This window comes from Olleya sp. ITB9, from assembly GCF_001315805.1.
Lineage (GTDB): Bacteria > Bacteroidota > Bacteroidia > Flavobacteriales > Flavobacteriaceae > Olleya > Olleya sediminilitoris.
The window spans coordinates 1-57,671 of record NZ_BCBW01000040.1; the positions used below are offsets into that span (position 1 = coordinate 1).

The 57,671-nt window shown below is 32.5% G+C and carries 45 protein-coding genes (1 of these 45 running past the window's edge); 30 read left to right on the forward strand and 15 right to left on the reverse strand.

Annotated elements, in window-relative coordinates:
* Nucleotides 1-224 precede the first annotated feature (224 nt).
* From ITB9_RS11965 to purN, 4 genes are all read right to left on the reverse strand, one after another.
* Complete coding sequence (locus tag ITB9_RS11965; RefSeq protein WP_054852426.1) at nucleotides 225-2,123, reverse strand: amidophosphoribosyltransferase; 1,899 nt, start codon at nucleotides 2,121-2,123, stop codon at nucleotides 225-227.
* A 76-nt stretch (nucleotides 2,124-2,199) separates the two neighbouring features.
* The gene (locus ITB9_RS11970; protein WP_028607176.1) at nucleotides 2,200-3,123 is read right to left on the reverse strand and encodes a PfkB family carbohydrate kinase; all 924 of its coding nucleotides are present in this window, start codon (nucleotides 3,121-3,123) and stop codon (nucleotides 2,200-2,202) included.
* Nucleotides 3,124-3,189: 66 nt separating this feature from the next.
* Complete coding sequence (locus tag ITB9_RS11975) at nucleotides 3,190-3,831, reverse strand: viroplasmin family protein (RefSeq protein WP_028607175.1); 642 nt, start codon at nucleotides 3,829-3,831, stop codon at nucleotides 3,190-3,192.
* A 27-nt stretch (nucleotides 3,832-3,858) separates the two neighbouring features.
* Nucleotides 3,859-4,425 carry a phosphoribosylglycinamide formyltransferase gene (gene purN / locus ITB9_RS11980; RefSeq protein WP_054852427.1) on the reverse strand — a complete coding sequence of 189 codons (567 nt, stop codon included), beginning with the start codon at nucleotides 4,423-4,425 and terminating at the stop codon, nucleotides 3,859-3,861.
* A 181-nt stretch (nucleotides 4,426-4,606) separates the two neighbouring features.
* On the opposite strand from purN, the gene ITB9_RS11985 reads away from it, so the two are divergent.
* From ITB9_RS11985 to ITB9_RS12010, 6 genes are all read left to right on the forward strand, one after another.
* Nucleotides 4,607-4,840 (forward strand): acyl carrier protein, encoded by a 234-nt coding sequence (locus tag ITB9_RS11985; RefSeq protein WP_013869581.1) that lies wholly within the window; start codon nucleotides 4,607-4,609, stop codon nucleotides 4,838-4,840.
* An 11-nt stretch (nucleotides 4,841-4,851) separates the two neighbouring features.
* Complete coding sequence (fabF, locus tag ITB9_RS11990; protein WP_028607173.1) at nucleotides 4,852-6,102, forward strand: beta-ketoacyl-ACP synthase II; 1,251 nt, start codon at nucleotides 4,852-4,854, stop codon at nucleotides 6,100-6,102.
* A gap of 9 nt (nucleotides 6,103-6,111) precedes the next feature.
* Entirely contained in the window at nucleotides 6,112-6,861 is a 750-nt protein-coding gene (gene rnc / locus ITB9_RS11995) for a ribonuclease III (RefSeq protein WP_028607172.1), read from the forward strand.
* A gap of 136 nt (nucleotides 6,862-6,997) precedes the next feature.
* On the forward strand, nucleotides 6,998-7,483 hold the full coding sequence (locus ITB9_RS12000) for an IPExxxVDY family protein (RefSeq protein ID WP_028288988.1): 486 nt from the start codon (nucleotides 6,998-7,000) through the stop codon (nucleotides 7,481-7,483).
* Nucleotides 7,483-8,925, forward strand: a complete 1,443-nt coding sequence (pyk, locus tag ITB9_RS12005) for a pyruvate kinase (protein ID WP_054852428.1) — start codon at nucleotides 7,483-7,485, stop codon at nucleotides 8,923-8,925. Before ITB9_RS12000 ends, pyk begins: the two co-directional genes overlap by 1 nt.
* A 165-nt stretch (nucleotides 8,926-9,090) precedes the next feature.
* A complete protein-coding gene (locus tag ITB9_RS12010; protein ID WP_028288990.1) occupies nucleotides 9,091-9,375 on the forward strand; it encodes a hypothetical protein in 285 nt (94 codons plus the stop codon).
* Here the strand turns inward: ITB9_RS12010 and dinB are convergent.
* Entirely contained in the window at nucleotides 9,372-10,475 is a 1,104-nt protein-coding gene (gene dinB, locus ITB9_RS12015; protein ID WP_054852429.1) for a DNA polymerase IV, read from the reverse strand. The genes ITB9_RS12010 and dinB overlap by 4 nt on opposite strands.
* A gap of 76 nt (nucleotides 10,476-10,551) precedes the next feature.
* On the opposite strand from dinB, the gene ITB9_RS12020 reads away from it, so the two are divergent.
* Nucleotides 10,552-11,019 (forward strand): CYTH domain-containing protein, encoded by a 468-nt coding sequence (locus ITB9_RS12020; protein ID WP_054852430.1) that lies wholly within the window; start codon nucleotides 10,552-10,554, stop codon nucleotides 11,017-11,019.
* Nucleotides 11,020-11,116: 97 nt separating this feature from the next.
* Here ITB9_RS12020 and ITB9_RS12025 read toward each other — a convergent pair whose 3' ends face one another.
* The 5 genes from ITB9_RS12025 to ITB9_RS12045 all read right to left on the reverse strand — a co-directional run bounded on the left by ITB9_RS12025 (nucleotide 11,117) and on the right by ITB9_RS12045 (nucleotide 27,786).
* A complete protein-coding gene (locus ITB9_RS12025) occupies nucleotides 11,117-13,027 on the reverse strand; it encodes an OmpA family protein (protein WP_054852431.1) in 1,911 nt (636 codons plus the stop codon).
* Between the two features lie 21 nt (nucleotides 13,028-13,048).
* Nucleotides 13,049-13,954 (reverse strand): type IX secretion system membrane protein PorP/SprF, encoded by a 906-nt coding sequence (locus ITB9_RS12030; RefSeq protein ID WP_054852132.1) that lies wholly within the window; start codon nucleotides 13,952-13,954, stop codon nucleotides 13,049-13,051.
* Between the two features lie 27 nt (nucleotides 13,955-13,981).
* Nucleotides 13,982-19,621: a choice-of-anchor L domain-containing protein gene (locus ITB9_RS12035; protein WP_054852432.1), complete on the reverse strand. Its 5,640-nt coding sequence runs from the start codon at nucleotides 19,619-19,621 to the stop codon at nucleotides 13,982-13,984.
* Nucleotides 19,622-19,803: 182 nt separating this feature from the next.
* Nucleotides 19,804-22,167, reverse strand: coding sequence for a penicillin-binding protein 1C (pbpC, locus tag ITB9_RS12040; RefSeq protein ID WP_054852433.1), 2,364 nt, complete (start codon nucleotides 22,165-22,167; stop codon nucleotides 19,804-19,806).
* 36 nt (nucleotides 22,168-22,203) lie between these two features.
* Nucleotides 22,204-27,786, reverse strand: coding sequence for an alpha-2-macroglobulin (locus tag ITB9_RS12045; RefSeq protein ID WP_054852434.1), 5,583 nt, complete (start codon nucleotides 27,784-27,786; stop codon nucleotides 22,204-22,206).
* Between the two features lie 255 nt (nucleotides 27,787-28,041).
* Here ITB9_RS12045 and ITB9_RS12050 point away from each other — a divergent pair, with 255 nt between their 5' ends.
* The 3 genes from ITB9_RS12050 to ITB9_RS12060 all read left to right on the forward strand — a co-directional run bounded on the left by ITB9_RS12050 (nucleotide 28,042) and on the right by ITB9_RS12060 (nucleotide 31,354).
* On the forward strand, nucleotides 28,042-29,595 hold the full coding sequence (locus ITB9_RS12050; protein ID WP_054852435.1) for an aldehyde dehydrogenase family protein: 1,554 nt from the start codon (nucleotides 28,042-28,044) through the stop codon (nucleotides 29,593-29,595).
* Nucleotides 29,596-29,780: 185 nt separating this feature from the next.
* Nucleotides 29,781-30,725, forward strand: a complete 945-nt coding sequence (locus ITB9_RS12055) for an OmpA family protein (protein WP_054852500.1) — start codon at nucleotides 29,781-29,783, stop codon at nucleotides 30,723-30,725.
* 14 nt (nucleotides 30,726-30,739) lie between these two features.
* The gene (locus tag ITB9_RS12060; protein ID WP_054852436.1) at nucleotides 30,740-31,354 is read left to right on the forward strand and encodes a hypothetical protein; all 615 of its coding nucleotides are present in this window, start codon (nucleotides 30,740-30,742) and stop codon (nucleotides 31,352-31,354) included.
* Between the two features lie 107 nt (nucleotides 31,355-31,461).
* Here ITB9_RS12060 and ITB9_RS12065 read toward each other — a convergent pair whose 3' ends face one another.
* From ITB9_RS12065 to ITB9_RS12080, 4 genes are read right to left on the reverse strand one after another with little or no spacing between them, the layout of a single operon-like run.
* Nucleotides 31,462-32,592, reverse strand: coding sequence for an ATP-binding protein (locus tag ITB9_RS12065; protein WP_054852437.1), 1,131 nt, complete (start codon nucleotides 32,590-32,592; stop codon nucleotides 31,462-31,464).
* A 23-nt stretch (nucleotides 32,593-32,615) separates the two neighbouring features.
* Entirely contained in the window at nucleotides 32,616-33,242 is a 627-nt protein-coding gene (locus ITB9_RS12070; RefSeq protein WP_054852438.1) for a hypothetical protein, read from the reverse strand.
* On the reverse strand, nucleotides 33,243-33,998 hold the full coding sequence (locus ITB9_RS12075; RefSeq protein WP_054852439.1) for an SDR family NAD(P)-dependent oxidoreductase: 756 nt from the start codon (nucleotides 33,996-33,998) through the stop codon (nucleotides 33,243-33,245).
* 12 nt (nucleotides 33,999-34,010) lie between these two features.
* Nucleotides 34,011-34,886: an aldo/keto reductase family oxidoreductase gene (locus ITB9_RS12080; RefSeq protein ID WP_054852440.1), complete on the reverse strand. Its 876-nt coding sequence runs from the start codon at nucleotides 34,884-34,886 to the stop codon at nucleotides 34,011-34,013.
* A gap of 159 nt (nucleotides 34,887-35,045) precedes the next feature.
* On the opposite strand from ITB9_RS12080, the gene ITB9_RS12085 reads away from it, so the two are divergent.
* From ITB9_RS12085 to ITB9_RS12145, 13 genes are all read left to right on the forward strand, one after another.
* A complete protein-coding gene (locus ITB9_RS12085) occupies nucleotides 35,046-36,047 on the forward strand; it encodes a MoxR family ATPase (RefSeq protein WP_028291523.1) in 1,002 nt (333 codons plus the stop codon).
* 97 nt (nucleotides 36,048-36,144) lie between these two features.
* On the forward strand, nucleotides 36,145-37,011 hold the full coding sequence (locus ITB9_RS12090; RefSeq protein ID WP_054852441.1) for a DUF58 domain-containing protein: 867 nt from the start codon (nucleotides 36,145-36,147) through the stop codon (nucleotides 37,009-37,011).
* Nucleotides 37,012-37,025: 14 nt separating this feature from the next.
* Nucleotides 37,026-38,699, forward strand: a complete 1,674-nt coding sequence (locus tag ITB9_RS12095; RefSeq protein WP_054852442.1) for a hypothetical protein — start codon at nucleotides 37,026-37,028, stop codon at nucleotides 38,697-38,699.
* Nucleotides 38,699-39,703 (forward strand): VWA domain-containing protein, encoded by a 1,005-nt coding sequence (locus tag ITB9_RS12100; RefSeq protein WP_028291526.1) that lies wholly within the window; start codon nucleotides 38,699-38,701, stop codon nucleotides 39,701-39,703. The genes ITB9_RS12095 and ITB9_RS12100 overlap by 1 nt, the downstream gene beginning before the upstream one ends.
* Before the next feature lie 45 nt (nucleotides 39,704-39,748).
* On the forward strand, nucleotides 39,749-40,786 hold the full coding sequence (locus ITB9_RS12105) for a VWA domain-containing protein (protein WP_028291527.1): 1,038 nt from the start codon (nucleotides 39,749-39,751) through the stop codon (nucleotides 40,784-40,786).
* A 57-nt stretch (nucleotides 40,787-40,843) separates the two neighbouring features.
* Nucleotides 40,844-41,695, forward strand: coding sequence for a hypothetical protein (locus tag ITB9_RS12110; RefSeq protein WP_028607740.1), 852 nt, complete (start codon nucleotides 40,844-40,846; stop codon nucleotides 41,693-41,695).
* A gap of 26 nt (nucleotides 41,696-41,721) precedes the next feature.
* Entirely contained in the window at nucleotides 41,722-43,506 is a 1,785-nt protein-coding gene (locus ITB9_RS12115; protein ID WP_054852443.1) for a BatD family protein, read from the forward strand.
* A 35-nt stretch (nucleotides 43,507-43,541) separates the two neighbouring features.
* The gene (locus ITB9_RS12120; protein ID WP_054852444.1) at nucleotides 43,542-44,297 is read left to right on the forward strand and encodes a tetratricopeptide repeat protein; all 756 of its coding nucleotides are present in this window, start codon (nucleotides 43,542-43,544) and stop codon (nucleotides 44,295-44,297) included.
* A 59-nt stretch (nucleotides 44,298-44,356) separates the two neighbouring features.
* On the forward strand, nucleotides 44,357-44,641 hold the full coding sequence (locus ITB9_RS12125; protein ID WP_028291531.1) for a hypothetical protein: 285 nt from the start codon (nucleotides 44,357-44,359) through the stop codon (nucleotides 44,639-44,641).
* A gap of 96 nt (nucleotides 44,642-44,737) precedes the next feature.
* Nucleotides 44,738-46,315, forward strand: coding sequence for a SulP family inorganic anion transporter (locus tag ITB9_RS12130; RefSeq protein ID WP_054852501.1), 1,578 nt, complete (start codon nucleotides 44,738-44,740; stop codon nucleotides 46,313-46,315).
* Between the two features lie 29 nt (nucleotides 46,316-46,344).
* Entirely contained in the window at nucleotides 46,345-46,971 is a 627-nt protein-coding gene (locus ITB9_RS12135; RefSeq protein ID WP_028291533.1) for a carbonic anhydrase family protein, read from the forward strand.
* Nucleotides 46,972-46,985: 14 nt separating this feature from the next.
* Complete coding sequence (locus ITB9_RS12140) at nucleotides 46,986-47,669, forward strand: DUF2490 domain-containing protein (RefSeq protein ID WP_054852445.1); 684 nt, start codon at nucleotides 46,986-46,988, stop codon at nucleotides 47,667-47,669.
* A gap of 105 nt (nucleotides 47,670-47,774) precedes the next feature.
* Nucleotides 47,775-49,637, forward strand: a complete 1,863-nt coding sequence (locus tag ITB9_RS12145; protein ID WP_054852446.1) for a SulP family inorganic anion transporter — start codon at nucleotides 47,775-47,777, stop codon at nucleotides 49,635-49,637.
* Here the strand turns inward: ITB9_RS12145 and ITB9_RS12150 are convergent, their stop codons facing one another.
* Nucleotides 49,638-50,180: a CvpA family protein gene (locus ITB9_RS12150; protein ID WP_028291536.1), complete on the reverse strand. Its 543-nt coding sequence runs from the start codon at nucleotides 50,178-50,180 to the stop codon at nucleotides 49,638-49,640.
* Between the two features lie 51 nt (nucleotides 50,181-50,231).
* Between ITB9_RS12150 and ITB9_RS12155 the strand changes: the two genes are divergently transcribed.
* From ITB9_RS12155 to ITB9_RS12185, 7 genes are all read left to right on the forward strand, one after another.
* Complete coding sequence (locus tag ITB9_RS12155; RefSeq protein WP_028291537.1) at nucleotides 50,232-50,588, forward strand: hypothetical protein; 357 nt, start codon at nucleotides 50,232-50,234, stop codon at nucleotides 50,586-50,588.
* Nucleotides 50,589-50,854: 266 nt separating this feature from the next.
* Nucleotides 50,855-51,268, forward strand: a complete 414-nt coding sequence (locus ITB9_RS12160) for a lipocalin family protein (RefSeq protein ID WP_028291538.1) — start codon at nucleotides 50,855-50,857, stop codon at nucleotides 51,266-51,268.
* Nucleotides 51,269-51,381: 113 nt separating this feature from the next.
* On the forward strand, nucleotides 51,382-52,401 hold the full coding sequence (gene pheS, locus ITB9_RS12165) for a phenylalanine--tRNA ligase subunit alpha (protein ID WP_054852447.1): 1,020 nt from the start codon (nucleotides 51,382-51,384) through the stop codon (nucleotides 52,399-52,401).
* Between the two features lie 174 nt (nucleotides 52,402-52,575).
* Nucleotides 52,576-53,079 (forward strand): GbsR/MarR family transcriptional regulator, encoded by a 504-nt coding sequence (locus ITB9_RS12170; protein ID WP_054852448.1) that lies wholly within the window; start codon nucleotides 52,576-52,578, stop codon nucleotides 53,077-53,079.
* 11 nt (nucleotides 53,080-53,090) lie between these two features.
* Nucleotides 53,091-54,221, forward strand: a complete 1,131-nt coding sequence (locus ITB9_RS12175; RefSeq protein ID WP_054852449.1) for an efflux RND transporter periplasmic adaptor subunit — start codon at nucleotides 53,091-53,093, stop codon at nucleotides 54,219-54,221.
* 22 nt (nucleotides 54,222-54,243) lie between these two features.
* Nucleotides 54,244-57,396, forward strand: coding sequence for an efflux RND transporter permease subunit (locus ITB9_RS12180; protein ID WP_054852450.1), 3,153 nt, complete (start codon nucleotides 54,244-54,246; stop codon nucleotides 57,394-57,396).
* Nucleotides 57,386-57,671: the 5' portion of an efflux transporter outer membrane subunit gene (locus tag ITB9_RS12185; RefSeq protein ID WP_054852451.1), read on the forward strand. It continues 1,133 nt past the right edge of the window; 286 of the gene's 1,419 nt are visible here — the first part of the coding sequence; it begins with the start codon at nucleotides 57,386-57,388; its stop codon lies off the right edge, out of view. The genes ITB9_RS12180 and ITB9_RS12185 overlap by 11 nt, the downstream gene beginning before the upstream one ends.

The window sequence follows — 57,671 nt, forward strand, 5'->3', positions numbered from 1 at the left end:
ATCTTAGAACCTGCTTTTTTTATGTTTTTATTTAAAATTTAGACAAATAAAAAAGGTGAACATTGTTCACCTTTTTTGCCCCAAATCTACCATGAACTTAACCTACTTATGTTATGGTATCCTCAAATATAATCACAATATTATTGAATAGTCGCAAATTATGGTTGAAACGTAAATATATTCGCTTAAAGGATTTCATGTGTTAAACCCTATATAATTACTTATTAATAAGCACGTTCTTTGTTACCTTCATAAAAATTAATAAAAGCTCTGTTAACGACTCTGTTACCTCCAGCAGTTGGATAATTACCTGTAAAATACCAGTCTCCAGAATGGTCAGGACAGGCTTTATGTAAATTTTCTACTGGTTGAAAAATAATGTCTACTTCAGCATTTACAGATTGGTCTGTTAGTAATTCAGATATTTTTGCCGAAATCTGTTCTGTTGTAAATTGATCGTATATTTCGTTTACAAAGTTTTTAACATCTTTGTCTTCTAAGTTTTCTTGTGCTTTACACTTTTTGTAAACGTCTTCTACTAAATCATATTTATTGTTTTCTTTAAGTAAAGCTAATGCAGCATTAAAAGCTACTAATGTTTCTAGGTTAGCCATGTCAATACCATAGCAATCAGGAAAACGTATTTGTGGTGCAGAAGATACAATTACAATCTTTTTAGGATGTAACCTGTCTACCATTTTAATAATACTTTTCTTTAAAGTAGTACCACGTACAATACTATCATCAATTATAACAAGATTATCCGTAGGTTTGATAACACCATAAGTTACATCATAAACGTGTGCAACTAAGTCATCACGACTACTATCTTCTGTTATAAAAGTTCTTAGCTTGACATCTTTAATAGCTATTTTTTCAATTCTTGGACGCTCTTTTAAGATAGAGGTAACACGCTCTGCAGATAATTTACCATTACCATCTAAAATGGCTTGAGTTTTTTTCTGGTTTAAATGTTCTTCAACAGTTTCAATCATTCCGTAAAATGAAGTTTCAGCTGTGTTAGGAATGTATGAAAACACCGAGTTTTCAGTATCATTGTTTATAGACTTTAATACTTTAGGCATTAATAAACGACCAAGCATTTTGCGTTCTTGATATATTTCGGCATCACTTCCTCTAGAAAAGTAAATACGTTCAAAACTACAAGATTTTCTTTCTAAAGGTTCTAGAATTTGTTTGATAGACGTTTGTCCTGATTTTTTTACAATTATAGCATTACCAGGTTCTAATTCTTTTACGTCTTTAAATTCTACATTAAATACAGTCTGTATAACAGGACGCTCAGAAGCTACAACAACTATTTCGTCATCTTTATAGTAGTATGCTGGACGGATTCCTGCAGGATCACGTAATACAAAAGCATCTCCATGACCAATTAAACCAGCCATAGCGTATCCGCCATCCCAATTTTTTGCAGCACGTCTTAATATTTTTGCAATTTTTAGACGTTCTGCAATTAATGGTGAGCACTCGTGTTTACCGTAACCTTCTTTTTTAAGCTCTTTGTAAATTTTACTAACAGCATCGTCTAAAAAGTGACCGATTTTTTCCATTATGGTAATGGTGTCGGTATATTCTTTTGGATGTTGTCCAAGATCTACTAAGTTTTGGAAAAGCTCTTTAACATTGGTCATATTAAAGTTACCAGCCATAATAAGGTTACGATGCATCCAGTTATTTTGTCTTAAAAATGGATGAACACTCTCTACGCTATTTTTACCAAATGTACCGTAGCGTACGTGACCTAATAATAACTCACCTATGTATGGTATGTGTTTTTTTTGTAAGTCAACACTGTCTTGATATTCTGGATGCTCTGCTAGTTCTTTATTAATACGCTCGTTAATTTGAGCAAAAATATCTTGTATTGGTTGTTGCTGTATGGATCTTACGCGACTTATATAACGTTCTCCTGGTTTGGTATCCATTTTAATACTAGCAAAACCTGCACCATCTTGACCACGATTGTGCTGCTTTTCCATCATTAAATACATTTTATTGACTCCATAAAATGCACTACCATATTTTTCTTTATAAAATTGTAAAGGTTTAAGTAATCTAATTAGTGCAATTCCGCACTCGTGTTTTAAAGCATCACTCATTGTTGTTGTGTTGTGAGTTGTGTTATTTTAAATAATAAACTAAAAAACGCGCTCAAATTTTGAGCGCGTTAGTGACTTATAATTTTATATCAAACTGTGTTAGTTTCTTAAATTCTTGCAAGCGGTTATTGACTTCTTCTTTTGTCAAATTAACCATGCGTTCTGTTCCAAATTTCTCTACACAAAAGGATGCTAATGTAGATCCGTAGATTACTGCATTTTTCATGTTTTCAAAACTAATATCTCCAGTACTTGCTAAATAGCCAGCAAATCCACCAGCAAAAGTATCTCCAGCACCAGTAGGGTCAAAAACTTCTTCTAACGGTAAAGCAGGAGCATAAAACATATGGTCATCATGAAATAATAAAGCACCATGTTCTCCTTTTTTAATAACCACGTATTTTGGTCCCATTTCATGAATTTTTCTAGCAGCAACAACTAAACTATATTCTCCTGTTAATTGTCTTGCTTCTTCATCATTAATGGTAATAACATCTACATTTTTGATAACAGATAATAGGTCGTCTAACGCGATATCCATCCAAAAATTCATAGTATCTAAAATAGCTAATTTTGGCTTTTTAGTCATTTGGTCCAATACACCTTGTTGTACCAAAGGATGTAAGTTACCTAGCATTACAATCTCTGCATCGCGATAATTTTCTGGCACGACAGGATTAAAATGTTCTAAAACATTAAGTTCTGTAGCTAGCGTATCACGAGAGTTCATGTCGTTATGGTATTTACCACTCCAAAAGAAAGTTTTACCATCTTTTACAATCTCGATACCTTCAATATCTACATTTCTATCTTTTAAAAGATCTAAATATTCCTGAGGAAAATCTCCACCAACAACAGATACTGCTGCTTGATCTACATTAAAGTTTGCTGCAGATAACCCAATATAGGTTGCTGCTCCACCAAGAATTTTGTCTGTTTTTCCAAAAGGTGTTTCAATAGCATCAAAAGCTACTGTACCTACAATTACTAATTTGCTCATAAAAGCGTTTTAAATTAAGGCGCAAATATACGCTTTTTATGGAGTATTTTGGTATAGCGTAACATCTTATTTTCGTCCAAAATCTGCAGGGATTTCTCCCCAAGCTTTTGTCTCCCATTTAACAATGGTTGTTTTGTAGTCGTTTGCTTTTAGCCATTTAACAGCACGATCTACCAAATCGTACACAGGTTTGTTTTTGGCATTACGTTGTAGTTTACTATTGCATGTTTTTTTGCGTACCCAACTCATAGCAGTTCTAGAGTCAGTATATATAATACGGTCACTATCATGTTTTTTTAAAAAACTTAAACCATGTACAAGAGCTAAAAATTCTCCAATATTATTGGTGCCTTCAGCAAAAGGACCTTGTATAAATAATTGTTTTTTAGATTTTGTGTCTACACCACGATATTCCATGATTCCAGGGTTTCCTGATGATGCTGCATCTACAGCAATGGAGTTATAGTTGGGTTGTCCTATTTTTTTTAGTTGCTCAGCACTAAGTTGGCTTTTAAAGCTTTCTTTTTTTCCAATGTAGTCAAAGTAGTTTCCTTTTAAAGCCTCTTTAGCAGCAGCAAATGTAGCGAAGGACTTATATTGAGCACCTGGATAATCTTTAATTTGAGCTTTACAATCGTTCCAGGTTTCAAAAACACCTTTATGGTGTCCTTGCCAAACCGTATAGTATTTTTTCTTTTTTTTACCCATTGTAGTATTTCCGCTTAAGCGGAAATCTTATTTGTTTAATAGTTGGTTAACTACCTCAGGAAAATGTTTCATCTCCAATTCATGAATCTTTTCAGCCACATCTTGAGCTGTATCTGATGCTAAAACCTTACATTTTGCTTGAAAAATAATAGCACCTTCGTCATAATGTTCATTAACATAATGAATAGTTATTCCAGTTTCGGTTTCTTTATTTTTAACAACAGCATCGTGTACGTGCATACCATACATGCCTTTTCCTCCAAATTTTGGCAATAAAGCTGGATGTACATTTATTACTTTGTTTGGAAAGTATTTTAATATGTTTTCTGGAAACTTCCATAAAAAACCAGCTAATACAATTAAATCAGGTTGGGTAGATTTTAGAAGGTTTAAAACATCATCTGTTGCTGTAAAGGCTGTTTTATTAAACGATAATGCGCTAACTTTTAGTTTTTTACACCTGTCTAATACTTTGGCATGAGGATTGTTAGTTAATACCTGAATAACAGACGCATTGTCTCTATTTTGGAAAAACCTTATTAAATTTTCAGCATTACTTCCGCTTCCGGACGCAAAAATTACTACACGTTTCATTTTCTAGTTTCAATGTTAAAATCTTCAAACAAAAAAAGCAATAATTATTAACAATTACGGGCTAAAACAGAAATTCTTCAATTTAAATATTTAAATTAGTAGCACATTTTTTAAGTAAACGTGTGTTTTAAATTAAAGTTTTTTATTTTTGCCACTTAATTAAAACTAAAAAATTAAAATTATGTCAGACATTGCATCAAGAGTAAAAGCGATCATCGTAGACAAATTAGGTGTTGATGAAAACGAAGTTGTAACTGAAGCTAGCTTCACAAACGACTTAGGAGCAGATTCATTAGACACTGTAGAATTAATCATGGAATTTGAAAAAGAATTCGATATCCAGATTCCAGATGACCAAGCAGAAAACATTGCGACAGTAGGTCAAGCTGTATCTTATATTGAAGCTGCAAAATAAGCACAATATTTATGGAACTTAAGCGAGTAGTAGTTACAGGGTTAGGAGCGTTAACGCCAATTGGAAACACTAAGGACGAGTATTGGTCTGGTCTTATTAGTGGTAAAAGTGGTGCTGCACCTATAACATATTTTGATTCTGAAAAATTCAAAACAAAATTTGCTTGCGAGTTAAAAAACTTCGTGGCTACAGATTTTCTAGATAGAAAAGAAGCCCGAAAAATGGATAGGTTTACACAGTACGCAATGGTCGCATCAGATGAGGCTATTGCGGACTCAAACCTTGATTTGGATACCGTTAACAAACTTAGAGTTGGCGTTATTTGGGGAGCTGGAATTGGTGGTTTAGAAACTTTTCAAAATGAAGTTTTAAATTTTGCTGCTGGTGATGGTACTCCTAGATTTAATCCTTTTTTCATCCCAAAGATGATAGCAGATATTGCTCCAGGAAACATTTCTATTAAAAATGGTTTTATGGGTCCTAATTATACTACTGTATCTGCATGTGCTTCTTCGGCTAACGCAATGATTGATGCTTTAAACTATATACGTTTAGGACATTGTGATGTTATTGTGACTGGAGGTAGTGAAGCAGCAGTAACTATTGCAGGAATGGGAGGATTTAATGCTATGCACGCTTTATCAACTAGAAATGAAAGTCCAGAAACTGCATCAAGACCTTTTGATGCTACACGTGATGGATTTGTTTTAGGTGAAGGAGCAGGAGCAATTATTCTTGAAGAATATGAGCATGCAAAAGCAAGAGGAGCAAAAATATATGCTGAAGTTTTAGGAGGTGGAATGTCTTCTGATGCTCACCATATGACTGCACCACATCCAGACGGAATAGGTGTTATAGCAGTTATGAAAAACTGCTTAGAAAATGCTGGTTTAAAACCAGAAGATGTTGATCATATTAATACTCATGGTACGTCTACACCTTTAGGTGATGTTGCCGAGTTGAAAGCTATTAAAGAAGTTTTTGGTGATCATGCTAAAACAATTAACATAAACTCTACAAAGTCTATGACTGGTCACTTGTTAGGTGCAGCAGGAGCTATCGAGTCTATTGCAGCTATTCTTGCAATGGAAAACGGTATCGTGCCACCAACAATTAATCATACTACAGTTGACGAGAATATAGACCAAGATTTAAATTTAACACTTAACAAGCCTCAAAAAAGAGACATCAAAGTTGCAATGAGCAATACTTTTGGTTTTGGAGGACATAATGCTTGTGTGTTATTTAAAAAATTAGACTAGTTTTACTGAATGAAAGGCATTCGCAACATATTTAAATCCCAATCAAAAAATGATAAGGGTGAATTTTTTGTGGCTATTTCAGAAATTTTAAAATTTAAACCCAAAACTTTAAACTATTATAAGACTGCCTTTACCCATCGATCGATGAATATAAAGGATGAAAAGGGTCACATTATAAATTACGAAAGATTAGAGTTTTTAGGTGACGCTATGCTAAGTGCTGTCATTGCACACCATTTATACACAGAAGTTCCTGGAGGTGACGAAGGTTATTTAACCAAAATGAGATCTAAAGTTGTTAGTCGTGAGCATTTAAACGAGCTTGGTAAAGATTTAAAGCTTATTGATATTGTTAAAAGTAAAATACCAAAAGGTCAATTTGGTGACAATATTCATGGTAATTTATTTGAAGCTTTAATTGGTGCTATTTATTTGGATAAAGGTTATGTAAACTGTGAAAAGTTTATTCAGAAACGTGTGATTGATCCTTATGTTGATATAGAGAAATTAGAAGGTAAAGTCATAAGCTACAAAAGTCTTCTTATTGAGTGGTGTCAAAAAGAAAAAAAGGTTTTTGATTACAACGTATATGAAGATACAGGTAATGATGACGTTAAGCATTTTTCTGTAAAATTATCTATAGATAAAAAAGTTGTGGCTAAAGCTAGAGCGACTTCTAAAAAGAAAGCAGAAGAGAAAGCATCCAAACGCGCTTTTTTTGCACTTCAATCTCAAATATCAAAAGGCGGTTTCATTTAAGTCTCTTAAATTACATAACTGATAAAATAAAGCGGTTTACTCAAACGTTTTCGTAATAAATTGTTGTTAAGTTTAGGTAAAATTCATAATAATTCATTCTTTTAGTACTATATTTACATTTAATTTAATAATTAAAATGGCTGTTCGAAAACTTTCTTTAGACGAATTTTTAGAAGAAGAGCATTACGCTTTAATTGGTATTCATTGCGTAATAGAAGATTACAGATTGGCTTATTTAATTAATAAATCATTAGACATTAAGCTTAAAAGACAAAAACGGGATGTTACCAATCCTAGCTTAAATACTAATTATGCAATCTTTGAATGGTTTGATGATAAACAATTAACCACTTATCATTTAGTTGCAAATAACTGTAAAATACAAAACAGCAATTCTGTTGAACAATCCAATTCGTTATTTGGAGAAGATCATTTAGGTAGTACAAATCACTATTTATTACCAGAATTTAAAAAGGTAAACTTTCTTCTTAAAATAGAAACAGAATTTAATAATAAAGAAAAAATTATTTTAAATAATCTTCTTAAGATTCCGCAAGTAGTGACAGCTTACAGTATAGATGCTGATACTTTAAAATCTAAAGACAATTTAATATTTAACTAATGCCACACAGAAAAAAGACTAAAATCGTTGCAACTCTAGGACCAGCAACAAGTAGTAAAGAGGTTTTAAAAGGTATGTTAGACGAAGGTGCTAATGTATTTAGAATCAACTTTTCTCACGCAGATTATAAAGACGTTGAAGAACGTGTAAAAATGATAAGAGAACTAAACGAAGAGTTTGGTTACAATGCATCAATATTAGGAGACCTTCAAGGTCCTAAGCTACGTGTTGGTGTTATGAAAGGTGAAGTTATTGTAAATCCAGGAGACGAAATTATTTTTGCTACTGGAGAACGTTTTGAAGGAACTAAAGAACGCGTTTACATGACTTACGATAGTTTTCCTCAAGATGCTAAACCTGGTGAACGTATACTGTTAGATGATGGAAAATTAATTTTTGAAGTTGTATCTACAGATAAAAAATCTGAAGTAAAAGCTAAGGTTATTCAAGGTGGACCATTAAAGTCTAAAAAAGGGGTAAATCTTCCTAATACAAATATTTCTCAACCTGCTTTAACGGAAAAAGATGTTGACGATGCAATATTTGCTTGTAAAATTGGTGTAGATTGGATGGCATTATCTTTTGTGCGTCATGCTGAAGATTTAATGCAATTAGAAGAACTGATAAAAAAACATAGCGATCATAAAATTCCGATTATAGCAAAAATTGAAAAGCCAGAAGCAGTAGAAAATATTGATAAAATTGTGGCTTATTGTGATGGATTAATGGTAGCTCGTGGAGATTTAGGAGTAGAAATTCCTGCTGAAGAAGTACCATTAGTACAAAAGCAATTAGTATTACGTGCAAAACGTGCTAGAATACCAGTAATTATTGCAACCCAAATGATGGAAACTATGATTACTAGTTTAACACCAACTAGAGCAGAAGTTAATGATGTTGCTAATAGTGTTATGGATGGTGCAGATGCAGTAATGTTGTCAGGAGAGACTAGTGTAGGGCAATACCCTGTACAAGTTATCCGTCAGATGTCTAACATAATAAAAAGTGTAGAAGATTCTGATTTAATACAAGTGCCACAATCTCCTCCTCATATTCGTACTAAGCGTTACATAACAAAATCTATCTGTTATCACGCAGCACATATGGCTAATGATATTAATGCGAAAGCAATTTCTACGTTAACTAATAGTGGTTATACCGCTTTTCAAATTTCTGCCTGGAGACCAAGTACACATATACTTGTATTTACATCAAATAAGCGCATATTAACGCAATTAAGTTTACTTTGGGGAGTTACAGCTTTTTATTACGATAAGTTTGTTAGTACAGATGAAACCATAGAGGATGTAAATGCAATTGCATGTAAAAAAGGATTTTTAGAAGTAGGAGACATGCTTATTAGTTTAGCAGCAATGCCAATTCAAGAAAAAGGTATGGTAAACACTTTAAGAGTTACAGAAATTGAAAGCTGTAATTTTTAAATTATAAATTCAACAAAATAAAAAAGATCAGCTATAAATTATAGTTGATCTTTTTTTTGTTTTAAATTACTTACAAGTAATGTTAAAATAATGAGAATATTGCATTTTAATTGGGTTGTTTAGTGTGGATTTATTAATTTAAAGTACTAAACTAAAACAGTCATCATGAAAAATGTCAATATCCCAACAATTGAAAAAGAACAAATTAAATATTTAACCTTTCCAAAAGAAGAACTATTAGTCTCCAAAAAAGAGAAAGCTGAACGTTGCTTAACTTTAAAAAGGGCTATGGTTTTAGGTAATTTAGAGCATCAAAAAGTAAGAATTTTATTTGCAGATAGTGAAGGCGTTAAACGTGTTAATACTACTATTTGGGGAGTCACAGATGAGTATGTGATTTTAAAAACTTCAACCATTATTCCTCTAGAGCGTATTTTAGAAGTTGCTTAAAAGCCAAAACGCAACTGTACGCTAATTGCTTTTTTGTTTTCAGTGATTTTAGGTTTTTTAGTTGTGTTTAAATTAGATAACGAAATCCCTAATAATCTTACAGAATTGCTCATTTTATCCTGATACAGTAAATCTTTTGCTGTATCTAAAATTATAGATGCATCAGCCACAAAATATAGGAGCGTTTTACTTCGTGTTTGCAATGTAAAATCGCTATACTTAATTTTTAATGTTATTGTTTTTCCTGCGACATTGCTTTTATTTAACCGTCTAGCGACTTCGTCCGCAATATGTTTTAATTTTTCAAGCATAAATATTTCTGAAGATAAGTTTTCATTAAAAGTTCGTTCAGCAGCTAAACTTTTTCTAATCCTATTAGGTTTAACTTCACTATTGTGTATGCCTCTTACAATGTAGTAGTAGGATTTGCCTGATTTGCCAAAATTAGATTCTAAAAACTCCATAGATTTAGACTTTAAATCCATCCCGTTGTAGATGCCTTTTTGGTACATTTTTTCTGCAGTTACCTTACCAATACCGTAAAATTTTCTAATATCTAAAGCTTCTAAAAAGCCTAAAACTTCTTCAGGATTAACTACTTTTTGACCATTAGGCTTATTGTAATCACTTGCAATTTTTGCTACAAATTTATTTATACTAATACCAGCAGAGGCAGTAAGACCCACTTCATTAAAAATTCTGTTTCTTATTTCTTCCGCAAGCATAGAAGCACTTGGATGACCTTTTTTGTTTTCGGTTACATCAAGATAGGCTTCGTCTAAAGACAAAGGCTCAACCAAATCTGTATAGTCATAAAAGATGTTTCTAATTTTATTAGATATGGCTTTGTAGCGTTCAAAATCCGTTTTAACAAAAATTAAATGGGGACACAGTTTTATAGCCAACCTACCAGACATTGCGCTTTTAACTCCAAATTTTCTGGCTTCATAGCTAGCAGCACTAATAACACCACGTGGTCCACCACCACCAACAGCAATAGCTTTACCTTTTAAATCAGGATTATCCATTTGTGCAACAGATGCATAAAATGCATCCATATCCACATGAATAATTTTTCTTATTGGTAAATCGTTTTGCATCTTGTAAATTTAGGCATTAATTGTCTTTTTTTTGTATTTGAATTTAGAGTAAGATATTTTTTAACATAATAAAATAATGATTGAAATAGAACGTAAATTTTTAGTTAATTCTAATAATTTTAAAGCCGAAGCTTTTAAACAAACAAGAATTATACAGGGATTTTTAAGTACAGATAAAAAACGTACTGTTAGAGTACGATTAAAAGGTGAAATGGGCTATTTAACCATAAAAGGTGAGTCTTCTAAAAATGGATTGTCACGATTTGAATGGGAAAAAGAAATCGCTAAAGCGGAAGCTAAGCAGTTGTTAGCATTGTGTTTAGAAGAAGTAATAGATAAAGTGAGATATGAAGTGAAAGTTGGTAATCATATTTTTGAAATAGATGAATTTTTAGGTTCAAATGAAGGTTTGGTTGTTGCAGAAGTAGAATTAAATTCTGAAAACGAGCATTTTATTAAACCAGATTGGTTAGCTAATGAAGTAACAGGTGATGTAAAATATTATAACTCACAATTAAGTCAAGCTCCCTTCAGTAAATGGTAAATATAATTAGAAGTTAACGTCAAATTTTAGAAATTAAAAAAATAGCCTTACAAATTGCAAGGCTATTTTTTGGTTTGTTGGTTAAGCTTATTAATTATTATTGTGGTCCACCACTAGTAATAATAAATTGACTTCTTCGGTTTAAATCGTGATCCTCTTCTTTACAAGGATTACAGTTTACAGCAGGATTGGTTTCTCCTAGACCAGAAGCCATGATTCTTCCAGCATCAATTCCTTTTGAGATAATGTACTGTCTTGTGGTTTGCGCACGTCTTTCGGATAAGTTTTGGTTATACTCAGCTGGACCTCTAAAATCTGTATGTGATGTAGCTTGAATAACCATGTCAGGATATTTATTCATGACTTGTACTAAGTTATCCAATTCAAAAGCAGCACGTGCTGTAATGTTTGATTTGTCAAAATCAAAATAGATTGGATTTAATACTACTTCTACTTTTGGTATTACAATCTTTTCAATTGGTTGTAGTTTAACTGTTGTTTCTATTTCTTCTTCATTTGATCCCTTTATAGCAACTTTATTACTTTCATAACCTTTCATTGTGACTTGTAGCTCTGTGTCTGTTTCGCACTCTACAATATATTCTACCTTACCTTCTGAATTTGCTGGTTTTGTTGCTAAAATATTACCCTGTGCGTCTACTAAACTTGTTAATGCTCCTGGTAATGTTTTTCCTGTTTTTTCATCTAAAATGGTACCTACTATTAATACATCACATAACGGTTGTATTTTTTTAATAGCATAAATGTCATCACTTCCTTTTCCTCCATCACGATTGGAAGACACAAAACCTTCACCTGAGACTTCATTGATTATAAAAGCAAAATCATCTCCATTACTATTAACAGGAATACCTACATTACGTATAGGGCCAATTTTTCCATCAATTTCTTTTGTGTAAAACACATCCATTCCTCCTAACCCTAAGTGTCCAGTTGAAGAAAAATACAAGGTATTATTATCACTTATAAAAGGAAACATTTCTTGCCCTTCTGTATTTATTTTTTGTCCCATGTTTACTGGTGTGCCAACTTCTCCGTTACTGTCTAAAGTGGCTTTGTAAATATCAAACTTACCAAATCCTCCAGCCATATCACTTGCAAAATAGATGGTGCTTCCGTCAGCACTAATGGTTGGGTTTTTTATAGAATAATTAGGACTGTTTATTGATAATGCTTCTACTTGAGAGAACCCATCAGCTTCTTTTTTTGCCTTAAATAAGTGTAATACACTGTATTTAGTGTTAGAAACACTGTCTTTTTCATAGATGTTTTCAAAAAAGCTTTCTCTAGAGAAAAACATTAATTTACCATTTGGTGTAAAGCTTGTGATACCTTCATGGTATTTGGTGTTTATGTCGCTAGGTAATAATGTTTCACCTTGAAAAGATCCGTCTTCAGCTACTGTATATTGATAGACATCTAAAAATGGTTCTTCATTCCAACCGTATTTTTTTCGGCTATCATTTCTTGAAGAGGTAATGTATAATTTACCGTTTTGAAGTGAGCCTCCAAAATCAGCATTTTTACTGTTTAAATCTAAGTTTTGAACATTAAATTTTTTGTCTTTATCCAGTATTTTTGCTAAATAATCAGGATTAGATTTATACATTACTGCACGATCATCTCCTGGTCGCATAGTTGCAAATTTGTTCATTTGCAAATTAGAAGCTTCATATTTTCCATTTGCTTTTAGCATTTCAGAATACTTGTAAAGCATTTCTGGTTTTGAAACTCCTGTTTCTAATGCTTTTGCATACCATTTTTCTGCCTCAATAGTATTGTAAATGTTGTAGTTTGCTTCGGCTAATTTAGAGTAAATATAAGGGTCGCCTTCTCCTTTTTCTACTAGTTTTGTATAGGCTTCTATAGCATTTACAAATTTATATTTAGCAAATAATTTATCAGCTTTTTTGGTGGCATCACTTTGAGCAAACACACAAGTGCTGCTTAATAAGATAGCGCATATAAATAGTTGTATTTTTTTCATTGTCTTGGTTAACTTAATGGATTAGAAATAACGTGGTGAACGTGATACTTTTCTTGGTAAATTAATATCAAAATTGATAAAAATCTCATGTGAAGAATTGGTTACGACATCTAATTGTGATTGGATACTGTCATAAGCATAACCTATTCTTAAATTTGGTGCAACTAAAAAGTTAATCATACCACTAAAAGAATCATCTAAACGGTAACCTGCTCCTACTTCTACAACATCATACATAAACAGGTTTAAATTGACATCAAAACTTACTGGTGCATCAAAAGCAACTTTAGCTAAAGCATGTGGTTTTAGCTTAAAGTTTTCTGACAAATCAAATACGTATCCTGCTGCTCCAAAAAAGTGTTGTGTTTCTGATCCTATTTTGTAACCATTAGCATCTAAATGTACCGAACTTAATATGTTTGGCATAGAGGCTGAAATGTAATACTTACTTGGCTTATAAAAATATAATCCTGCTCCAATATTTGGTGTCGTCTCATTTATATTCTCTGAGAAAAATGGATCGTCTGGATCTGTAAGCTCTAATCCTGTTAATCCAATATCATGAAAGGTTGCTCCTGCTTTTAATCCAAAAGCCAATTTAGTTGTGTTTCCTACTGGTATTGTATACGAGAAATCTACATAAGCATTGGTTTCTTGTACAGGTCCAACTTCATCACTAATTAAAGAGAAACCTAATCCTACATTGCTTCCTACTGGAGAATGTATAGCTAGAGTACCTGTTGTTGGTGCACCTTCTAAACCAACCCATTGACTTCTGTAAAGTGCACCTATTGATACACTTTCTGTAGAGCCTGCATAGGCTGGGTTTACCACATTCATGTTATACATATACTGTGTATATTGTGGATCTTGTTGGGCTTGTACACCTATAAACACTAGGAATACAATATATACTATTTTTTTCATCTGTTGTTTTTTTGTTTTCTAGTTAGTTTATCTGTTTAAATATACCCATGCGGCTTTTGTTTTGGTACCTTGGTACTTCATAACATAGTAATATGTTCCTACTGGTAGCATATCTCCGTTATCAGATTGTCCTTCCCATTGGTTTGTATAATTAGTTTTAGAGTATACTTTACGTCCATTACGATTAAAAATCTCTAAACTTTGAACATCAAAACTACTTAAATCAAAAGCATCATTATACCCATCATTATTTGGTGAAATACCTTGAGGTATAATACAAGTTTCTAACTCGGTTACCTCTACAAAAGCTGATTGTGAACAGCCTGTGTCGTTAAAAGTTACTTCTATTTCATATTCTCCTGCTGTTAATACAGTGTTTAGTGCTAAATTATTAGCTCCTGGTATTATAGCACCTTCATTATACCAAACTATACTTACTTCTGAGGCTGTATAATTAACAGCTTCTGCTGTTATAGTAATTGCTGACGTTGCATTTGGACAAACTTCATAAGTTATAGTACTGTCAAAAGTAGTTTCTGGTGTAATACCAAACACTAAATCAAAAGTTGTAGTTTCAAAACATCCAGTCATAGCATTTTCAACTCTAATATAAATAGTTTCAGCTCCAGGGGATTCATAAGTTGTTACATTAACTATTGGATCATTGCTCATGTTAGCATCGTCTAAACTTGTGTAATAAGTATATACTAAATCCGTTTGTCCTCCTGATATTACTGTTTCGTTTATGGTTAAATCAAATTCTGAGATACCGTCTTCGTCATTATCACATCCTATAACATCTTCAGATTGAACCAATACAGGTTTTGTTGCCAGTTCTAGGTTAAAAGTATTAGTGGCATAACATCCAGTTGTTGTGTTTTCTACCCTAAAATATATAATAGTATTAGCTGTAGCACTATAGGTAGTAACAGATGTAATTGGGTCTGTTCCATCTAATGCATCTTGTTCTGTTTCAAAATAACTAACAACAACATCTGTTTGTGTGCCAATAATATTGGCTTCATTTTCTGTTATATCAAAAACAGCTGTTGATGTGTTATCAATATCACAGGCAAGTATAGCTGTTTGTGTTTCTGCTTCTGGATTTTCAAAGAACTCAACAACAACATCGTCAGAGTAGAAACATGCAGATGAAGTACCTGTAAATACAATATCAACTTGGTATGTGCCAGTTTCGTTTACGGTTAATGTAGGGTCAGTTTCACCTGCTATTGGTTCTGTAATTCCGTTACCTACAGTATACCAAGTAATAACTGTTCCAGCAGGTTGAGGTACACCAATGTCTAGTGTTACAGCATCACCTTCACAGCTTGCTAAACCACTATCTAATAAAATATCTTCACCTAAATCTATTTCACCAATATCAAAACTACTAGCTTCTAAGAATACAGCTGAGTCAAAAGCTGTATCTCCATCATCTGCTACTACTAATTTAATACTGTAAGTGTTATTTGGTATTACAGTTGCTAAAGCAGTTAAAGGGACTGTTCTACCTATAAAGTTTGTTGGATTTGAAATCGCAGGAAGTCCAGTTCCTGCACCATAATATGCATCAAATAAAGAAGGGTTTGAAGAAGCACAACTTGTATTGTGTATATTATCTCTGATGGTAAATACTGAAACTGGATCTGTAGTTCCTGGTACTACAGCAATATTTACTGGTGCTCCTCCAGAAGTTATATCTGTTAAAATAAAAGCAAAAGCATCAGAGAAACCACATTGGAAAGCTCCATATTCTTCAGCTGCAAAAATAAAGTTAAATGTTAATTCGTCAATTAAAGGAGTAAACTCAAATTCTATTATTGAAGCATTATTAGTTGGTCCTTGATTAATAAATGATTCTAAGTCTGCATCACCAGGCCAGCTTGTGTTTCCGTCACTTAAAGTTCCCGTTTCTGGACCTGGAGCGTTTAGTACGTTACCAGTTGTCATTACGATTCCGCTTTCAAAAGGAAAGCCAGAACCATTAGCTTCAAAATATCCAATACCATTTGGTCCTCCAAAATCAGTACCAGTAGAAGAGGTCACATTGTTTACTATCGCGCAAGGAGAATTAACTAGTACGTCGTTTATAAGCTCATCTACAGTATATTGAGTGTCATCTGTAATAATTGGTGGTGGAATTGTGAAAACACATAAATCAAAACTCACATCTTGGAAGTCAATATCATCTGCTGTAAAAACTCTTATAAAGTATGTGTTACCAACAACTAAGCCATTAGCTGTACTATTATTTGTTGTTTCGCAATAAATATTTGTTAAACTGTTGCAATCTGTTCCTTCGTATAAAGCATGATCTAAATTAGTGGTATCACCAATAATATTATTTAATGAAATCCCATGATCTGTAGCTATTGCAGTAAATTGAAACCATACGTCATCATTGGTATCTCCTGTGCAGGTACTTGTTTGTGTAGATGAAGTTGCTCCATAAAGAGAGGCATTAGTAATGTTTGTGCAATTTTCATCAGCATTTGGCATAACAATTATAGCTCCTGAACATTCATCGTTTGAAGGAGGGCAAACTGGAACATTGATAGTATTGCTAGTAACAATACAGTTTACATCGTCAGCATTTTCAACCGTAATAATAACATCTGTATTTAATGGGTATGGACCCATTGTGATAATACCTGTTGTTGTTGTATTTTGAAGAGTAGAACCTTGATTGTCTGAAATGTTTAGGCCCATAGCATCACCAATACTAGTAATATCTGTTTCGATGTAAAATTCATTATTTCCGTTAGTACAGTCAGTAATAGGGTTAAAGTTTACTGCTTGATTTATACAAGTTGCACAATTCACTGTTATATTAACAGAAGTATAACCACTACTTTGACAACTAGCACTTATATCAGATTCTATTGCAAATGAAATGGTGTCTCCTGTAGATTGGAATGTTAACCCAGAAATTTGACCACTATTACCATAAGGTGTAGCAGCATTTAAATTTGTAACTCCATCAGAATCCAGTACAATAACTTCATCAAAGTTATTTTCAACTTGACCAGCATTAATTGTTAAATTTAAAGGTGTTCCATCTGTAGATGAAAATGTAAATACATTAGTGTCATTATTGTCATAACAATAGTCAATGGTTTGTGGTCCATCCGTTGCGCAATCTAATATAAAGTTGAACTGGGTTAATGTTGAAAAGTTAAAAGGACCAGCCCATGTACTTGATTCATTTCCACATAATGCCTGTATATAAACCTCATAATCAGTTGCAGAATTTAATGTTGTCTCTGATATTGTTGAAGAAGTTACAACTGTTCCTGAAGTAGGTACGCCAGTTCCGGCTGGTTGTAGCACGTAATTCCATTCTGTTTCAGCGCCACTTGGTATCCAAGAAATATCTGCAGCTGTTTCTGTTATATTAGTCGCTGTAATGGCTGTTGGAGCAATACAAAATGTTCCACAGGCTTCAACACGTAGTTGGTCTATTGCTAAATCTCCTTCAAATCCAGCACCAGAGCCACCATAGCTAATTTCAACATATATGACTTGTCCTAGGTAGGCATCTAAATTTATACCTATGGGTATCCAAGTTTCGTCTGCTGTATTTTGGTAGTCTCCTATCCAGTTGTATTCGTTAGTAAAAGGACCTACTTGAGATGTGCTAATACCAATACTTAGAGTCCCTATGTCATCACCAAAAGCATGCATATAAAAAGATAATTCTGCTCCATCTATTGCTGTTGATAAATCAATAGCAGGTGTTATTGCTGAGGCTATATCGGTAGCATTACCTGAGCTCTCATATTCTAAATGGGTTCCTGGATTACCATTCCAAGTAACATTTGGTCCTGTTGATGTTGAGTTTGCATTTTCTGTTGTGATACGCCAATTTCCGTTTGAACCATCAAAGCCAGTACCTGTCCATCCTGATGGTATATAATTAGTATCATTACCAAAATCTTCAGTAAATATAAATGTGGAGCTACCTGTAGCACAAGCAACTCCTGTTGGAGCTGGAGGAGGAGTGTTTAGTGTTGTGAAGTTTATTGGTCCAGCCCAAACACTAGTTCCTGATCCACAATCTGCTAAAATGTAAACTTCGTAAGATGTACTAGCTGTTAGTCCTGTTGCAGTATAAGGATTTGTTGTTACAGTTGTACCTGCTGTTGTTGGCATACCAGTTCCTGCTGCTTGCACAACAACTTCCCATGCTGTCTCAGAGTTATTTGCTATCCATGATAAATCTGCTGTAGTATCTGTTATAGCATCAACAGTTATGCTAGTTGGAGCGACGCAAAAATCACCACAAGTTTCAATACTAACTTGATCTATAGCCATATCACTTTCCCAGGTATCACCTGTTCCAACATAGCTAATTTCAATATATATGACTTGACCTAAATAGGCATCTAAATTAACACCTATTGGTACCCAAGCTTCATCTCCTGCCGACTGATAATCTCCAACCCAAGTATATTCGTTAGTGAAAGGACCTGTTTGAGATGTGCTAACTCCAATATTTAGAGTTCCCATGTCGCCACCAAAAGCATGCATGTAAAAAGATAATTCTGCTCCATCTACAGCTGTTGATAAATCAATAGCAGGTGTAATTGCAGAGGCTACATTTGTTGTATTACCAGAACCCTCATATTCTAAATGGGTTCCTGGATTGCCGTCCCATGTAATATCTGGTCCTGTTGAAGATGAATTAGCACTTTCTGTAGTGATATCCCAATCTCCATTAGTATCTGTAAAAGCAGTACCTGTCCATCCTGAAGGTACATAATTAGTATCATTACCAAAATCTTCAGTAAATATAAATGTGGAGCTACCTGTAGCACAAGTTACTCCTGTTGGAGCTGGAGGTGGTGTATTTAAAGTTGTAAAGTTAACAGGTCCTGTCCAAATACTATAATCTCCAGAACAGTTCGATCTAACATATACTTCATAATTTGTTGAAGGTGATAAAGTGTTGTCTGTATATGGAGTATTTGTCGTAGTTGTTGCTCCGGAACTTGTTGGGACACCTGTTCCTGAAGCTTGCACAACAATTTCCCATGTTGTTTCTGTACCACCAGCTAGCCAAGAAATATCGGTAGATGTTGTTGTTATATTGTCAACTGTTAAGGAGGTTGGGTTTGGACAAGTTGAATTGTATATAAGTACATTGTCAACTAACCAATACCAAGCCCAACTATTTGCATCGTTATAAGTAAATCGTACTTGCATTGCTGCATTAGCATATGTTGTAATGTCAATATGTTGTTGGTTAGGAGTGTTAAAACCTCCTGCATCAGATGTTTGAGTTAATACAGCAACCCAAGCAGTTCCGTCCCAGACTTCTACTACAGCAGTGTCACTACCTATATTGTTATAGTATTGATCAAAATCTAGAAATAATGCTGTAGATGTAGAAGTATCTAATACTGGAGATGTTAACGTTTCAACTAATAGTGTTCCGCTACCTACTGCGTCACTATCTACAATAGCAGCATTAGTGCCATCTAAACTATTTGTAGTGCCTTGTTGTCCTGAGTACCAAGAGTCTCCTGTGGCATCTCCTGCATCTGTTATTGTCCATGATGCAGGTATGGAGACATCAAAATTTTCTTGTAAATAAATTTGTGAGTTAGCTTGCCATCCAACTAACAGGAATAGCAAAGCTAAAATGAATGTAGTTTTTTTCATTTTTATGGGATTGGTTGTTTAGTTATTATGTGCTAAAAATTTTGTATTAAAACACGGGTTGGTGTTTTAAAGGTATACTATTAAAAAGATTAATTTAATACGGATAGACGAAATGCGTTTTTTTTCGATGAAATAATGAGATTCTGTTAAAAAATAAGAATATTCGGTGTGTTTTTGTTATTTTATTTTGAAATTATCATGTTTTGACTCATTTCGTTACCATTTTCATCAATAACAAACACCTTGTGATTGCCTGTTTTAGGTGATATTGCGATATTATGAATATCGTTAGTTTGACCAATGTACGTTTTGTTTAAATACCAAAAAAGAGTGCTGTTTTTTTGAGAATGTGCAACTTTTAAGACGACTTCATTTACTTTTTCGTCAAAATCTTTAGGTAGAAAAATGATAGAAGATTCCTTAGGATAGATGAACTGCATTTTTACTTCGTTTTTATTAAAACAATCTGATCGGGTTGGAGGAAGAACTTTGTAAAATGGATTTTTAGTTTTATAATAGTATTCCATTAAAGGAGGAAGTACAAACCATGAGGTTGTATTAATAGTATTAACATCTTCACATGAGGAGTTGACTTGATAGGTTTTAGTATTATCTAAATGAATTAATTTATGGTAAGGACAGGGTTCGGTTTTTATTCCGCTTAACTGAATGTATTGTTTTTTTATCTGATTACAATTTACTGATGCTCTGTATCCACTGATAGCACATAATTCAACTTCTTTCATTTCATCATAAGGTGTAGTAAACCATTGACTATTTGGTAGTAAATCAAAAATATCAAATAGGATTGGTGCAGCAGCTTGTACACCTACTAAACCTGGCCTTCCTTCTCCATCTGCATTACCGACCCAAACGCCTACAACGTAATTTTTAGTTGTGCCAATTGCCCAAGCGTCTCTAAACCCAAAACTAGTTCCTGTTTTCCATGCAATTTGTTTTGAGTCATCAAAAAACTGCCAATTATCATCACCTTCCGGTCTATTTACTTCTTTCATACTTTCATAGGTTAAGTAAATAGAAGCAGCGTCGAAAAGTGTTTTTTCAGTGGATTTTGTACCAAAATCAATGGTTTTGTTTTGGTAGAATGTCGGTTCGCAAAATTCGTTTGAAAAATATTGAGAAGAGTTATCGTTAAAATGATTAATTGTACCAGAAAATGCAGCATAACTTTTACATAAATCCCATAAATTGCTTTCTGCTCCTCCTAATATTAGAGATAATCCATAATGGTTTGCATTGTAGGTTATGTCTTTAAGTTGTAACGCTTTTAAGTAATGGTAAAAACGATCTAGTCCAAACTCTTGTAGCATTCTAACAGCAGGAACATTTAATGATCGTGATAAGGCGCGTTTTGCTGGTACAGCTCCATCAAAGGTTTTGTCATAATTTTGAGGAGAATAACTTCCAAATTGGGAAGGAACATCTGCTACTAACGTATTTGGTAAAATGTCTCCTGCATCCAACATTGCAGCATATAAAAAAGGTTTTAAAATGCTACCTGTACTTCTTGGTTTATTTATAATATCTACGCTGTTTTGATGTTTTTTATCTGTTGGTGCATTACCAATATAGGTTAATACTTTACGTGTGTTGACATCTAAAATTAATACTGAGATATTGTGTATTTCATTTTGTTTTAATGTATTGTAGTGGTTTAAAACGACTGTGTTGGATTGCTCTTGAAGTTGTTTTTTTATTGTGGTTGCAACGCGTTGACCTCTGTTAGTTTTTGATATATTTTGAAGTAAGTGTGGTGCAATTTGAGGTAATGCATAGGGTTTTTGTGGTAAAGCTTCAGCAATAGACAGGTTGTAGGTTAGGCTGTCTATGGTTTCATTTTTTAATAATTTTTTGAGTAACCTATTTCTTTTGTTTAATAGTAATTTTTGATTTTTTCCAGGATATATTAAACTTGGTGCATTTGGTAAAACCGCTAGTGTAGCACTCTCTGCCCATGATAGGTTATGAGCACTTCGATTAAAGTAGCGCCAAGCTGCAGCATCAATACCAACAACATTTCCGCCGAAAGGTGCATGACTAGCATATAGATTTAAAATCTTTTTTTTGCTAAATTTAAATTCTAAACGAGTTGCTAAAATTATTTCTTTAATTTTTTCAAAATAAGTTCTAGATTGACCTTTTCTAGAAAGTCGGATTACTTGTTGTGTAATGGTGCTTCCGCCACGTTTGATTTTTCCTTGACTTAGGTTTTTTTTTAAAGCTTTTACAATTGAAATTGGATTAAAACCAGGGTGTCTAAAAAAATATTCGTCTTCAAAAGCTATTATACAATCTTTAAATTTTTTAGGAATACTATCGCTTTCTGGGAATCTCCACTGTCCATCTTTAGCTATTTGAGCACCTAATAATTGGGTGTTGTCACTGGTAATTACAGTTGCTGTTGGGTCTTTAAACAGTTGCTTTGGTAAGCAAAAATAATACGAAACCATTAATATGAAAGCAATTAATGATTTCGTTTTATTTTTTTTAATGACGATTAACATCTTTTGTAAGATATTAATCATTGTTTTATAAGGAGTTACCAATTATGTTTAATGTCTTTATTTTTCTACCTCAATCCATTGTCCTTTATTACGTACTAAAAACTTGTTGTCATACATAGCCTCAGCTTGAACACCTGGTAAATAATACTGTCCTAAGTAAGACGCGTTAAGCATTACATTAAACGTATTAGTCTTTTTAGGGCCTAAATCAAAGTAGAAATTAACACGATCGTCTCTAATGTCTGTAAATCTAGCTTGACTAGAGGTGGAGCTTCCAAAAGCTGTAAAGCGTGTGTTTACAATTTCCCAACCTGATGGAAATATTTGTGTTAATGCTACGTCATTTACACTATAGTCTTTTGTGTTTGTAACTTGCACAGTTGCTACAAAATCTTGACCTTGTTGTAATTTGCTAATATCAATCTTGTTGCCTTTTAAGTCTTTATATGTAACATTAGCGGTTAAGCCTCGTTGTTCTGTAAGCTCTTGTCCTAATGGTAATTTACCCGAATTTAAAACACGAACATAAACCAGGTTGTCTTTGTTGTTTTTAATTGTTAGTGTATTATTGCCTTCATTAATAGGTAAATCCCGTTGTGAAATTGCATTTTTAGTATCAATAGTTTTAGTTTTGCCATTTACAGTGTAACTTAATTTAATAGCTTTACCTCCATTAGCATTTACCATTTTAGCCATAGATAATAAACTATAAGCTGTTGTTTGAGTACTCATCCAGCGTTGGCTAGACAGATCTTCTGCAATAGTTTCAGCTAAATTTTTAACACGTTTGTCTTTGGTTAAAATCATGGTTTCTAAAGCCATAGCTCTGTTTCTGTCTACAGATCCATAGGTGTAATAATTATATTTTTGAGGTTTAAAATTTATATTAGCAGTACTAGATACTTGGTTGCTTGCTCCAGCTTGACCAGCTAAAGCATAAGCAGCAGCTAAACGCCATTTTGCTTCGTTAGAAATTTCAGAAAATTCGCGTAATCTATTCATTGCTCCTAAATCTGGACTACCAGCTAAAGCTAAGGTGTATAATCTGTAAGCTTGTGCTAAATCAGAATTATAGGATTTGTAACTAGGTCTCCAATTTTGCGCAGCTTGTTTTTGATATTTTAACCAGTTGCTCTTAAAAGTTAACGGTAAAACAAACCCTTTTTTTTCTGCTTCTAATAAAAAGTGTCCGGAATAACTGGTTCCCCAATCATTAGCGCTATTTTCTCCCATCCAATAGCTCATACCACCATTTGGTCTTTGAAAATGACTTAAACGCTTAATTCCGTTTTCAATATTAGTTTGTATTTTTTGTTTTTGATCAAATGGTAAATCAAAAATATCTTGTAAAAATAACTGAGGAAATACACTAGACGTTGTTTGTTCTAGACAGCCATGAGGATAACGAATTAAATATTCTAGACGTCTTGTAAAGTCCATTGGAGGTAATGTCGAAAACTCTACACTTGCACTGTTTGTTCCTGTAACTCCAAAAGTTGAGAAATCTATAGTTTGTGTAGTGTTAGCTTCTAATGTAGTATCTAAACTTTTTGATGAAATTGGATTAACGTTTTCTACATCTATTTCAACTTTATATGACGATGATTCACCATTTCCGTTAGCTATTACTTCTACAGTATTGACTCCTTTAGCTTTACTTACATCTAATTCAAAATATGCCATTTGCTCATCAGGACGAGCAAATGATAATGTTTTTTTTCTATCTCCAACAATAGTAATTCCGTCACTTAATTTCAGTTTAACTGAAACTTTCTTAACATTTGGTTCCATAGCAAAAACTGTAACAGGTAGCGTTACTTTTTCGCCAGGACTTAGTTTTCTAGGTAGTGTTGCTAATACCATTAGTGGTTTTTTAACTTGCACAGACTTGTCTGTACTACCATATGCTTCAGTCTTGTTATTACCAGCGACAACCATAGTTCTGACTGCACCAACGTAATTTGGTAATTTTATTTTATGTGTTTTACGTTGTCCTGCGTCTAATTTAAAAGGACCTAAAAATTTAACAACAGGTTTAAATCTGTTTGCTTTTTTGTTTTTTCCGTCGGCTGCGCTTCCGTCTCCACCAATAGCAAATACTTGCTCAATGCTTCCGCTGTAAGCGCCAACAACATCGTCAAACATATCCCATGTTTTTATACCTAAAGCCTCTCTGGCGTAAAAGGATTGCCATGCGTTAGGTGTTTTAAATCTTGTAAGGTCTAGCAATCCTTCTTCTACCATAGCAATTGTGTAGGTCATTGCTTTGTTGTTTTTTTCGGAAACAAAAACTTCAAATTCTTGCTCAGGTTCTAATACACTAGGCATTTTTAGTTCTGGTTCTAATTTTGTGTTAGGATCTTCGACTAAAATAGGAATAATACCAAATAATCGTAATGGTAAATCATTAGCTGTTGAGGCGTGAGGTTGTAATAATGAAATGTTTATAAACACATTTGGAGCCATCTCTTTGGTGATTGGTACATCTACAGTTGTTTCTCCTTTTTGTGTTTTTACCCATTTAGTTTGAAGGACTTCAGATCCATTTTCTATACTAATTAAAGCACGACCTTCAGTTCCAGAAGGGAATGTTATTTTTGCAGTTTCGCCAACATTGTAATTGTCTTTGTCAGCAAAAAAGACTAACATTTGTGCAGCTTCTTTGTCTCCTGAAGGTTGACGTTGCCACCAGTTTTTATAAAAATAAGCAGTACGTCCTGTCATGTGTCCAGAAACTGGATCTTTAACAGTAATGTAATAGCGTCCACCTTGATTGTCTGGTACATTTATATTGAATGAAGCTTTACCATTATTGCTTGTAGTTACTTTACTGTTTAAATATGTTTTGTGGTAGCTACTTGAAGTGTATTTTGATAAATTATCTCGAGACGAGTTCCACCACCAACGCCATTCTATTTTGTAAACTTTAATTTCAAGATTTTTACGCTTAATAGCATTACCTTGATTGTCCACAGTTGCAATGTTAAATGTGTGATTTTGATCTGTGTAAAATGAACCATAAGCTTTTCCTTTTGGTGATTTTAGTCCAACAAAAGATTTGTAAGGAGCGTATGGCATTGTAAAAGCATCCATGGAGAAGTCTCCTCCGTTTTCAAAAGCACGAACTAAAAATTGTGCGTTTAACATACCTGGTGCATCATGTCCAATGTTAATGTTTTTGGTCACATCTGCTAAACCATCCGTATCTACATTGCCTTCAAAAACTGTGATTTCTTCGGTGCTAAATGTTTTGGATGGATCTCTAAATTGATAATCCGGAAAGTTTTTAAATCCTGAGTATGATGTGCTAAATTTTGCTTTTATTTCGGTTTTTACATTTTTTGCAGGAGCGCCATGTAGCCAATTTACTGCTAGTTTTCCGTTTAAAGGTGTATTGGATTGTAGTACTTTGTCTTCAAAATCTATTTTAATTTTAAGTCTATTTGGTTTTACTGTTTCGACTTTAAGTCCTTTGTAAAATTTTGCTCCACCAACACTGATTTTAGCATTCCAATTTCCTGTTTTGTCTTCGACAGCAGTCGGAATTGTAAATTGAAAAAAGTTATTAAGACCATTGGTTGTTACTTTTTTGTAAGCTAGTTTACCATTTGCATCTGTGACTTCAAGTTTTACTGGATGTGCTTTTGGTAGTTTATTAGCAATGTCATTTAACATAAAGGTTAAATGTATAGAGTCACCTGGTCGCCATACACCTCTTTCGGTATAAATATAGCCTTTTAGTCCACGTTGTAATGTTGCTCCTGAAACGTCAAATTTACTAAGTGATAACGAGTTACCATCACGTAATTTTACATACGTAGTATTGTTGCCTTTAGTAATAATAGCAAATGCTGCTAAGTTATTGGTTGTAAGTTTTGCTAAGCCTTCGCTATCAGAATTTGTGGTAGCTAATTCTTGTTGTTGGAAATTATATAACGTTATTTTTGCGCTAGCCTCTGGATTAGTGTTTAAGATATTAGTGATTGCAAAATGGTAGGTGTTGTTGGTGCCTTTTTTTACAATAGCACCTAAGTTAGAGCCTATTAAATTTTGAGATATGACCTTATTAGAATTGTAGTAAGAGTCATGGCAAGGGTTTTTGCGTTCTCTCCAGTTGTAATTGTCGTTACGATAACTGTAAGTGATGTTATCCCAATATTCTTCTTCTTTTAAATCTTCGTCTTCTGTGTTTGTATTGCTGTAATCACCATCATAATAGTACTCGTCTTCATAGTAATATTCATCGTCATAATAATCGTCTTCGTCATCATCATTACTATTTGTATTGGCATTAGCTTCACAATCATATAAGCTGTATTCTTTTTTGTAATCTAACTCAACACGATAAATGGCTCCTGGATCTGCTTTTATGTATTTAGAAAGATCTATGCTATAGGTTTTCCATTTACCATCGTTATGTAATGGGTTTTCAATTAATTTAATGGTATGTTTTGCTATACGACGACCAACACGTCTTATTTGATGTTCGTTATTGCTTTGTAAATTGTTGTCTTGTAAAAATTGAAGGACATTGTCTTGAAATATTTTAATAATTCTAACATCTACAGCGCTTAAGTTAACTGCTTCAAAATTAAATTTTAATTCTTGAGAGTTTGGTAAAATTACACCACTATTAACAAGTTTAACTTCTGGTTTAATGTCTTCAAAAGCAATAGTTTCGCTAAAAGAATTTTTAAGTTTGTAACCTTCAGTGTTTTTTATTCCTTGAAACACATCTACCTGAAGATTACCAGTTATTTTTGAGTTTGGATAGGCTTTTAAAACATTGCCATTAACAATAAATTTTGGGTTTTTACTATTTTGAATAGTCACTAAACCATCAAAATTTTGTTGTTTTTTAATTGGATCAGAAAAATTTATTGATAAATATTGTTCAGGAGATTGAACCACATTTACCGATAGTATCTTAAAATTGTTTTTTCCAGGAATTGGTAATGTGTTTTCACCAGAGTGATTTGCACTTATGGCTTTTCCATCCCATTTTACTAATATTTCAGTGTCTTCAGTTTTACGGTTAATACTATCTATTTTAAATTCAAAATATTTTGAAGGCGTGCTTTTTTCATTCCATTCAATAGTTAATTGTTTTCCGTCTTGAGAAGCTTTTATTAACTGTTTTGCTTGTTTAAGTGTAATTACATCAGAAGATTTTGCGATTCCTAAAATATATTGCCATTCTTTGGAGTAAGATTGTAAATCATTGGTTTCAATATTAAAATTGGGTGTTATAGTTTTAAAATTGAAAGTGTATTTGTTAAAATTTGAAGGTAAATCTTTATATAACTCACCAAGATCTATAGTAACTGTATATTCTGTGTCAGGAGATAAGTTTTCGTCTGGAACAAATCGTAGTGCGTGATCATTAATTACAATTGCTTTCCCCTCGACATAAGGACTAATTTTAAAAACATCACTGTCTAAAATTTGATCAGCTTCCCAGCCTTCCACTATTTTAGCTAAATTGATGTTAATGTTTTCGGCTACAGATATACGACCAGACGTTGTGTAACTGATGTAGTCTCTAAATTTAAAAAGGTTGTCGGTTTCGCTTTCTTTTTGTTTACAAGAAACAATAAAAAAAATAACAAGTACTAGGGATAATAGCGACTTTGACTTCATGAAGTTAAAAATTATAAAGTAAAATAGATCTGTAATCTATATTAAAATGGTTGTTGATTTATTGATAAAAACGTACGTGTTAAAGTTATAGCTAAATTTAAAATTAACACATTAAAACAAGATTATTTTTTAAATTATAACACGTAAAAATGTATCAGAATAATACTATTTATTAAATCGTTAACTCATAATTTAAACCAAACAAATATTAGTATATTAGCTAAAAATTAAATAATTCGTAAAAATCATTAAAATATGGAAGCAGTTGCTACCGATTTCGGAATAAAAGAAGCCTTAAACCAATTAGGGTTAAAAGATATAAATCAAGGAACATCTACTGGGTCTGATAATTTTGGAAGTGGAGATTTAATCGCATCCTACTCTCCAACCGATGGACAGCTAATAGCTAAGGTGTCTACAACTACAAGAGAAGATTATGATAAAGTAATTGCTAAAGCATCTGAAGCATTTTTAAGTTTCAGAGCCATGCCTGCTCCACAACGTGGTGAAATTGTTAGACAGTTTGGTAATAAATTAAGAGAGCTAAAAGAGCCTTTAGGTAAATTAGTGTCTTATGAAATGGGTAAATCTTTGCAAGAAGGTTACGGAGAGGTTCAAGAAATGATTGACATTTGTGATTTTGCAGTGGGATTATCTAGGCAATTAAATGGTCAAACCATTCCGTCAGAAAGACCAGGTCACGTTATGCGTGAGCAATGGCACTCTTTAGGTATTGTTGGGATTATTTCTGCCTTTAACTTTCCTGTTGCGGTATGGGCTTGGAATACAGCTTTAGCTTGGGTTTGTGGTGATGTTTGTGTTTGGAAAGGGTCAGAAAAAGCGCCACTTTGTGCAGTTGCTTGTCAAAATATTATAGCAGATGTATTAAAAGAAAACAACTTGCCAGAAGGTATATCTTCAATAATAAATGGAGATTATAAAGTTGGAGAATTCATGACTACAGATCATAGAATTCCGTTAATATCTGCAACCGGATCTACTAGAATGGGTCGTATTGTTGGAGCAACAGTAGCAGAGCGTTTTGGAAAGTCTTTATTAGAATTAGGAGGAAATAATGCTATTATTATCACACCAACAGCAGATTTAAAAGTTGTTGTTCCAGGAGCTGTTTTTGGAGCAGTAGGAACTTGTGGACAACGTTGTACGTCAACCCGTCGTTTAATTATTCATGAAACGGTTTATGATAAAGTAAGAGATGCAATTGTAGGTGCCTATAAGCAGCTAACTATAGGTAATCCTTTAGACGAAAAAAATCACATAGGTCCATTAATAGACAAAGATGCAGTAAACACGTATTTAGCAGCTATAGAAAAAGCTAAAGCTGAAGGTGGAACTGTTTTAGTAGAAGGTGGTGTATTAGAAGGTCAAGGTTACGAGTCTGGTTGCTATGTTAAGCCAGCTATAATTGAAGCTAAAAATGATTTTGAAATTGTACAATCTGAAACATTTGCACCAATTTTATATTTAATGAAATACTCTGGAGATGTCGAAAACGCTATAGGTATGCAAAACGGTGTAGCTCAAGGATTATCTTCTGCAATTATGACTAACGAAATGAAAGAAGCTGAAAAATTCTTATCATTTGCAGGTTCTGATTGTGGTATTGCAAATGTTAATATTGGTACTTCAGGAGCCGAAATTGGAGGTGCTTTTGGTGGTGAAAAAGAAACAGGTGGTGGACGTGAGTCTGGATCTGATGCTTGGAAGGTGTACATGAGACGTCAAACCAATACAGTTAATTATTCAGACGAGTTGCCTTTAGCTCAAGGTATTAAGTTTGATTTATAAAAAAATAAACGCTTTCGCGGAAATAAAAGCCACATCTAAATGATGTGGCTTTTGTGTTTTTAACCATTTTTCATTGGATTTAATCGATTATTTACAATTAATAAAGCTTTTATTAATTGTAAATGTTAAAAAATTCTAAAATTTTTAATAACTTGATAGTCATTAACTTAAAACCAATTAATATAATGAGTAAAAAAACCGGTTATCTTTTAGGTATTTTACTGACCATTATTCTGGGTACAATTTTGTACTGGTTTTTCTGTTGTAAACCTTGCCTTGAAGCAAACAATAGTGCTTCAGAAATAGTCACAGAAACAGATGACACGTCAGTAGAAGCAGACCTTAAAACTGCAACCATGAACGCATTTACTATTAAAGATGCTAATGGTAGTTTAGATTTTAAGATTAACGACAATTTAAATTTTAACACCTCTGGAGCTTCTATTTTAGAGCCAGTGTCTGCAAAAGTAGATACTACAGCAATGGATGTGGTTAAATATTTTAATGACAATCCAACAAAAACATTAAGCATTACAGGTCATTACAGAAGTGAGGAAACAAATAACTCGGCATTTCCTAACTTAGGACTAGCTAGAGCTAATGCTGCAAAAAATTATTATGTAGCAAAAGGCATGTCTTCAAAATCAATAAATACTTATGGTCAATTAGATGATGCTTTTTATCCTGACGTAAATGGTGTTTTAAACGGACCATTAATGTATGATGTTGTAACTACAGATGCTGCAGATCACAGTGCAGAAGATGCAATAGTTAAATTAGGAGAAAGTATCAAGGCTAATCCTTTGGTTTTATATTTTGATACAGCTCAAGCATCTATTAGTTTAACACCTGCTCAACGTCAAAAGGTGGCAGATATGGTGCGTTATACAGATAAAATTGATGGTGCGCAAATTAACACTATTGGTCATACAGATAATACTGGTAGCCGAACAGCTAATATTAATTTGGCTCAAAATAGAGCTGAGTTTGCTAAAGATTATTTGGTAAATAACGGTATATCAGCAAATAAAATTAGTGCTTCTTCTCAAGGTCCAGATCAACCTATTGCAGATAATAATACAGCTGAAGGAAGAGCAAAAAACAGACGTGTAGTCGTAACTATTAACTAACAAAAATTAAAATCATGAATTTATCATTAAATATATTTAGTAGTATCCCTTGTTGGCTAATCCCTTTATTAGTTGGTGTAATATGTGCAATCTTAGGTTATCTTTTAGGTCGATTATTTGGAGGAGGAAATAGTAATGAAGACGTTGACCTTAATGTATACAAAAACAGAATAAGTAAATTAGAAACAGATTTAGCTGCTTGTAAGGCAAGTAAAGATAAAGTTTCTAGGTCATCAGGAGCAGGAAACACAGTGTCTTCATTTGCTGCAGGTGCAATTGTTGCAGGTGCAGTTTCACCTCAAAAAGAAGAAGTTAAAATAGAAACAGGTGTAGTTTTTGATGCAGCAGCAGCAAAAGCGGTTTTTGGTAAAACTATTAAACAAGACGATTTAACTGTTGTTGAAGGTATAGGTCCAAAAATAAAAGAATTATTTCATAATCATGACGTAAAAACTTGGGCTGCATTAGCTGCATGTTCGGTTGAGAAATGTCAAGAGGTTTTAAATAGTGGAGGTAAGCGTTTTGAGATCCATAAACCAGGTACTTGGCCAAGGCAAGCAGATCTTGCGGCTAAAGGATTATGGAAAGAATTAAACGATTGGCAAGACCAATTGGATGGTGGGAAATAATAATATATTTTTATTTAAATAAAAAAGCCAATGTTTACAAGAGTAAATATTGGCTTTTAAGTTATTAAACCTTACTCAATGCCGAAATTTTATCGGGAGAATAAAGGTTAATTGTATTTTACCTTTCTTAAAATACGAATAACTTCTTTGTATTTGTGGTAAATCTCAGGAAACGCCTTTAAATAGGGTTTGGATTCTTTTAAATAGTCCAATGCTTCATGAAATAAATTTAAGTAACATATAAGATACGTATCAGGTAGGTTGTTTAGATCTTTTTTTTCAATATTATTTAAAATTTCTCCTCTTTTTAATTTTTCTAATATCGCATTGTTGGCGTTAAAAATATGATGAAGTATTTTTTTATCAAATTGTGGAGGGTTAAAAATTAGGGTAGAATCTATGTTGTAGCTAGCATTGTCATTAAAACTTATAATGGTTTTTTCAAGAGGATAATATTTATAAGAATTTTGAAGACCAAGTTTTAAATATTCAATTATTGTAAATGAATTTTCTGTAAAATTTATAGCGACTTCATCTAGTGTTGAAAAAAATAATCGCACTTGTTCGTTAACTAACTCAATGTCAACTCTAGAGTAAAATATTTCGTTTTTAACAACTTTTTTTTCGCCAGACCAACATAGTACAAAATACTCTTTAAACACTATATATTTAGGGTTGTAGTCTTGGCGTTTATTCATAAAATCAAAAACGCCATCTAAAGTGTATTGTATGTTGTTTTGTGCGTGATTTTCAATAGCTTCAACTATTTTAGAGTTAACATCTTTTATTTCGCTTTTAAAAATTTTAGGCATGCTCATGCTGCCATCTCTAAAAAAGATTGAGCCACCATAATATTTCCAAATGTTTTTTCTTAATGAGGTTAAACCTTCATTGGCTCTGATGGTAACTAAGCCAACAACTTTGTGGTCAGGTAAATGTGGGAAAGGTATGTTCTCGTACTGTACGATGGGTGGATTGGTTAAATAGGCATTAATAAGGTTTTGTATTTTTGAATCGTCAAAAAAATCAACACCAATAATTTTGTTGTCTTCATCTTCAACACCAATAACTATAAACGAATTGTTTTTTGGGTTAGAATTTGATAGTGCGCAGACGTGTTTTAAAAATTTTGCTTTACCTTCTTTTTGGCCAATATCAATTTTTCGTTTTTTGTCATAAAAACTATTCTCGTCATTATGAGCAAGTAAGTTTTTAATTAAAAGACGTTTGTTAATCATGGTCAATTATTCTTAGGTTTTGTTCACAGTAAATCTAATTCTTGTTTCAAGTTTTGTCTAGCTTGATTTTCATGTTGGTCAATATAGTTTTTGGTAAAGTAAATTGTGTCTTTTTTTAAAAAGTGAGTTAGTGCTTTTTTTCTTCCTGAATTATACATGAAATCTGGGTAGATTTTATACTCTTTTCTAATATTGGATACATATTTACTGTAGGTGTCCCAATCCGAACTTAATATCTGTAAATCCAAATCTAAAATAATTGCATTATCCTGATTTTGAGTTAAAATTATATTATGTTTTTTGGTTGAAAGAATTAATTTTTGAACTGTTTTAATTCTTTTTTGTTCGATATTGATTTTTTTTAGCCTTTTTTTAGCAAAAAGTGCGCTTTTTTCTTCGTTGTCATTTCTGGTTGGTTTGTAGATGATGTCATGGTACCAAATAGCAAATTTAAGACTGTCTAAATCTTTGGTTTTTGGTTTAGACAGTTTTAAATTTTTAAGCATTTCAAACAGATGGCTTAGATTGTGATAGTGTTTATTTTTTAGTGTATAATGTGTTTCAATTTCTTTCCATAATATATTGGATAGGTTTTGATCACAATAATGTATTGCTAGGTTATGCCATTCTGTTTTTAGCCAATCTATCATCTATTCCTTTTTTACAATTGTAGAGCTTGCTTGAGCAGTGCAAAACATTAATAAATCTGCAATATTAACGTGTGGTGGACGTGATACCGCAAAGTGGATTGCGTCAGCTACATCTTCGGGTTGTAAAGCTTTATAGCCTTTATATACGTTATCTGCTTTTGTATCACCTTTAAATCTAACTTTAGAAAATTCGGTTTCCACCAAGCCTGGATTAATTGCGGTTACTTTTATTCCAAAAGGATTAAGATCGATACGCATACCTTCTGTAATTGCAACAACTGCATGCTTACTTGCGCAATATACATTGCCTTTTGGGTAAACTTCTTTTCCTGCAGATGACCCTATATTTATAATGTGTCCAGATTCGCGTTTAGTCATTTGTGGTATAATAGCTTTACTAACGTATAATAAACCCTTTACATTAATATCCATCATAGCGTCCCAATCGTCTATATTGCCATCTTGAATAGCATCTAAACCATGTGCGTTTCCTGCATTGTTAATTAAAATGTCAATCTGTTTAAAGTCTTCAGGAAGAGTATTTATAGCATTAGCAACTGCTTTTTTGTCGCTAACATCAAAATTTAAACTATGTACGTTAGTCTGTTTTGATAGTGCTTTTTGTATGGTATCCAAGCGTTCTTGTCTGCGACCACAAAGTATTAGATTAATACCATGTTTGGCAAATACATGTGCTGTCGCACGACCTATTCCGCTAGTTGCTCCTGTAATTAAGGCTGTTTTTGTAGTATTCATATATTTTAATTTTTATGGAACTTTGTGTCCTTGACATGCGACTAATATTAAAAACCAATCTTCTAATTCTAGGTCTATATTTGAAGCAGTATAAGCATTAGATAAACGTTCAGTGTTTGTGGTTCCGACAACAGGTAAAATATTAGCAGGATGTTTTAATAGCCAAGCTAATAATAATTGATCTTCAGTTGCATTGTATTTTTGCAATAAAGCACCTAATTGTTTGTGTATGCGTCTGGTCTGTTCATTATCTTCTTTAAAGACAGATCCTAAAGGAGACCAAGACATTGGTTGGATATTGTTAGTTTGCATATAGTCTAAGCTACCATCATGCATTGCAGTATGTTCTGTTAACGAAAACTGAATTTGATTGACGTCAATAGTAACATGTTTAGAAATTAAATCTGTTTGTGTGTTGGTAAAGTTTGATACACCAAACTCTTTAATTTTGCCTTGTTGTTTTAAGGTTGAAATAGCTTCAGCAATAATCTCGCCTTCCATTAAAGGGCTAGGTCTATGTAGTAAAAGTAAGTCCAGATAGTCAGTTTTTAAATTGCTTAAAGACTGCTCAACAGACCAAATAATATAATCTTTACTATAATTATAATGTTTTACTTTGTTTTCAGATCTTGTATTGCCTAAATATTGAATTCCACATTTAGATATTAGCTCAATTTTATTTCGGTCAATACCACTTTCTGTAAAAGCGTTTCCAAATTCTTTTTCCGTAGTGTAATCACCATAAATATCTGCGTGGTCAAATGTAGTTATTTGATTATCAATGCAGTGATGCATTAATTTGATCATGTCTTTAGTGTCTAATTGTTTTCCCCATTGTCCCCAAGTCATGGTTCCTGCAATTACTTTAGAGTATTTATTTTGTGTCATAGTAAAATTTATTCAATAAAAGTAAAACATAAATTACTCTTAAAAGTCCAACAAACACCCTATTTTTAACCAATTATTAACACGTTTGCAATAAAAAAATTAACAATTTGCACCACTTGAATTTAAATAATAGTTTTTTTTCTTAAAAAATAACAGATAATGGAACAAACAGGTACTATTGATATTAAATCAATTAACGAAAAAATTGAAAAAGAAAGTGCATTTGTAGATCTACTAATGCTAGAGATGAATAAAGTTATCGTTGGACAAAAACACATGGTCGAACGTTTGTTGATTGGTTTGTTGGGACAAGGACATATCTTGTTAGAAGGTGTACCTGGTCTTGCAAAGACTTTAGCAATTAATACCTTGTCACAAGCTATTGACGCTAGTTTTAGTCGTATACAATTTACACCAGATTTATTACCAGCAGATGTTGTAGGTACTTTAATTTTTAATATGAAAGAGAATGATTTTTCAATTAAAAAAGGTCCAATTTTTGCCAATTTTGTATTAGCTGATGAGATTAACAGAGCACCAGCAAAAGTACAATCTGCTTTATTAGAAGCTATGCAAGAAAAGCAAGTAACTATTGGAGACGAAACTTTTAAATTAGATAAGCCATTTTTAGTAATGGCAACACAAAATCCAGTTGAGCAAGAAGGAACTTATCCTTTACCAGAAGCCCAAGTGGATAGATTTATGCTTAAAACAGTAATAGATTATCCTAAGCAAGAAGAAGAGCAGTTAATTATGCGTGCTAATTTAAAAGGAAGTTGGGACAAAGTTAATCCAGTTGTGTCTGTTGCACAAATACTTAAAGCACAAGATGCTGTTAGAGAAGTGTACATGGATGAAAAAATTGAAAAATATATATTAGATATCATATTTGCAACACGTTATCCAGAGCGATTCAAATTAGATGAACTTAAACCTTTAATTTCTTTTGGAGCGTCACCACGTGGAAGTATTAACTTAGCAACAGCAGCAAAATGCTATGCATTTATCAAACGTCGTGGTTATGTTATACCAGAAGATGTTAGAGCTGTAGTTTACGATGTGTTACGTCACAGAATTGGTATTACTTATGAGGCTGAAGCCGAAAACGTAACCTCTGAAGACATCATTAGTAAAATTGTTAATGTTGTTGAAGTACCATAAATAGTTTCAGTCTATAAAAAGCAATTGCCCAATAGACTTACTTAAATTAATGTGTCGTTAAATTGTTAACAACGACAGAAAACTATTTACATAATAAATGGATACTAAAGAATTACTAAAAAAAGTACGTAAAATCGAGATTAAGACACGTCGTTTGTCTGATCATATTTTTGGAGGAGAATACCATTCTACCTTTAAAGGTCGTGGTATGACTTTTTCTGAAGTAAGACAATACCATTTTGGTGATGATGTTAGAAATATTGATTGGAACGTAACAGCACGAACCAACCAGCCACATGTTAAGGTTTTTGAAGAAGAACGTGAGTTAACCATGATGATAATGGCTGACGTATCAGGATCCGAGTTATTTGGTACACAAAATCAATTTAAAAATGAAATTATTACCGAAATAGCAGCAACCTTAGCGTTTTCTGCAACACAAAATAATGACAAAATAGGATTGATTTTATTTTCTGATGATATAGAGCTGTTTATTCCTCCTAAAAAAGGGCGATCTCATGTACTTAGAATTATTAGAGAGTTAATCGAGTTTCAACCAAAAAGCAAGCAAACCAATATTGCACAGGCTTTGAAGTTTTTAAGAAACGTCATGAAAAAGAAAGCTATTGTGTTTATCATGAGTGATTTTATCGCAGATGATTATAAGCAAACTTTAAAAATAGCAGCTGGTAAACATGATATAACTGGTATCAGGATTTTTGACAAACATGAAGAAGCTATTCCAAATCTAGGAATGGTACAAATGGAAGATGAAGAGTCAGGAGAATTGATGTTAGTTAACACCAACTCTAAAACCGTCCGAAAAAATTACGCTAAATATTACAGCCAAAAAGTAGACTATTTTAAAGATAGTTTTGCTAAATCAGGTGCAGGAAGCGTAGCTTGCAGAACAGACGAAAGTTACGTTAAAAAATTACTAGGTTATTTTAAAACAAGAGGTTAATTAATTAGTAAAAAGTGAAAAAAGAAATACATTACAAAACAGTAACATCAATCAAAACTATAGGGTTTTGTCTTGTAGCGATTGCAATTCTGTTTTTACCTACAAGTTCTTTTGGTCAAGTTAAAACTTCAATAGATTCTACTTCAATAAAAATTGGTGCACAAGTTACTTATAAAATAGAGGTAGAAACAGACACAGCAAATAGTGTGATATTTCCGGTAGGTCAAAGTTTTATGCCTTTAGAAATGATTGAGGCTTATAAAACAGACACCACTAAGCAAGATGCTAAATATAAGTTAATCAAAAAATATGGATTAACACAGTTTGATTCTGGTCAGTACACAATACCTAAGCAAAAGGTTATTATTGCAGGAAAGCAATACATGACAGACTCGCTTTTGGTTACTGTAAATGAAATTCAAGTAGATACTACAAAACAAAACCTGTATGATATTAAGCCAATGATTGCAGTAGAGAAGCCAGCAAGTAATTGGTGGATTTATGTTTTGGTAGGTTTAGCCATAGCAGCATTAGTAGGGTTTTTAATATACTGGTTTGTTTGGCGAAAAAAACCATTAACAGAAGAAGAACAAATTGCGTTATTACCACCTTATGACAGAGCAAAATTAGCACTTCAAAAATTAGACGAAAGTAATTACTTAATTCAAAATAATTATAAAGATTATTATTCAGAGTTAACCTTTGCAATACGTAGGTATTTAGACGAAAAAGTATATGACAAAGCGTTGGAAAGTACAACCGATCAACTTATTACTAGATTGGAAGTGCTTAGTGACGGAAGTCAAATAGAATTATCGAAAGAAGATATTAAAAAACTTGAAACTGTTTTAAAACGTGCCGATTTAGTAAAGTTTGCTAAGTCTGCTCCAGATGTTGAGTTGGCTAAAATTGATAGAACAGTTATAGATCAAGAAATAGATCAGGTTAAAGAAGCATTACCAGAACCAACTGAAGAAGAAAAACTTTTAGATTTAGAATACAAAAAGAAACAAGAGCGTAAGGACTTCAGACAAAAAGTTTGGGTAACCATTGCAGCTATTGTTTTTATGTTAGGACTAACTTTTGCAGCCTTTAGTTACAGATATGGATTTACTTATGTTGTAGATACCATATTTCAAAAAGATACTAAACAATTGTTAGAAGGTAGTTGGGTGGATAGTGATTATGGTTTTCCTCCAATAACATTGTCAACTCCAGAGGTTTTAAAAAGAGAAGAAACACCTATTCCTGATGAGCTTAAAGACAAAATTAAAGTGTCTTCGTTTGGATTTGAATTAGAAAACAAATTTACAATAGAAACCGTAACAACTACTTTTATTAAGTCACCAACAGACGAAAACGCTCCATCTGCTGAAGATAATTTACTGCAAGCAATTGAAGCTAATCTTAAGGTAATTGAAGCTCAAGGAGGAAGAAACATTATATCTAATAAAGACAAGTTTAAAACACCAAATGAAGCTGAAGGTGTTAAAACCACAGGGACTTTAGAGTATTCAATTGATGACGATAAAGAAGATTACGTAAATGGTCAGTTTGTAATATTAAGTTTTGCTAATAAGCAAGTCATGCAGCAAATTGTGATTACCTATTTAAAAGACGATATTTATTTAGATCAGGTGGTTGAGCGTATTTTGGATTCTGTAGAACTTATTCAAAAAGAAAAATAATGCTAGATACTATAACATTTGAAAATAAGATATTTTTCTGGTTGCTATTGGCGTTACCATTAGCTATTGTTTGGTATGTCTTAAAACATAAACAACAGACTGCTCAATTAAAAATGTCCAGCTTAAAAGGCTTTAAAATTACCAATTCAATATTGCCAAAACTTAAGCATATACTATTTGCTTTACGTTTGCTAGCTCTTGGTTTTTTAATTACTGCTTTAGCAAGACCACGTACATCAGAGACTAACACAAAAACAAAAACAACTAGAGGTATTGATATTGTTATGGCAATAGATGTTTCTGCAAGTATGTTGGCAAAAGACTTAAAGCCTAACCGTTTAGAGGCTTTAAAAAACGTAGCTGGTAAATTTATAAAAGGACGTCCAAATGATAGGATTGGACTTGTGGAATACGCAGGAGAAAGTTATACAAAAACACCTATAACAAGCGATAAATCTATTGTATTAAGATCTTTAGACGATATAAAATATAATACAATTATAGAAGGTGGTACAGCAATTGGTATGGGATTAGCAACATCTGTTAACCGCTTAAAAGATAGCAAAGCTAAAAGTAAAGTTATTATTTTATTAACCGATGGTGTTAATAATTCTGGTGTTTTAAACCCTAAAATTGCTAGTGAGTTGGCAGTTGAGTTTGATATAAAAGTATACACCATTGGATTAGGTACTAATGGTATGGCAATGTCACCAATTGCAATTTTACCTAACGGAAGATTTCAATATGACAGAGTACAAGTAGAAATTGATGAAGATCTGCTTAAAGACATTGCAAAGGTTACTGGAGGAAAATATTTTAGAGCTACCAATAACCAAAAGCTAGAACAAATTTATGCTGAAATTAATAAGCTTGAAAAAACAGAAATTGACGAAACTAAATTTACAACCTATGAAGAGCATTTTAGACCATTTGTCTGGATAGCTGCAGCATTATTGTTATTAGAGTTTATTGTTAGAGTAACACTATTTAAAAGTTTTGTGTAACTGGCTTAATTTCCGCGAAAGCGAAAAAAATAAAAATAAAAATAAATGTTTCAAATAGAAGAAAAAATATGGTTTTGGACGCTACTGGTAGTACCAGTTTTAGTTGTCTTCTTTTTGTTGCTTCAGTATTGGAAAAAACGCACACAAAAAAAGTTTGCTAATAAAGGATTATTAAAACGTTTAAGCCCAGAACAGTCTTTGTTTAAATCGGTATTAAAGTTAGTCGTAATCTGCTTAGCTTTTGCTAGTTTAAGCATAGCTTTGGTCAATCCAAAAGTAGGGACTAAATTAGAAACCATAAAACGCGAAGGTGTTGATATTGTATTTGCTGTGGACGTTTCTAAAAGTATGTTGGCAGAAGATATTAAACCTAGTAGACTTGAAAAAGCAAAGCAATTGGTATCCAAAATAATGGATAATTTAGGTAGTGATCGTGTAGGTATTATTGCTTACGCAGGAAAAGCATTTCCGCAGTTACCAATTACAACAGACTATGCAGCTGGAAAAATGTTTTTACAAAACATGAATACAGACATGTTATCCTCTCAAGGAACAGCCATTAACGAAGCTATAAATTTAGCTAAAACGTATTATGATGATGACCAACAGACTAATCGTGTGTTAATGATTATTTCTGATGGTGAAGACCATAGCGAAGACGCCATAACGGTTGCTGAAGAAGCAAGTAAAGAAGGGATTAAGATTTTTACAATTGGTGTAGGAAATGCTAAAGGTGGTCCAATACCATTAAGGCGTAAAGGTACATTGTTAGGTTATAAAAAAGACAAACAAGGCGAAACCGTTATTACTAAACTAAACGAGCAAACTCTTAAAGATATTGCTAGTCAAGCTAACGGTACTTACATTAATGGAGCCATAACAGATAAGGTTGTAAAACAAGTTAAAGACCTTTTAAATAAAATGGATAAAAAAGAATTTGAAGCACAACAAATTGCAGATTTTAAAGATCAATTTCAATGGTTTTTAGGTTTAGCAATACTGTTATTTTTTATCGATATTTTCTTATTAGAAAGAAAAACAGCTTGGCTAAAAAAATTAAACCTATTTAACGAGAATTTATAAAACCCTTAACATCAACACTTTTAAGTCTTTAGTATATTTACGAGTTAATAAATTTAAATGAAACATATTTTTACCTTTATAATATTACTGTTATCTATTACTACAATAGCTCAAGATGCTGATGAGATAACAGCAGAACAAAAAGCAGCTTTAAAGCAGGAGTTAAAAGCACAAAGTTATGTTGCTGATGCAAATGACTTGGCTAATAATGATGCTTTTGTTGAAGCCGAAATGGAATATCGTAAAGCATTGTCTTTACAGCCAAAACAAGCAGTTGGAGCTTATAATTTGGGACATCAATATTTTAAAAAAGGTAATTTTGAAGAGGCTTTATATAGACATCAACAAGCAGCTAAAAATGCTGTAACTAAACAAGAAAAACATAGAGCCTTCCATAATATTGGTAACATTTTAATGGAAGAAAAAAAATGTAAAGAAGCAGTTGAAGCCTATAAAAATGCTTTAAGAAGTATGCCTACAGATGATGAGACTAGATACAACTTTGCAATAGCAAAAGAGTGTGCTAAAAATCAGGAAGATGACGAGCCTCAAGAGGACGATAAAGACGGAGAAAATAACAAGGATAAAGACGAGAACAAGGATAAGGATCAAAAAGAAAATAACGAAAAGGAGCAGGAAGATAAAGATCAAAAAGATCAAGGAGAGCAAGATAAAAAGGAAGGTGATAAAGATGAAGATAAAGAAGGAGATCCTAAAGATGATAAGAAACAAGATCCAAAAGAAGGCGATCAAAAAGATCAGCAAAAACAACCACAACCAGGACAAATGTCGCCTCAACAAATTAAAAATTTGTTAGAAGCTATGAATAATCAAGAACAAAAGGTTCAAGAAAAAATTAACGCCCAAAAAGTTAAAGGTGCAAAGCAAGAGACTGATAAGGATTGGTAAGTAAATCCCTATATTTGCAAAATTATATGAAATTATTACAATACATATTAGTTGTTTTTTTGACCTGCTCGACAACACTTGTAGTCGCACAGGATAGTGATACAGTTTCGTTTCAAGCTAAAGTTAGTAAAAAACGTTTGGCATTAAACGAGCGGTTACGTGTCGATTTTCAAATGAATAAAGATGGAGATAATTTTGTGCCTCCAAGTTTTTCAGACTTTGTTGTTGTAGGTGGACCAAACCAATCCGTTAGTAATTATTGGGATGGTAAGCAACGTAGATTTACCAAAATATACAGCTATTTTTTAGCACCAAAAAAAATGGGGACTTTCACCATTAATACAGCTAAAATAGAAGTTGATGGTGTGGCTTACACAACAAAACCAATAACAGTTAAAGTAACAAAAGCACAAGAAAAACCTGAAGATCCAAATGATCCTGATTACATACTTCAAGAAAATATTCATCTTGTAACAGAGGTTTCTAAAAGTAGCCCTTATTTAAACGAACCTATTACTGTTGTTTACAAATTGTATGTCGCACCAAGAACAGGTATTAGTAATTATCGCGAAATTGAGAGTCCTAAATTTGATGGTTTTTGGAGCCAAAGTTTAGACGATAAAGGTGTAAAAATTAAAAACGGAACCTATAAAGGTGAAGATTATAGATTTGTAACTTTAAGAAAAACCGTTTTATACCCTCAAAAAACTGGTAAATTAACCATTGAGCCTATTAGTCTTGATATTACCCTTGAAGTACCAACCAATAGACGTGACATTTTTGGTAATAGAATAACAACTCAAGCTCACAGAACTATAAGTGCCAGTACCAGAACTGTAGACGTAAAAGCATTACCCGAAAATGGTAAACCAGATAATTTTACAGGAGCAGTTGGAGATTTTAAATTTAATGTAACTGCATCCAAAAATAGTTTAAATGCAACCGAGTCTTTACAGGCTAAAATATTAGTCTCAGGAAAAGGAAATTTAAAATTATTTGAGTTACCTAAATTAAAGACACCAAGTACATTGGAGGTTTATGAGCCAGAACACCAAGAAAATGTTAGAACGTATTCTGGTGGTATGCAAGGTTCAATATCAGATAGTTATACAATTATACCTCAATACAAAGGTAAATTTCCAATACCATCTGTAAGCTTTTCATATTTTGATTTAAAAACCGAAACATATAAACAAATAACCTCAGAGGATATTGTTATAAATGTTATTGAAGGTCCTGTTTATGCAGAAGATGATAATAACTTACCAGTTTCTAGTACAGGAAAACAAGCAGTTACTTTAAATGAAGATCAGTTTGCTTTTATAAAAACGAAGGCTAATTTTCAAAATAAAAAAAATCAAACTTTTTTAAATTCACCTATATTCTGGACAAGTTTAGTAGGACCATTGTTAGCAATTCCGTTAGCATTAGTCTACAGAAGAAAGCGTGAAGAAAGACTAGCAGATGTTACAGGTAACCGTAAACGTAAAGCAGATAGATTAGCTAAAAAGTATTTAACCGAAGCTAAAAAAGCATTAGGTCAAAAAGAAGCCTTTTACATTGCGCTTGAAAAAGCATTACATAATTACTTAAAAGGAAGGCTGTCCATACAGACTTCGGATTTAAGTACAGAAAAAATAACAAGTTTGTTAACAGAAAAAGGAGTAGAAGATCATGTTATCAAAGACTTTGAAGCGATTTTAGAAAACTGTAACCTTGCACGTTATACACCTATAACAACAGTGACAATGCAGCAAGATTATCAAAAGTCTGCTACGACAATAAACTTAATAGACAAGCAAATTAAATAACCTGTTTTATTTCCGCTTAAGCGGAAACCCTTAAAATGAAACATATAATTTACATATTTCTTTTTTTCTTCGGAAGCTTAGTTGCTCAAAATCAATCTGTTTTTGAACAAGCCAATGCATTATATACCGACGGTAATTATAAAGAAGCTATAACTAAGTATCAATCTATATTAGACAGTAAGCAACATGCAGCTGAGGTCTACTATAACCTAGCTAATGCGCACTATAAACTTAATAACATTGCTCCAAGTATTTATTATTATGAAAAAGCCTTACAGTTAAACCCTAATGACCAAGAGGTTTTAAACAACATCGTTTATGCTAAAAAAATGACTGTTGATGCTATACAGCCTGTGCCTAAAATTGGTTTGTCAAGATTTTTTAATAAAATAACAAACCTATTGACTTTTGATAGTTGGGCAAGATTAGCAGTAGTGTTAATGATAGCTTTTGTGATTTTATTTTTAGTGTACTACTTTACTTTTAGTACTAGTTTTAAAAGGCTGTCCTTTACTTTAAGTGTTGTCTTTTTGTTTTTATCATTAACAAGTTTAAGTTTAGCATTTCAAAAACAAGCTTTAGATAAAAAAGATAATCCAGCAATAGTTTTTGCTCAAGAAAGTGAAGTAAAATCAGAGCCAAACCTAGGTGGTGACAAAGCTTTTGTATTACATGAAGGTACTAAAGTGCAAGTTTTAGATACTATTAATAACTGGAAAAAAATTCAAATTGCAGACGGTAAAGTAGGATGGATTATAGCAACAGATATTAAATTGTTGAATAATTTTTAAATAATCCTTAACGTTTAAGTGAAGCTTTAGCATTATATTTGTTTTTATCAACAAGAAAAATGCATAAAAAGCTAATTTCCATATTTTTTATATTATTGTTTGTGGGCTTAATTACAGCGCCATCAATAATTGTCGCTATAGATGATTCTGTAGACATGTCCGAGTTTTATAGCTTGTCAGAAGAAGAGGAAGAAAATAAAAATGTTAGCTTGATTTTTATAGTGCAAGATTTAGAAGATAGTTTATCAGAACATTCAGATGATGATAATATACTAGAGTATTTTTCTAAGAGTTATCCAAAACCTCACCTAAATTTAATATCTCCACCTCCCGAATTCATTTAGTAATTACAGATCCACTAGACTTTTTTTTAGAGTCTATTTAATTAATTATTAAAATATCCATTAAGCAAGTTCTTAATGGTAAAAATGAATTTAGATATGTTTAAAACATTAAAAAATGACTTACCTGCAAGTATTGTCGTATTTTTTGTAGCATTACCATTATGTTTAGGTATTGCTTTAGCCAGTGGTGCGCCACTTTTTTCAGGGTTAATAGCTGGAATAATAGGAGGTATAGTAGTTGGGGCCTTAAGTGGCTCTAAAATTGGTGTTAGTGGTCCTGCTGCTGGATTAGCAGCAATTGTTTTAACTGCAATAGGTAGTTTAGGTGGTTACCAAAACTTTTTAGTAGCAGTTGTTTTAGGAGGAGTTATTCAAATTGTATTTGGAGTCTTAAAAGCTGGTATTATTGGATATTACTTCCCTTCATCTGTTATTAAAGGGATGCTGACAGGTATTGGTATTATAATTATATTAAAACAAATCCCTCACTTTTTTGGGTACGATGCAGAGCCAGAAGGAGCAGATAGTTTTTTAGAAACTTCTGGAGAAAATACATTCTCGGCAATATTGAATATCACAGATAATATCACAATGGGATCCATGGTAATTGGTCTTATTGGTTTAGCTATTTTGCTATTATGGGACAGAGTATTGTCTAAAAAAGGTAAAATTTTTCAAATAATACAAGGTCCTTTAGTTGCGGTTGTTTTAGGTATCGTATTTTATGTAGTAACTCAAGGTTCAAGTTTAGCTATAAATCCTTCTCATTTAGTTAGTGTTCCAGTACCTGAGGATGCAGCTTCATTTATAGGGCAATTTAGTTTTCCTAATTTTTCTGCTATTACAAATCCAAAAGTATGGTTAGTAGCTTTTACTATAGCATTAGTAGCAAGTTTAGAAACGTTATTGTGTGTAGAGGCAACAGATAAGATAGATCCACATAAAAATGTAACACCTACTAATCGCGAATTATTAGCCCAAGGTACAGGTAATATTATTTCTGGTTTAATAGGAGGTTTACCTATTACTCAAGTAATTGTGCGTAGTTCGGCAAATATACAATCAGGAGGACGCAGTAAGTTATCTGCTATTATTCATGGTTTTTTATTATTAATTTCGGTAATATTAATTCCAAGATTGCTTAACATGATACCATTATCAGTTTTGGCATCTGTATTATTAATAGTAGGTTACAAGTTAGCAAAACCAGGATTGTTTAAAAAAATGTATGATATGGGTTGGAAGCAATTTATACCATTTGTTGTTACAGTATTAGGTATTGTATTTATTGATCTATTATGGGGAATCGGTTTAGGATTATTAGTTGGTATTGCAGTTATTTTAATTAAAAGCTATCAAAACTCACATTTCTTAAATATCGAAGATAAAAGCGATGGTAAACATACAATTAAGATGACATTAGCAGAAGAGGTTACTTTTTTTAATAAAGGAGCTATTTTAAAAGAATTGGAAGCGTTACCAATAGATACATATCTTGAAATTGATGTTAGAAAAACCAGATATCTAGATAATGATATTATTGAAATCTTAGAAGATTTTGCATTTAAAGCAAAAGAAAGAAATATTGATATTCAAATCATTTCAGAACGTGGTGTTGTTGAAAACCCAGATAGTTTTATAGAGTTTTTTAAACTAAGACCAATAACATCATAACTTACTAAAAATTAAAAACACACAAATTGATGAAAGCACATACTAAAGAAACACAGGCTACAATGACTCCTGAAAAGTCATTACAATTTTTAAAAGAAGGAAATCAAAGATTTCAAAGTAATTTAAAAGCTAACCGTAATTTACTAGAACAAGTAAACGATACTAGTGAAGGACAATTCCCGTTTGCAACTATTTTAAGTTGTATAGACTCACGTGTGTCTGCCGAGTTAGTGTTTGATCAAGGATTAGGAGATATTTTTAGTGTACGTATTGCAGGTAATTTTGTAAACGAAGACATTTTAGGTAGTATGGAGTTTGGTTGTAAATTAGCAGGAACAAAGCTAGTTGTTGTATTAGGACATACCAGCTGTGGTGCAATAAAAGGAGCATGTGATCATGCAGAAATGGGTAACTTAACTAAGTTAATCGAGAAGATTAATCCTGCTGTAAATGCTGTTACAGAGCCTAAAGATGAGAGTCAACGTAATTCTAAAAATTTAGCATTTGTTGATGAAGTCTCTAAGAAAAACGTACAATTAACAATTGACAGAATTCACGCAGAAAGTCCAATTTTAAGTGAAATGGAAAAAAACGGTGAAATTAAAATAGTTGGAGCAATGTATGATATTAATACAGGAGCTGTCGAGTTTTATTAATAGACTTTATAGTAATGCATATATTTAAATTCAAAACAAAAACCATTTTAGCAACACTAACATTTATGTTAGTGTTGCCTTTTTACGGTCTAAGTCAAGAAAGTAATTTAGGAAATTGGTTAATATATATAGGTAGTAAGCAGTTAAAAAACGGATGGAATATCCATAATGAAGTCCAATACAGAAACTATGATGCTGTAGGAGATCTAGAACAATTGTTGTTAAGAACAGGTTTAGGATATAATTTAACCGAAAACAATAATAATCTACTATTAGGTTATGGTTACATTTTGTCAGAAAACTATGTTGGAGATACAGACAAAAAAGTATCAGTAAACGAGCATCGTATTTTTCAGCAATTTACTACAAAACAAAAAATAGGTAGCATAGGTTTAAGCCATCGTTATCGTTTCGAGCAACGTTTTGTAGAAGAAGATTTTAAAATGCGTTTCAGGTATTTTTTAGGATTAAAAGTTCCGCTTCAAAATAAACCAGATGGTAATAATCCTTTATACCTTTCAGCTTATAACGAGATTTTTTTAAACACAAAAACCTCTATATTTGATCGTAACAGATTATATGGTGGTTTAGGATATCAGTTTTCTAAACAACTACGTTTAGAATTAGGTTACATGAATCAGTTTTTTGAAACCTCAAGCCGAGACCAAATAAATATAATAGCCTTCGTAAATTTTTAAAAGGCAACATTATTATAGTGTAAATTAAAGCCGATAGCTTATTGTCGGCTTTTTTTATGCTAAAAAAGTAGTACATTGTAAAAACCAATCTAATAATATAAATTAATGAAACGTTTATTTAGTAATATAAAAGGAGATGCTTTTGGAGGTATAACAGCTGGTATTGTGGCACTACCACTAGCTTTAGCATTTGGAGTATCCTCAGGTTTAGGACCTAGTGCAGGTTTATATGGAGCCATTTTTATAAGCTTTTTTGCTGCACTTTTTGGTGGTACAGCAACACAAATTTCTGGTCCAACTGCACCAATGACAGCTGTAAGTATGGTTGTTATTGCAGGTATTATAGCAACTAATGATGGTGATGTCACTAAAGCATTACCTTATATTTTATCCGTTTTCTTATTAGCAGGTTTAGTGCAAGTAGGATTAGGTGTTTTAGGTTTTGGTAAATACATAAAGTATATACCATACCCAGTAGTTTCAGGGTTTATGACAGCTATAGGAGTCATTATTTTAGTAACTCAAATTTTACCATCAATTGGTTATTATCCAAAAGAAGATACAGCATATGTAAACCAATTTAATGCAGAAGCAGAAGAAGTTATACTTCAAAATTATTTAAATGAAGATGCTAGTAAAAGGACTTTAGTAATAGATGACTTTAAACAAACCATAGTTAAGGCAGAAGCAATTACAACAGCTAGTATTGATAAAGAAGCCAAAACTATTGCCAAAGCTAAATCGTCTGGAGTTTTGGGTACTTTAAAAGTCTTACCAAGAGCACTTCAAAATATAAATTGGTTAGAGTTAGCATTAGCATTATCAACAATATTTATTGTGTATGGTTTTAAAAAAATCACAACTAAAATACCAAGTGCATTAGTTGCATTAGTAGTCGTGTCAGGAGTTGCTTATGGCTTCGGTTTAGGTTACAAGCCAATAGAAGAAATACCTTCAGGTTTACCAATTCCAAACTTTGAGATAATAACAGGATTTAGCTTTAGTAGTATTTCACCATATATATTCACAGCATTAACATTAGCAATGTTAGGTGCAATAGACTCGTTATTAACAAGTGTTGTAGCAGATAATATGACTAAAACAAACCATAATCCTAATAAAGAATTAATAGGTCAAGGTATAGGTAATAGTATAGCATCAATTTTTGGAGGTATTCCAGGAGCAGGAGCTACCATTAGAACCGTTGTTAATATTAATGCAGGAGGACGTACTAAATTATCAGGTATGATAGCAGGTGTTATGTTATTATTTATACTGTTAGCTTTAGGTCCAATAGCTTCCAAAATACCAGCAGCAGTATTAGCTGGAATATTAATAACTGTAGGTATTGGTGTAATGGATTATAAAGGTCTAAAAGCAATAGCAGCTATGCCTAAAGACATCAAAATTGGTCCTATCAAAATTAGCTCAGAAGTATTAATCATGTTTATTGTTTTAATATTAGCTAGTGTATGGGATTTAATTTTTGCAGTAGGTATTGGTTTAGTTATAGCATCATTGTTTTTTATGAAAAAAATAGGTGATTTAACAGCTCAACATTCAGATGTAAAACCATTAAAAGAAGAAGCTTGGGACGATGAAGGCGATTTTCCATCAGATTTAAAAGAAGAATTTTTTATAAAACACATCAAAGGACCACTATTTTTTGGATCAACCTCAGACTTCCAGCAGTTAGCAAAGCAAATACCACCAACAGCTAAAAAAGTTGTGATTAGGTTAGGACGTATGCCATATATAGATCAATCTGGTTTATACGCAATGGAAGATGTTTTACTAGACTTAAAAAGACGAAATATTGATGTGCTATTTGTAGACCTTGCAAAGCAACCACGATACATGATGGAGCGTATAGATATTGTTCCAGATTTAATACCAAATCAACACATATTCAAGGACTTTAATACGTGTTTAAATTGGGTAAAGTCAAATGTAAAAAACGTTGTTTAATTAAACGTCACTATCGTTAGTAGGTTCAGAAGGATCAATAATTGGATTGCTATTGTCTTCGTCAGATTTAATTATCGTCGGAAAAACCATAGGAGCCAATGACTTAACAGGAGCATATAAAATAGAATCTTCAATATCGTCATCCTCAACAAAGGGGATGGCGTTATTCATTTTATCAAAAACAATAAGAAGAACACTTAAAATCAAACCCACTTTTAAAACACCAAAAGCAGCACCTAAAAGCTTATTTAAAATTCCTAAAGACGCAAAATCTGCCAATTTAGTCAATGCTTTTCCTGCCAAACTAATCACCAAAATTATAATTACAAATGTAATTGCAAAAGCAACGGTATTAATTGTTTTCTCGTTCCATGATGTTTTATCCATTAAAAATTCAGCAACAAAATAACTAAAATGGATTGCACCATAAACACCAGCAATTAAGGCAACAATAGAGGCAAGCTCAACAAAAAGTCCCTTAAATAAACCACGTACTAAACCAAATAAAAGCAAAGCACCTAAAACAATATCAATTAAAGCCATAAAGTTAGATTTTAGACAAATATAAATTAACTTTGCGACTTTAAAATTATTATGGCAAGAGACGAAGAACTAAAACAACGTTGGGACGAAGTAGTAACCAAACTATCAGCCCAATTTGCAGATGGAGACACCTTAGATTTGGACGCAATTATATACTTAATTGGCGTACAAGAATTAGGACAATTAGAGCGTAAATTTAAAAAAGACCACAAATTAGACCTTATGCATATAGCAATTTGCAAACTACTAACGCCATATGGTTACTACGAGTTTGATTTTGTTGATAAAGACGGTTGGCCACACTATAAAGCAAAAGAAACATTACCACACTTAAAAGCAGGAGAACAAAGTATTTTAATGAAAGAAGCCATTGTAAATTATTTTATAGAAACTCAGTATATAAAATAATTTTGGGCGTTACCCAAGGGTCGCGCTCTCGGCAGTCGCTTTTAATTTGCTTTAAGGCAAATAAAAGAGCTTCAACAAATGCCTCCATCCCTAACGCAAATCACGACGTTTTTAATTTACTATTTAACAAAAAGATATAAGTATATCAAGCACAGTTAATTGAATGTTTCTAGTTAATAAAAAACTAAATATATAAAGTATTAATACTTACAATTACTAATAAAAGATATATGTTTGTTTTAAATTAATCTTATAATTTGTAAATAATGAAAAAATTAACCTTAGTATTTAGCCTATTTTCACTTATACTTTTTTCTTGTGGAAATGATGATGATAATGGAGATTCAATAACCCAAGACCCGTTTATTGCAACTTGGCAATATTACAAATACTTTGAAGATGGAACAGAAATTGTTTTAGAAGATTGTGAAACTCAGTCAACATTTCAAGTTTTTGAAAATGGGGATTTTATGTCAACTTTTTACGAACTAGATACAAATGATGATTGTCAAATAGAAGGAACTACTAATGGTACCTGGGAAAATGTTGGGAATGGCTTTTATTCTACGACCTTTGATGGAGAAACTGTAACTAGTGAAGTTCATTTTGATGGTAATACATTGTATTTTGAAGATGTAGATGGTGGTATAACTTATAGAGATGTGTATATTAAAATATAAGCAAACTTATTATTTATTAAACTCCTTATTTATAATAAGGAGTTTTTTTATGCCTAAAAATCATTAGATTTGCTAACCATTTAGATCCTGAAATAAATTCAGTACAAAAGATTATGATAGACAAGATTAAAGAATTAATTGCAGAAGCAGAAGTATTCAAAGCTGAAACTAAAGAAGACATAGAAGCCTTTAGAATTAAGCTTTTAGGACAAAAAGGTATTGTAAAGCAATATTTTGCCGAATTTAAAAATGTTGCAAATGATCAGAAAAAAGAATTTGGTCAAGTAATCAACACCCTTAAAAATACAGCTCAAAATAAAGTTAACGCTTTAAAGGAAGAGCTAGAAAACAATACACAAGACGCTGGAATTAGTGGTGATTTATCACGTCCAGGAGAGCCAATACAAATAGGATCACGTCATCCAATATCTATAGTTAAAAATCAAATTATAGATATATTTTCTAACATTGGATTTAATGTCAGTGAAGGTCCAGAAATTGAAGATGATTGGCACAACTTTACAGCATTAAATTTACCAGAATACCATCCAGCAAGAGATATGCAGGACACGTTTTTTGTACAAACTAATCCAGATATTTTATTACGTACGCATACCAGTTCTGTACAAGTAAGATACATGGAAGATAACAAGCCACCAATACGTACAATTTCTCCTGGTAGAGTGTACCGTAATGAGGCAATATCTGCACGTTCGCATTGTTTTTTCCATCAAGTAGAAGGTTTGTATATTGATAAAGATGTTAGTTTTGCAGACCTTAAACAAACTTTACAATACTTTACAACTGAGTTGTTTGGTAAATCTAAAATTAGATTACGTCCTTCATACTTTCCGTTTACAGAACCAAGCGCAGAAATTGATGTGTATTGGGGACTTGAAACAGAAACAGATCACAAAATTACAAAAGGAACAGGATGGTTAGAAATTGGAGGTTGTGGTATGGTAGATCCTAATGTGTTAATCAATTGCGGTATTGATGCAGAAGAATATTCTGGATTTGCATTTGGAGTTGGTATAGATCGTATAGCCATGTTATTACACCAAATTAGCGATATACGTTTATTAAGTGAAAACGATGTAAGATTTTTAGAGCAATTTAAATCTGCATTATAGAGTATTGATATTCAAATAAATAATATTAAAAGCCAACTGTTAACAGTTGGCTTTTTTATTTAACAACAGTTTAACTTCGTTTAGTTCGGTTTTTTCCGAACTAAAATATAAATTTGCAATGGATTTAGGTTTTGTAAACTTCATATTCCTAATTAGAACTAAAATTATTTAATAATGAAAGAAGAAATCTGCAAACAAAAAATGAGCTTGGTTGAAAAGTTAGGCGTCCATTTAGAAAACAGAGAGCAATTAGCACCTGTTGCTGCACGTATTTTAGCTTATATCATTTTAACAGGTAAAAAAGGGACCACGTTTGAAGAAATGGTAACTGTATTGTGTGCAAGTAAGAGTACTATATCAACGCACCTTAATCATTTACAAGATTTAAATAAGATTCAATACTTCACAAAAACAGGAGATCGTAAAAAGTATTTTGTAATAAAAAAAGATACCATCATTCAGCATATAGATAATATGGTTAGTCATTGGGATGAAGAGCGTAAAATACACGTAGAAATTAAAGACTATAAAGAAAGTATCAATAATACTAAAATTAAAAATAATGATGAAAAATTTGATTTAAGTTTTCATGATGATTATATCAAATTTATAGATGGTGCATCAGATTCAATTAAAGCATTAAGAGTAAAAATAATAGACAATCAATTCAATATTTAATAAAGTAAAAAATGAGACATAATAAATTATTAACAATACTATCACTAAGTGTATTCTTAGTCATTGTAAGTTGTGGTAGCAAAGACCAAAATAAACCTGTTGCAGAGGCTCCTCCAGCACCTTTTCCTGTAACGCAATTACAAACAAAAACCGTTACAGGTTATACAGAGTATCCAACAACAATAGAGGGTAAAGTTAATAGTGATGTTAGGGCAAAAACTTCTGGTTATGTAGAAAAAGTATACGTAGACGAAGGTCAAAAAGTACGTAAAGGACAAGTGCTTTTTAAATTAGAAACACAATCGTTAAGTCAAGATGCAGGAGCAGCAAAAGCACGCGTTAACGTGGCACAGGTAGAGGTTGATAAACTAATTCCTTTAGTAGAAAAAAATATTATTAGTCCAGTACAATTAGAAACTGCTAAAGCTAATTTAGCTCAAGCTCAAGCTAATTATAGTGGTGTAACTGCAAATATCGGCTACGCTACCATTAAAAGTCCAATTGATGGTTTTGTTGGTGCTATTAATTTTAGAGAAGGTGCTTTAATTAGCCCAAGTGATGCTACTCCACTAACAACTGTAAGTCAAATAGACGAAGTTTATGCTTTTTTTAGCTTTAATGAAGCACAATATATCGATCATTTGCAACGCTCAGAAGGTCAAAACAAAGCAGAGCGTATTAAAAATTCGCCAGACTTAACTTTGGTTTTAGCGAATGGTAAGGAGTATTCTGAAAAAGGGCGTATTCAAACCAGTACAGGACAAATTAACCAAAGTACAGGTACTATTCAAATTAGAGCAGCTTTTGATAATTCAAACGAAATTTTAACCAACGGAAACAGCGGAAAAATTAAATTTCCAATTGAATATAAAGATGCTATCGTTGTACCACAAACTGCAACTTTTGAGCAGCAAGGTAATATTATGATTTTCAAATTAGGAGAAAATAACAAAGTAGAGACTTCTATTTTAAAAGTAAAAGGTACTGTAGATAACTTATATGTTGTAGAGTCTGGTGTAGCAGCAAACGACAAGATTATAGTATCTGGTATTGGAAAACTAAGAAGCGGTATGGCAATTGCGCCTCAAGAAACTTCTTTTGAAGAAGCTATTAAGCCGGTTGCAACATTATTTAGAAATTAGATAAACACCAAACATATTTATCATGTTAAAAACATTTATTGAAAGACCAGTACTTTCAACAGTAATCTCTATTATCATAGTTATGCTAGGTGTTATTAGTATAACTACCTTACCAATAGAGGAATATCCAGATATTGCACCACCAACTATTAAAGTAACTGCAAATTACACAGGTGCAAATGCAGAGACCGTTTTAGAGAGCGTTATTGTTCCTATCGAGGAGCAAATTAATGGTGTAGAAGGTATGACTTACATTACCTCTACAGCATCAAATAATGGTACTGCCGAAATTACGGTATATTTTGATCAAGAAACAGATGCCGATATTGCAGCTGTAAACGTTCAAAACCGTGTAGCTAGAGCCACACCATTATTACCACAAGAGGTAACACAAACAGGAGTTGTAACACAAAAGCAGGAAACCAGTGCTTTGATGTTTATTTCTATGTATTCTGAAAACGATAACTACGACGCTACATTTATTCAGAATTACTTAAAAATTAACGTTATTCCAGCAATGCAACGTATTAGTGGTGTTGGAGATGTTAGTGTATTTTCACAACAAGATTACGCTATGCGTGTTTGGTTAAATCCAGAAAAATTAGCGTCTTATAACTTAATACCTTCAGATATTACTGCAGCTTTAGCAGAGCAAAATTTAGAAGCAGCAGCAGGTTCTTTAGGTGAAAATAATGGTGAATCATTTTCATATACATTAACCTATAGTGGTCGTTTTAAAGACGAAGCGCAATACAGCGATATTGTAATTAAAGCTTTAGGAAACGGAGAATTTTTACGCTTAAAAGATGTGGCAACTATTGAGTTAGATGCACAATCATACTCATCTAATGCCATGAGTATGGGTAATCCAGCAGTTTTTATGGGAATTTTCCAGACTAAAGGATCTAACGCACAAGAAATTATTGAAAACATTAAAGTGACTTTAGAAGATGTAAAAGCAGATCTTCCTGAAGGTTTAGACATTTTTGTACCATACGATACCAGTTTATTTTTAAACGCTTCAATAGAAAAAGTAATTAGCACATTATTAGAAGCCTTTTTACTGGTATTCTTAGTAGTATTTATCTTTTTACAAGATTTCCGTTCTACATTAATTCCTGCAATTGCAGTACCTGTATCTATTATAGGTACCTTCTTCTTCTTAAATGTTTTTGGCTATTCTATTAACTTACTTACATTATTTGCCTTAGTACTTGCTATTGGTATTGTAGTAGATGATGCTATTGTTGTTGTAGAAGCTGTTCATGCTAAAATGGACGAAGGAGAACACAACCCGAAAAAAGCAACATTAACTGCAATGAACGAAATTTCTGGAGCCATAATCTCAATTACGTTGGTAATGGCAGCGGTATTTATTCCAGTTACGTTTATTACTGGACCAACAGGTGTTTTTTATGAGCAATTTGGTGTTACGTTAATTATTGCCATTTTAATTTCGGCAGTAAATGCATTAACCTTAAGTCCTGCATTATGTGCTTTATTATTAAAAGAACATAAAGAAGATGAAGATCTAAAAGGAAAAGGACCATTAAAACGTTTTTATACCTTATTCAATCGTGGATTTAATGCAACCATTAATAGATACGGTAAATCATTACAGTTTTTATATAAAAGAAAATTTGTTTCAGTATTACTATTAATGATTGCAGGTGTTGGTATTTATTGGGCTTCAATGACAACTCCAACAGGTTTTGTACCTAATGAAGATAGAGGAATTGTTTTTGCAAACATCGAATTACCTCCAGGAGCATCATTAGATAGAACAGATGCTGTTTCAAGAAAATTATATGCTCAAATTGAAGGTATAGAAGGTATTGAAGCTGTTAACTTTATTAAAGGTAGAAGTTTAATAAGTGGTGCTGGTAGTAATTATAGTTTTGGTATTATAAAACTTAAAAACTGGGATGAACGTGAAGACGAGTCGTTATCTGCGCAAGCTATTACAGGAAAATTATTTGGTGTAGCAGCAGGAATACCAGATGCCAATATTATATTCTTTTCACCTCCAAGTATACGTGGTTTTGGTAACTCATCAGGTTTCGAAATTAATTTATTAGATAAATTTGGTGGTGAGTTTACAGATTTAGATCAAGCCAATAAAGACTTTTCTATGGCTTTAATGAGTCATCCAGAAATTAAATATGCACAATCTTCTTTTAGTACTAATTATCCGCAATATGAAATGGAAGTTAATGTACCATTAGCAAAGGAAAAAGGTGTATCTGTTAATAGTATATTTTCAACATTACAAGGATATATAGGTGGAATTTATGCATCAGATTTTTCTAGATTCGGAAAACAATATAGAGTATATATTCAAGCATTACCAGAAGATAGAGCAGACGAGAATGCTTTAAACAGCATGTATGTGCGTACTGATTCTGGCGAGATGACTCCTATTACACAGTTTGTTACGCTTGAAAGAGTTTATGGACCACAATCGGTAACACGTTTTAATCTTTTTAATTCTACCATGATTTCTGGTGCTACTAACGATGGTTATAGTACAGGTGATGCTATTAGAGTTATTGAGGAAGAGGTAGCAAAACTACCAAGTAATTATACAGTTGCTTACTCAGGTTTAACACGTGAAGAGGTAAACGCAGGAAACCAAACGACGTTCATATTTATATTAAGTATCTTATTTGTATACTTTTTATTAAGTGCACAATACGAAAGTTACTTGCTACCATTTGCTGTAGTATTATCATTACCATTTGGTGTATTTGGTGCCTATATAAGTACTAAATTCTTAGGGTTAGAAAACAATATATATTTCCAGATTGCCTTAATCATGCTTATTGGTTTGTTGGCTAAAAATGCCATACTTATTGTTGAGTTTGCTTTACAGCGAAGAAAACAAGGAGAAAGTATTGTAGATGCAGCGATAGATGGTGCTAAGTCACGTTTACGTCCAATTTTAATGACATCGTTTGCCTTTATCTTGGGATTAATGCCTTTAGCTTTAGCTTCAGGTGTTGGGTCTGAAGGAAACAACTCTATTGGTTCTGGAGCAGCAGGCGGAATGCTTATTGGTACCATTTTAGGAGTCTTTGTTATTCCTATCTTATTTATATTTTTCCAATGGTTACAAGAAAAAATTTCAGGAAAACCAACATTACAAACTATTGAATATTTAGACAATGAAAAGTAATTTAAAACATAAAAAAATTAGTAGAGGTGTACTAATACTAATCGTTGCATTAACACTACAAAGTTGTTTTGTAGCTCAAGATTATGTGAGACCAGATTTAAAAGCAGAAACAGAAGCGCTTTATAGAACAGATAATTTACCAACAGATAGCGTATCTATAGCAGATGTCTCTTGGAAAGATTTATTTACAGACCAATACCTTCAGCAATACATAGAAGAAGGTTTACAAAACAACATGGATGTTCGTATTGCTTTACAACAAATAGTAGCAGCAC

Coding starts and splice junctions, on each gene's coding strand:
- ITB9_RS11965 (WP_054852426.1), bottom strand. CDS start 2,123: ATGAGTGATGCTTTAAAACACGAGTGCGGAATTGCACTAATTAGATTA.
- ITB9_RS11970 (WP_028607176.1), bottom strand. CDS start 3,123: ATGAGCAAATTAGTAATTGTAGGTACAGTAGCTTTTGATGCTATTGAA.
- ITB9_RS11975 (WP_028607175.1), bottom strand. CDS start 3,831: ATGGGTAAAAAAAAGAAAAAATACTATACGGTTTGGCAAGGACACCAT.
- purN (WP_054852427.1), bottom strand. CDS start 4,425: ATGAAACGTGTAGTAATTTTTGCGTCCGGAAGCGGAAGTAATGCTGAA.
- ITB9_RS11985 (WP_013869581.1), top strand. CDS start 4,607: ATGTCAGACATTGCATCAAGAGTAAAAGCGATCATCGTAGACAAATTA.
- fabF (WP_028607173.1), top strand. CDS start 4,852: ATGGAACTTAAGCGAGTAGTAGTTACAGGGTTAGGAGCGTTAACGCCA.
- rnc (WP_028607172.1), top strand. CDS start 6,112: ATGAAAGGCATTCGCAACATATTTAAATCCCAATCAAAAAATGATAAG.
- ITB9_RS12000 (WP_028288988.1), top strand. CDS start 6,998: ATGGCTGTTCGAAAACTTTCTTTAGACGAATTTTTAGAAGAAGAGCAT.
- pyk (WP_054852428.1), top strand. CDS start 7,483: ATGCCACACAGAAAAAAGACTAAAATCGTTGCAACTCTAGGACCAGCA.
- ITB9_RS12010 (WP_028288990.1), top strand. CDS start 9,091: ATGAAAAATGTCAATATCCCAACAATTGAAAAAGAACAAATTAAATAT.
- dinB (WP_054852429.1), bottom strand. CDS start 10,475: ATGCAAAACGATTTACCAATAAGAAAAATTATTCATGTGGATATGGAT.
- ITB9_RS12020 (WP_054852430.1), top strand. CDS start 10,552: ATGATTGAAATAGAACGTAAATTTTTAGTTAATTCTAATAATTTTAAA.
- ITB9_RS12025 (WP_054852431.1), bottom strand. CDS start 13,027: ATGAAAAAAATACAACTATTTATATGCGCTATCTTATTAAGCAGCACT.
- ITB9_RS12030 (WP_054852132.1), bottom strand. CDS start 13,954: ATGAAAAAAATAGTATATATTGTATTCCTAGTGTTTATAGGTGTACAA.
- ITB9_RS12035 (WP_054852432.1), bottom strand. CDS start 19,621: ATGAAAAAAACTACATTCATTTTAGCTTTGCTATTCCTGTTAGTTGGA.
- pbpC (WP_054852433.1), bottom strand. CDS start 22,167: ATGATTAATATCTTACAAAAGATGTTAATCGTCATTAAAAAAAATAAA.
- ITB9_RS12045 (WP_054852434.1), bottom strand. CDS start 27,786: ATGAAGTCAAAGTCGCTATTATCCCTAGTACTTGTTATTTTTTTTATT.
- ITB9_RS12050 (WP_054852435.1), top strand. CDS start 28,042: ATGGAAGCAGTTGCTACCGATTTCGGAATAAAAGAAGCCTTAAACCAA.
- ITB9_RS12055 (WP_054852500.1), top strand. CDS start 29,781: ATGAGTAAAAAAACCGGTTATCTTTTAGGTATTTTACTGACCATTATT.
- ITB9_RS12060 (WP_054852436.1), top strand. CDS start 30,740: ATGAATTTATCATTAAATATATTTAGTAGTATCCCTTGTTGGCTAATC.
- ITB9_RS12065 (WP_054852437.1), bottom strand. CDS start 32,592: ATGATTAACAAACGTCTTTTAATTAAAAACTTACTTGCTCATAATGAC.
- ITB9_RS12070 (WP_054852438.1), bottom strand. CDS start 33,242: ATGATAGATTGGCTAAAAACAGAATGGCATAACCTAGCAATACATTAT.
- ITB9_RS12075 (WP_054852439.1), bottom strand. CDS start 33,998: ATGAATACTACAAAAACAGCCTTAATTACAGGAGCAACTAGCGGAATA.
- ITB9_RS12080 (WP_054852440.1), bottom strand. CDS start 34,886: ATGACACAAAATAAATACTCTAAAGTAATTGCAGGAACCATGACTTGG.
- ITB9_RS12085 (WP_028291523.1), top strand. CDS start 35,046: ATGGAACAAACAGGTACTATTGATATTAAATCAATTAACGAAAAAATT.
- ITB9_RS12090 (WP_054852441.1), top strand. CDS start 36,145: ATGGATACTAAAGAATTACTAAAAAAAGTACGTAAAATCGAGATTAAG.
- ITB9_RS12100 (WP_028291526.1), top strand. CDS start 38,699: ATGCTAGATACTATAACATTTGAAAATAAGATATTTTTCTGGTTGCTA.
- ITB9_RS12105 (WP_028291527.1), top strand. CDS start 39,749: ATGTTTCAAATAGAAGAAAAAATATGGTTTTGGACGCTACTGGTAGTA.
- ITB9_RS12110 (WP_028607740.1), top strand. CDS start 40,844: ATGAAACATATTTTTACCTTTATAATATTACTGTTATCTATTACTACA.
- ITB9_RS12115 (WP_054852443.1), top strand. CDS start 41,722: ATGAAATTATTACAATACATATTAGTTGTTTTTTTGACCTGCTCGACA.
- ITB9_RS12120 (WP_054852444.1), top strand. CDS start 43,542: ATGAAACATATAATTTACATATTTCTTTTTTTCTTCGGAAGCTTAGTT.
- ITB9_RS12125 (WP_028291531.1), top strand. CDS start 44,357: ATGCATAAAAAGCTAATTTCCATATTTTTTATATTATTGTTTGTGGGC.
- ITB9_RS12130 (WP_054852501.1), top strand. CDS start 44,738: ATGTTTAAAACATTAAAAAATGACTTACCTGCAAGTATTGTCGTATTT.
- ITB9_RS12135 (WP_028291533.1), top strand. CDS start 46,345: ATGAAAGCACATACTAAAGAAACACAGGCTACAATGACTCCTGAAAAG.
- ITB9_RS12140 (WP_054852445.1), top strand. CDS start 46,986: ATGCATATATTTAAATTCAAAACAAAAACCATTTTAGCAACACTAACA.
- ITB9_RS12145 (WP_054852446.1), top strand. CDS start 47,775: ATGAAACGTTTATTTAGTAATATAAAAGGAGATGCTTTTGGAGGTATA.
- ITB9_RS12150 (WP_028291536.1), bottom strand. CDS start 50,180: ATGGCTTTAATTGATATTGTTTTAGGTGCTTTGCTTTTATTTGGTTTA.
- ITB9_RS12155 (WP_028291537.1), top strand. CDS start 50,232: ATGGCAAGAGACGAAGAACTAAAACAACGTTGGGACGAAGTAGTAACC.
- ITB9_RS12160 (WP_028291538.1), top strand. CDS start 50,855: ATGAAAAAATTAACCTTAGTATTTAGCCTATTTTCACTTATACTTTTT.
- pheS (WP_054852447.1), top strand. CDS start 51,382: ATGATAGACAAGATTAAAGAATTAATTGCAGAAGCAGAAGTATTCAAA.
- ITB9_RS12170 (WP_054852448.1), top strand. CDS start 52,576: ATGAAAGAAGAAATCTGCAAACAAAAAATGAGCTTGGTTGAAAAGTTA.
- ITB9_RS12175 (WP_054852449.1), top strand. CDS start 53,091: ATGAGACATAATAAATTATTAACAATACTATCACTAAGTGTATTCTTA.
- ITB9_RS12180 (WP_054852450.1), top strand. CDS start 54,244: ATGTTAAAAACATTTATTGAAAGACCAGTACTTTCAACAGTAATCTCT.